Genomic DNA, 55,346 nt, shown 5'->3' with positions numbered 1-55,346 from the left:
CACTGGTGAGTTGGTGCACGTGCTCGGCTTGCGTGACGTCGTTGGCGCCGTTGTGGAACCCACCGAGTGTGATCACCATGAGCGGGGAGCGCAGCTGGGTGTGCAGTTCCCTGACCGCGCCCGTGGCGACCTGGGCGCCGCCGCTGTAGCTGAGCAGCACCACCGGGATACCGCTGTCGGGCTGGTAGCCGGCGAGCCGGAGCTGCGTGGCGATCTGGGAGCCGACGGCCCGGTTGTACAGGGGGCGGTAGCGGTGGTCGGCGGCGACGAAGATCTGCATGACGTTGTGCAGAAACAGCAGCAGCCCGATGTGATGGCGCAGCCACGCCCACACCGGCCGATCGGCGAGCGGGTCGGCGAGCGGCGAGTAGGGCTGCACCTGACCCAGCACCCGCAGCTCCGGTGCTCCGGCGATCACGGCCTTGACCAGCTGGCCGCCGTCCCGGGTGTCGCGGAAGCGGCGTTTGCCGATGCCGTCCAGGTAGACCAGGTAGGCATCCGGGGGACTGTCAGGGGCCGCACCCCGGGCATAGGGCACACCCTCCGGGAGCTCGGTGAGAGGAGCCCGCCAGCCGGCGCTGTAGGCCAGGACCTCGTAGCGGGCCAGCAGTCCTTCGGCGAGCAGAACCGGCCCCAGCGCGCAGACCCAGAGCAAGAAATCGTTCATGTGATCGTCTCCGGTACCCGGGCCGCACTGATCCGCACGACGAGACGGCGAACGCCCTCTACAGCAACACCGAGACCGGCCCCGGCGACGGCCACGCAACCGGCGGCACCCCACCAACCGAGCCCGGTCGCCGCCCCGAGCGGGCCGGCCAGACCGGCCCCGACACCCACAACGAGCAGCAGGTGGAGCAGGGGCCCGAGCAACGGGAAGGCGAGGACGGCAGCGAGCACCAGGGGGGCGACCAGGCTCGGCGTCCACTCCAACCCGGTGCCTGGCGGTGGGGAGGACAGCACCAGCTCGGCCAGGGTCCACGCGGTCAGCGGCCACAGCGCGAACACGGCACCCTCGACGAGGCCGGCGGGCAGCAGCAACCCGGCCACCAACGTCCGGGACATGCCAGGCCGGCGCGCTACCAGCGGCAGGATGCGTCCGGCAGCCTCCGACAGCCCGGCGAACAGCAGCAGGAAAACGACGACGGGTGACATCACTCAGCCTCGCTGTGGCGGATCGACGGGAGCCGGCTGACCGACCGAGCCGGCCGCCTGCAGATACCGCTCGAGTTCGTCGGCGGCGCGCTGGTATCCCCCCGCCTCGTGCTGGGCGGCCTTCAGGGTGGCCCCGGCTGCCCGGAACCGGGGGTCGTCGAGCAGGCGCCGGGCGAGGGCACGCACGGAGCGCTCGGTGACGTCCTGGGTACGGATCGACAGGCCGGCGTCGAGCTCGACGACGCGTCGGGCCACCATCGGCTGGTCGGCGCCCTGCGGGACCACCAGCATGGGAACCCCGGCGTACATGGCCTCGTTGACGCTGTTCATCCCGCCATGGGTGACGAACAGCGCCGCGCGGGCCAGCACCTCCGGTTGCGGCACGAAGCGGCGGGTGAGCACGTTGGCCGGCAACGGCCCCAGTGCCTCGGGATCCGTCTGCCCGGTGGAAACGATCACGGTGCCGCCCAGCGGGGCGAGCGCGGTGGCGAAACTGCGCAGCACCTGCGGGTCGGCGTTGAACACCGTGCCCAACGAGGCGTACAGCACCGGGTCCTCAAGCCGGTCGGCCGGGAAGGAGGGGTCGACCGGTCGGGCGCCGATGCTCGGGCCGACGAACCGGTAGGACTGGTCGAAGTCCTCGGCGGCAGGCTGGAACGCCCCCGAGGTGTAGACCAGATTGAGCGGCTGGCGGATGTTCAACAAATCGAGCAGTGGCAGCCCACGTGTGTCGAAGCGGCGGTGCAGCTCCCAGCGCGACCGCAGGTAGCCCTGGAGGGTGCGGGGCCGGGCCGCAGCCGCGGCCAACAGGTCCCAGGAGCCGCGGGTGGGACTGGGCACGTGCCGGTTGAACGCAAACATGGTGAACGACGACGCCGCCGGTACCCCGAGTTCGCGGGCGGCGACCGCGCCCCACAGACAGGAGCTGTCGTGGACGATCAGGTCGGGCCGGACGCGGCGCAGGTCGGCGAGCACCGCGGGCAGCAGGCGGACGGTGGTGCGTGCGAGTCCCTCCATCAGCGTGATCGGCGTCGGCGGATCGGGGAGCGGCTGGTCACCCCCGGGGTAGAGGCACACGGTCGCGCCGGCGTCCTCGATCTCCGCACGGAACGCGGGTGAGGTGTGGTACGTGACGGTGTGGCCGCGCCGGACGAGCTCGGCCACGACCGGCAGCGTCGGGTTGATGTGCCCGTGCATGCCGATGTTGAGGAACGCGATGGCACTCACAGGCCAGCCTCCGATATGGAAGAAGTCGACGTATCGCCCGGGCCGGCGGGTGTCGCCGAAGGGCCGTGGAGCCGGTACAGGCCCGGCCCACTGATGCGCAGCCCGTCGAGAAAGCGCCCCGCCGTGAGCTCCGCGGTGCTGATCAGCCGCTGGGAATGCCCGAAGTCCCACGGGGCGGGCCAGGCCTCGATACCGGTGGGCAGCACGACGGTCGGGATGTGCTGGGACACCTCGTGCAGGTCACGCTCGATCTGATGGTGCAACAGCAACAGTCCGGCCCTGGCGGCGATCGCACCGGCACGTCGGCGCGGGACGACCGGGCTCAGCTCCGAACTCTCCGGCCCGGTCGACAGCACCACCACGCTGGCCGCCCCGGCCTGCTGGGCCGCCAGTACCGGGACATAGGCGATCACCCCGCCGTCGACAAGCGTCCGGCCCTCACGATCCACCGGGGGCAGGATCCCGGGAATGGCTGTGCTGGCCAGCAACGCAGACTCGAGGTCTCCCTCATCGAGCAGCGCCGGAGCGCCGGTGACCAGGTCCATGGCCACCGCGGTGAACGGGACCGCCAGCTCCTCGATCCGCGACGGCAGCCCAGCCCGGGCGATCAGTCGGCGCAGGCCGCGATCGGTGAAGACGCTGGCCCGTGAGTACAGGTAGCCGAGCGGATACACCTCACGGCGACGCAACTGGGTCCACACGTTGTCCAGCCATGGCGCGGCCCTGTCGGGGTGGGCGGCCGCGATGGCCCCGTTGAGGGCACCCACCGAGGTTCCGATGATCATGTCCGGCTGGAACCCGCGCTGCTCCAGCGCGTACCCGACACCGACATGCGTCGCGCCGAACACGCCACCGGCGCCCACCACCGCGGCCACGGGACGGGGAAGGGCGCGCAAGCCCACCGATGCCGGGTCCTCGGGCAGCCGGCTCGATGACTGGGGAGGCGTCCCCTTGTCGCGCGTCACGGTTCGAGGCCTCTCATGGCCACGACCACTCGCCGAGTGGCCCCCGCTGAAGCCACAGCGCGCCCATGAGACTGGCCCCCGACCGGTACCCCTCATGATGATCGACCTTTCTCACCACGGCACTGAACGGATTGATCCGTAAATATGACCGGGCGGCCACCCGATCTGTGACACCGCAAACGAAGATCAACGACACAGGCCCTGGCGGCCCTGGCGAAATCCGGTGCATTCGCCGGCGCCCAAAAGGGCGCGGGGGACCGCGCGACCAGGTCCCACCGGCCTCAGTTCAAGCACCGCACTTCCGGCGGAGCGCTCAGGCGTCGACCGCCCGGCACTCCGGGTGGCCCCAGCCCTGGGCGTTCTTGGCGATGGGGTCGCCGGTCGCGTAGGGGCGGCCGCAGACGCAGCGGCCCGGGAACCTGGCCTTGATCGTGCGGGCGGAGCCGGAGCGTGGCTTGGCCGTCGCGGACCGGCGGCGCGGCGCGGTCGGCGGGACGTCCGGCGCGGGCGGCGGCTCCGGTGAGCCGAGGCCGCTGCCCGCGGGCTCCTGCACGGTCGCCGCCTGGCTGGCGGCGCGGTCGGCGAAGTCGTTCAGCGGGTCGCCGTCGACCTGGTGGGCGGGCACGTAGCGGAACTCGACCGAGCGGCCGTCGAGCAGCTCGTCGATGCGCACCACCAGGTCCTGGTTGGCGACCGGCTTGCCGGCGGAGGTCTTCCAGCCGTTGCGCTTCCAGCCGGGCAGCCAGGTGGTGACGGCCTTCATGGCGTACTGCGAGTCCATCCGGATCTCGAGCGGCACTCCGGGATCGATCGCCGCCAACAGCCGCTCCAGAGCGGTGAGTTCGGCGACGTTGTTGGTGGCCCTGCCGAGCGGCCCCGCCTCCCAGCGGGTCGGGGTCTCGCTCTCGTCGGCGACGACCCAGGCCCAGCCCGCCGGTCCGGGATTTCCCTTCGAAGCCCCGTCGCACGCGGCCACCACTCGTTCACCCATGGTCCGATCATGCCATGTACGGGCCGGGCGCCCGGTCGCCGGAGCCGGTCAGGAGACGTCGGTGAGCTTCGGCATCTCGCCCTCGGTCGTCGTGGTGTCGATCACCGAGAAACTCGCGCCCTGTGGGTCGCTCAGCGCGGCGAAGCGCCCGAAGGGGCTGTCCATCGGCCCGAAGCGCAGGATGCCGCCGAGCTTGGTGGCCGTGGCGACGGCGTCGTCGCAGTGGGTGACGCTGAAGTAGAGGTTGATGTACGGCGGCACGTCGGGCGGGAAGTCCTCGGTCATCTTCATCCGGCCCAGGACCGGGTTCCCGCTGAGGTTGAAGATCCGGAAGTCGATGCCGTTGTCGTCCATCTGCTGCGCCGTGTACGGGAACACGGCGGGGAAGAACGCGTCCGATTTCTCCGGATCGCGGGTGAAGACCTCGGCCCAGCAGAACGCGCCCGGCTGTTCCATGGGCGCCTCGAACCCCTCGTGGCTGCCCGCCTGCCACACACCGAACACGACGCCGCCCGGGTCTCGGGCCAGGCACATGGTGCCGAAGTCGCCGACCTGCATCGGGTCCATCACCAGCTCACCGCCGTTGTCGCGGATCCTGCCCGCGGTGGCGGCGGCGTCCGGCGAAGCGAAGTAGAGGCACCACTGCGGCTGTTCCTCCTGGCCGGGCATGGGCGGTACGACAGCGGCGACCGCCTTGCCGTTCACGTAGGCCTGGGTGTAGTTGCCGTACTCCGACGACGCCTCGCCGAAGGTCCAGCCGAGAACCTCGCCGTAGAAGGTCTTGGCTCCCTCGACGTCCGTGAACATCGCGTCGGCCCAGCAGGGCATTCCCTCAGGTTTCACGGCCATGGCTGCGGCCCTTCCGGGATCGGTGGGGTTGTCCGCTTCCTCACGCTAGCCATCCGAAGGGCGGCCCGCGCGCCGAACGTGCCCTTCCGTTCCAGACTGGAGGGCGGAAGGCGGGTGGGGGCCGGCGAAGCGGGGCGCGGGGCGAACGGGACGATGCGGGCATGGTCGGTGGTGGCACCGGGCCCCGTGGAGGAGGGCTCCCTGAGGCTGCTGGGGAAGCCGGTGCCGGTGCCCGGGGACGATGAGCTGCTGGTGCAGGTGCGGGCCTGCGGGGTGTGCCGCACCGACCTGCATGTGGCCGAGGGGGATCTGCCGGTGCACCGGCCGGGGGTCACGCCCGGGCACGAGGTGGTCGGCGTGGTGGCCGGGTTCGGGGCGTCGGCGCGCGGTTTTCCGGTCGGCGAGCGGGTGGGCGTGGCCTGGCTGCGCCGCACCGACGGCAGTTGCGTCCACTGCACGCGCGGCGCCGAGAACCTGTGCCCGGCGTCGCAGTACACGGGCTGGGACGCCGACGGCGGTTACGCGCCGTACACGACCGTTCCGGCCGCGTTCGCTCACCGGCTGCCCGGCGGCCTCGACGACGTGGCGGCGGCGCCCCTGCTGTGCGCCGGCATCATCGGCTACCGGGCGCTGCGCCGGGCCGCGCTGCCGCCGGGCGGACGACTCGGTCTGTACGGGTTCGGGGGCAGCGCCCACCTGTGTGCGCAGATCGCCCTGGCCGAGGGCGCCAGGGTGCACGTCCTGACCCGGGCCGCCGCAGCGCGACGGCTCGCGCTGGAGCTGGGGGCCGCCTCGGCACGGGACGCGTACGATCTGCCGCCGGAGCCGTTGGACAGTGCGATCCTCTTCGCCCCGGTCGGCGACCTGGTCCCCGTGGCGCTGCGGGCGCTGGACCGGGGCGGGGTGCTGGCGATCGCCGGTATCCATCTGAGCGACGTGCCACCGCTGCGTTACGAGAGCGAGCTGTTCTACGAGAAGGAGCTGCGCAGCGTCACCTCCAACACGCGCGAGGACGCCAGGGAGTTCCTGGCGCTCGCCGCCCGTCACGGGGTGCGCGCCACCACGCACGCCTACCCGCTGTCGGAGGCGGCGCGGGCCCTCACCGATCTGAAGGCGGGCCGTTTCGACGGGGCGGCGGTACTGGTGAACGATCTGTCCTGAGCCCGCGGGGCCCGTCGTGTGCGGCCGAACGGCGTGTGAAACGCGGGGGGCCCGGTCGCTCGCGGGTGACAGGGCCCCCTTGCGTGTCTCAACGGAACGCGCGTGGGTCGGCGTGCAGACGGTCCGTCAGCCGGATGGTGATGAACTCGTTGTTGTCGGCCTTGCCCGGCGTACGGCCGGACGAGAAGGGGAAGTTGTTGTCGTTCAGGACGGCCAGCGTCCGGTCGTTCAGGAGGACGACGTCCTCAATGGTGGTGAACGGGAACCGGAAGGTCTCGCCGAAGCCGCCGACGCCCTTGGGGTTGGCGATGTCGAGCAGATCGGCCACCAGGGTCTTGTCCATCATCCCGTCGTCGTCGCGGTCACGGGTGTCGGCGAGGTAGATCCGCTTGAACTTGGCCGCGTCGCCCTGGCCGCCGTCGCGCTCGATGACCAGGAAGCGGTGACGGTCGACGGCAACGGCGTCGCCGATGGCGTGCGCGGTCGACTCCAGGCGGTAGACGAACCGCTTGCCGGTGTAGGCGCGCTGACGCAGGTCGAACTCACTGAACCGCAGGTCGCCGGGCGTGTCGCCGGTGACGCTGCCTTCCAGGAGCGGGTAGAGACGGCGGCCGTCGACCGAGCGGACCAGGCCCTCGAAACCCTTGCTCCCGCCGATGGTCGGCTGTGCACCGTTCAGGTACGGGTTCTCCGGCGCCTGCACTCCGTCCAGCGCAATGGGGGCCTGAAGCAGACGGCCCTTGGCGTCGAAGTGGAGCAGGAACGGGCCGAACTCGTCGCCCATCCAGTACGTGCCGTCGGCGACCCGCACGATCGACTCGACGTCGAAGTCGGCGCCGGTCAGCAGCCGGTCGGCACGGGTGAGCGGGAACGGCACCTTGTGGTGGGGGTCGCTCAGGTTGAAGCCGCCCAGCACCCTGACCTTCCCGGATTTCGCGTCCGGCTCGATGCGGTGGACGCGCAGCAGGTAGTCGGCGCTGTTGGCCTTGTTGCCGTAACCGTTGTCGGACAGCACGTCGAAGGTGCCGTCGTGGCGGTTGACGATGCCGCTGAAGCCCTGGACGGGCTGGTCCGCGAACGGCGCGGCGATGCCGTTGAACGGGCCGGCGCCGATGAGCGAGCCGGACGGCTCGCTGTCGGGAACATAGGTCTCGGCCGGCAGGGAGGCGAACCCGGTGAGCGTGGCCCGCCCGAAGTCCCCGTCCAGGTGGCCGCTTTGGGCCGCAGCAGGGGAGGCCAGCGCCACGGTCAGGACAGCGGCGCCGAACAAGATCGAAGTTCTTCTCATGGCGGGCACCGTAGAGACACCATATGACCAACACGCCAACACCGGTGGACGATCCCGCACACACGTACGGCACGGGCGGGCGTCCGCGGCTCCCGTGGCCGACGCGTGTCTTCCCCCTGCCGCCGGGGTGTGCTTGCCTGGGCAGCCCTGTCGGTGGCGGGGTGGGGTGGCCGTATGCACAGGCGGTGGGTGGTCGGTCTGCTGATGGTCGGCGTGGCGCTCCTCGGCGGCTGCGGGGATCCGGCGTCCGGGCCGGACGGCGCACCGTCGGCGCCCTCCGTACCCGGTGCCTCGCCCACCACGCACCAGGGGGCGGCCGCCTCCCCCACCGCGCCCCGGAAGGCGCCCACGGTGCTGTATCTCGGGGACTCGCTGGCGATGGAGAACCAGCAGGTCCTCGGCCGGGAGCTGCGCCGGGACCTGGGAGCGCGGTACACCAGCGCCCCGTACTCGGGCACCACCCTGTGCGACTACCTCGAGGGCACGGGCGAGCGGTCCCTCGTGCCGGACGCCGACAAGGCCGCCGCCCTGGTGCGCTCCGTGCGGCCGGACTTCGTGGTGCTGCAGTTCTGGGGAAACGCCTGGGGCTACACACCCTGCATGGACGGGATCACCTACGACGCCTCCCGCGCCCGGTACTTCGAGCGGTACGCCGCCGACGCGCGCCGGCTCACCGAGCAGATCACCGCGGCCGGCGGTACCCGGCGCCCGCAGATCGTCTGGGTGCTGCAGGGCCCGGACCCGATCACCCCCGACCGGGTCCGGCGCGTGAACGCCCTCTACGAGGAACGGGCCGCGGCCTCCGCCGACCTGGTCGCCGACGCCGGGCGGGCGGTGAGCCCCGCCTCGGCCCGCTACACCTGGACCCAGTACCTGCCGTGCACCGCGTACGAGCGCGCCCACCCCGACTACTGCACCCAGCCGGGCAGTGACCGCACCGCCCTCCACCGCGACGACGACTACCTGCACTTCTGTCTGGCGCCCACGACGTCCACTCCGAAACCGTGCCCGGTGCGCTCGCCCGGCATCCTGCGCATCGCACAGGAGATCGCGCGGGTGGTGGACGAAGGGATCCGCTCCGGCTGACCCGGCGTCAAAACCGTTCGACAAAGGCGGGGCCGGGCCGCTGGGATGGACCTCATGTGTGCCGTCAAGATGCATACGGACGAGGTCGACGTCGACGCCTCACTGGTCCGCCGACTGATCGCCGGTCAGTTCCCGCAGTGGGCTCGGCTGCCCGTGCGCCGGCTGCAGTCGTCGGGCACCGAGAACGCGATGTTCCGGCTCGGCGCCGACCTGGTGGTGCGGCTGCCGCGGCATCCCCGTGCCGTCGAGGGAGTGGAGCACGAGATGCGGTGGCTCCCCCGGCTGGGGCCGCTGCTGCCCCTCGACACGCCCGAGCCGGTGGGGCAGGGCGAGCCTGGTGCCGGGTTTGCGTGGCCCTGGTCGGTGTACCGGTGGCTGGAGGGGCGCAATCCGGCCGTCGAAGCGCTCCAGGAGCCGGAGTTGCTCGCCAAGGATCTGGCCGAGTTCGTCGGTGCACTGCGCCGGATCGACCCCGTGGACGGGCCACCCGCCTCGCGGGGCGTCCCGCTCGCCACCCGGGACGCGCCGACCCGGTCGGCCATCGAGCAGCTGGCGGGAAGGATGGACACGGCGGCGCTGACGGCGCTGTGGGAGGAGGACCTGCGGGTCCCGGCGCGGTCGGGGCCGCCCGTCTGGGCGCACGGCGACCTGTCGCCGGGGAACGTCCTGGTCACCGAGGGACGGCTGACCGCCGTGATCGACTTCGGCACGGTGGGCGTGGGAGATCCCGCAGTCGATCTGATCGCGGCCTGGAATCTCCTGCCCGCCTCGGCCCGCCCCGTCTTCCGTGACGCTCTGGGTGTCGACGACTCCGAGTGGGCGCGCGGGCGTGGCTGGGCGTTGTCGATCTCGCTGATCCAGCTGCCGTACTACTGGGAGACCAATCCTCCGCTGGCGGCGAACTCCCGGCATGTGATCAAGGGGATCCTGGCCGAGGCCGGGTAGCACGGACCGGCCGCCGGGTCCGTGGCGGCCGGTCACCGCGAGGTGTGCCCTACTTGCCCGCGTACGCCTTCTCCAGGGCGGCGATGTCGAGCTTGTGCATCGACAGCATCGCCTGGGTCGCACGTGCCGCCTTCGCCGGGTCCGGGTCACTCATCATGTCGTCGAGGCTGTCCGGGATGACCTGCCAGGACACCCCGTACTTGTCCTTGAGCCAGCCGCAGGGGCCGGGCTCGCCGCCGTTCTCGGTGAGCTTGGTCCAGTAGTAGTCGATCTCTTCCTGGTTCTCGCAGAAGATCATGAAGGAGATCGCCTCGGTGAACTTGAACTCGGGGCCGCCGTTGAGCGCCAGGAACTTGTGACCGTTGGCCGTGAATTCCACGGTCAGCACGGTGCCGGCGGGGCGAGGGGCACCCTCGGGGTAGCGGGCGACCTTGCCGACGCTGGAGTTCTTGAAGACCGAGACGTAGTAGTGGGCGGCTTCCTCGGCCTGGTCGTCGAACCAGAGACACGTGGTGAATCCGTCGGTGGCCATGAGTACCTCCTGGGGGCGCGGAACGCAGTCACCTGTATCGACCGATCCTTGCCCTGGAACTCATCGGCCGGCCGCTGATTGATCCAGGTGGCCCCCGCACCGCCCCGGCATAGCATCGCGGCCATGACATCCTCGCCCGCCGATGGCATCCGGCCCTTCCGCCTCGACATCCCGCAGAGCGACCTCGACGATCTCCACCACCGGCTCGACCGCACCCGGTGGCCGGACGCACTGCCGGGGGTGGGCTGGTCGTACGGCGTTCCGCGCGACTATCTGCAGGAGCTCGTACGGTACTGGCGGCACGAGTACGACTGGCGTGCGGCCGAGGCGCAGCTCAACGAGTGGCCGCAGTTCACGACCACGATCGACGGGGCGAACGTGCACTTCGCGCACATCCGCTCCCCGGAACCGGACGCCACGCCGCTGATCATCACGCATGGCTGGCCGGGCTCGATCGTCGAGTTCCTGGACGTCGTCGGCCCGTTGACCGACCCGGCCGCCCACGGCGGCGATCCGGCCGACGCGTTCCATGTCGTCGTACCGAGCATTCCGGGCTTCGGGCTGTCCGGGCCCACGTCCGACACCGGCTGGGAGGCGGGGCGCATCGCCGACGCATGGGCCGAGCTGATGACGCGGCTCGGCTACGAGCGGTTCGGCGCGCAGGGCGGTGACTGGGGGGCGGCCATCTCCCGCGAGCTGGGCCGCGCCTGTCCGCACCGGTTGATCGGCGTGCACCTCAACCTGCTGCCGGGCGCGCAGGCGACCCACGAACCGAGGGATGAGGAACTGGCCGAGCTGAGCCCCGAGGAGCGGGAGCGCACGCTCGCCTCCTGGCGCGGCTGGAGCGCGTGGTCGGGCGAAGGCGTCGGGTACGCCGTCCTGCAGTCCACCAGGCCGCAGACCCTGGCGTACGGACTCACCGACTCGCCTGTCGGTCAACTCGCCTGGATCGTCGAGAAGTTCCAGGAGTGGACGGACTCCCGGGAGCTGCCCGAGGAGGCCGTCGACCGGGACCGGCTGCTGACCGACGTGATGCTGTACTGGCTGACCGGGACCGCCGGTTCGTCCGCCCGCGTCTACTACGAGCGGGCGCACGCCCCGGCCGACCGGGCCGAGGCGCCCAAGCAGCCGTCGACCGCGCCGACGGCGCTCGCCCTCTTCCCGGCCGAACTCCAGATCCCCTTGCGGCACAAGGCGGACCGCACGGAGAACATCGTGCGGTGGACGGATTTCGACCGGGGTGGGCACTTCGCGGCGATGGAGGAGCCGGATCTGCTGGTCGAGGACGTACGGGCCTTCTTCCGGCAGCTGCGCGAGAAGGGCGAGGGGTGAGGAACATCCGCGTCGGATGACCTGCGGCGACGTCGCCGGGCCGCTGCGCGAAGCAGCCGCCGGACAGGCCCTAAGCGGACTCGGTGAAGTCCGGTGCGGTTCGGCAGCGCCCCAAAGGGGCGCGGGGCTGTATCGACATGCGGCTCCGCCGCGCGGGCGCGACCAGCCACGACGCACCCGCAGGTGGCGTCCCGGCCTTCCAGCGGAGCACTTAGCTCTGCGGGACGTCCTTGACGAACACGATGCCGTCGCTGTCCGCCAGGTGGGCCGGGTCGAGCGGGGAGTAGCCGAACCAGGGGGATACGCGGGGCGCGGGCCGTGTGTCGCCGAGGGTGGTGGCCAGCTGGGACGCGTCGATGAGGCAGCGGTCCTCCGGGAGCGCGTACAGGAGTCCTTCGACGGTGGCCGGCGGCGGCGTGTCCACTCCCTGGTGCCGGATCGTGCCGAGGGCGGTGGCCACGAAGGCGTACTCCTCGCCGAGCTGGGCGCTCACCAGTGCGCCGGCGCTCCACCACTCCACCGGCCCCTCCCACATCTGCATCGTGCTCTTCTCCCGCTGGAGATGGGAGTTGTGGGCGTGGATGAGTGCCGGGCCCCGAGCGGCAACGGCGAGGAGGTTGTGGGCCATCATCGAGTCCCGCAGCGCGCACAGCCGGGTCATGCGGGCCGGTGAGGTGTCGGCCATCCAGTAGTGGTAGCGCAGCAGACCGGTGGCGGTGCGCCCGTACAGGCGCGCCCGGTCGAAGTCGTCCCGCGAGGTCGCCGTGATCAGGTGGGGCGTCTGCGCGTCGAGCAGCGCCACCAGATCGTCGGCGAGCAGCCGCAGCTGACTGGCCTCGGCCGACCGCCCCATGGACTGGGCCGGGTCCATCATCGCGGCGGGCTGGGTCCACCGGTCGTCGGTGCCGAGCAGGCGGTCGAGTGTTTCCGCGGTGCAGGGGAGCAGGTCCGCGTCCACCCGGGCCGCGAGGCAGCCGTGGAGTGCGGTGAGGGCCTGCCGGGGGCTCGCGGCGTGGGTGATTTCCAGCGGGCCGTCGAAACCGGCGAAGCGGAGCCGATCGGACGCGGGCCGGCCGTCGTTGTCGGCGCGGACGTTGTAGGCGCGCATCCAGCGCACGAGTTCGCGGTTGGCCGCGGAGGTGCCAAAGCCGTGGCTGATTCCCTGCTCCATGACCTCCTCGAGGGTGCCCCTGCCCGAGGTGACGTAGTCGTCCGCGACCAGGCCCCTCATGCAGTCGCTCTCGATCGCGATCGTCCGGTAGCCCTCCTGCTCGACGAGCTGCCGGAAGAGCTCGTTGCGCACCTCGAGCAGAGTGTCCTCGCCGTGGGTGGGCTCGCCCAGCGCGAGCAGCCGGGGCCGGGCCGGGAGCAGCCTCATGACGGCGGCAGCCTCGACGGCATGGGCGGTGCCCTTGATGTCAGTAGCCATGTCCTCAACGGTATCGTTGAACCTTCGGTTGAAACTTCTCCGCGATATCGGCAGGCCCATGGGACGAAACCTTCAAAACGGCGAGCGACTCAGGCCGGTTGATCTGGCGCGCGGGCACGGTCTGTCCACGCAGGCGATCAGGAACTACGAGGAGGCCGGCATCCTTCCGGCCGCCGGTCGCACACCCCACGGCTACCGCACCTATACCTCGTTGCACGCGGGGGCCCTGCGCGCGTTTATGGCCCTGGTGCCCGGCCACGGCCACCGGACGGCGACGTCGATCATGCGGGCCGTGAACCAGGGCGCGGCCGAGGACGCGTTCCGCCTCATCGACGAGAGCCACGCCCAGCTCCTCGACGACCGGCGGACCCTCCAGGCCGTGGAGAGCGCCCTGCGCGACCTGGAACCCGCCACGGCGCCCGAGCCCGGGGTGGAGTCCGAGCCGGCCGCGGTGTCCGGGCCCGGCGGCACGTTCATCGGGCCGCTGGCAGACAAGCTCGGAATCCGGCCGGCGACGCTGCGCAAATGGGAGCGCGCCGGGCTGGTGCGCCCGCGCCGCGACCCGCGGACCGGGTACCGCGTCTACGACGAGGCCGACGTACGGGACGCCCGGCTGGCCCACCAGCTCAGGCGGGGCGGCTACCTGCTGGAGCAGATCGCCCCGCTGATCACCCAGGTGCGGGCGGCCGGCGGGCTGGAGCCGCTTCAGGCCGCACTGTGCGACTGGCGCGGCCGGCTGTCCGCCCGCGGGCGGGCGATGCTGACCGGGGCCGCCGAGCTGGAGGCGTACCTCCGCGAGCGCGGATGAGACTTCGGTCGCCGGCCGAAGGGCTTGGCGCTCGATCTGACATGGATGTTCCTCAGCCTCCGCCGGCGGCTGACCGCTCTGCCCGTGGCGAATCTGCCGCGGGCAGAGAAAACCCCTGCGGTGCCTGTTCCCGGCCCAGAGTGGGGATCGCGGCGATGCCGGCCGCCTCACGACAACGACGACAAGGAGCGCCGATGTCTCCACTCACCGCCCTGCCGCCCCGGGCCGAGGAGGGCGACACCCCGCCCACCCGGTTCGACGACCATCTGGCCGCCCAACTGCTCGGGCAGCGGATCGTCCTGCTCGGCACCCAGGTCGACGAGGTCTCCGCGAACCGGGTCTGCGCGCAGTTGCTGATCCTGTCGGCGGAGGACCCGCGCACCGACATCAGCCTGTTCATCAACAGCCCGGGCGGCTCGGTGCACGCGGGGCTCGCCATCTACGACACGATGCGGCTGATCCCCAACGACGTCGCCACGCTCGCGATGGGGTTCGCGGCCAGCATGGGGCAGTTCCTGCTCAGCGTGGGAACGCCCGGCAAGCGGTACGCGCTGCCCCACGCGCGGATCATGATGCACCAGCCGTCCGCGGGCATCGGCGGCACCACCGCCGACATCGAGATCCAGGCGGACAACCTGGCGTTCACCAAGCGGACGATCGAGCAGATCACCGCGGAGCACACCGGCCAGAGCCCGGAGACCATCTCCCGGGACGGCGACCGCGACCGCTGGTTCACGGCCGAGGAGGCCAGGGACTACGGCATGGTGGACCGGGTCGTGGAGTCGTTCACCGACGTCCGCCCGGCGGCCACCCGGCGACGGATGGGGCTGTGACATGGGGACCTACACGATTCCGAACGTCGTCGAGCGCACCTCGCAGGGCGAGCGGTCGTACGACGTGTTCAGCCGGCTGCTGTCGGAGCGGATCATCTTTCTCGGCACCGAGATCGACGACGGCGTCGCCAATGTCGTCATCGCGCAACTCCTCCATCTGGAGTCGGCGGCGCCGGAGAACGAGATCGCGATCTACATCAACTCCCCCGGCGGCTCGTTCACCTCGCTCATGGCGATCTACGACACGATGACGTTCGTGCAGGCGCCGATCTCGACGTTCTGCGTCGGCCAGGCGGCCTCCACGGCAGCCGTGCTGCTGGCCGGCGGGGATCCTGGCCGGCGGTTCGTGCTGGAGCACGCGCGCGTGCTGCTCGGTCAGCCGGCCAGCGGCGGCAGCCGGGGCATGATCTCCGACCTCGCCCTCCAGGCCCAGGAGATGGTCCGCATCCGCTCGCAGGTCGAGGAGGTGCTGGCCCGGCACACGCACCACGACATCGCGACACTGCGTGCGGACATGGACCGCGACAAGGTGTTCACCGCGCAGGAGGCCGTGGCGTACGGCTTGGCCGACGAGGTGGTGAGCCGGCGCCTCGTGAGGGTCTGAGGCGCCGGCGCGTCCTCACGCTGCCAGGCAGAATCCGTCGTACGGCGAACCGGCCCTGCCGCGACTGCGGTCGGCGTGTCGCGTGAGCTCGCTCTGCGCCAGTGACAGCAAGTCACCGAGGCCCAGGCCGAGGGCGTGGGCGGCGGCCGCGAGGACCTCCGAGGAGGCCTCCTTGCGGCCGCGCTCCACCTCCGACAGGTACGGCATGGAGATGCGCGCCGCGTCGGCCACGTCCTTGAGCGTGCGTTCCTGCGCGAGACGCTCACGGCGCAGGACGTCACCGACGAGGTCCCGCCAGAGCGGTTCCTTGGGAGCGGGGGCAGAGCGGAGCGGCTCGTGCGGAGCGGGTGCCGGCCGAAGCTGCTCGTGCGGAGCCGGTCCGGGCCGGGGCGGCGAACCGGCGGGTCGCTCGGACGCTGGGCGGGCCGTCCCGGGGCGCGCGGCGGGCGGGCGCAGCGGGATGACGCGGGCTTCGTTCGGCGTTTGGTTGCTCACCTCTCCAGCCTAGGAGCGCCCGCCGCCACGGGGAGTCCCCGGCGTTCCGCCCTCGGTGGAATCGGACGAAACACCCGGCCCCGGTGCCTGCCCGGGAGAGACTGGTCGAGGATCCGAGGGGAAGGGATGCGGTGCCGTGCTGCGGGACACGTTCAACGAGGCCGCGGAGCTGTACGACAGGGCACGGCCGCGGTATCCCCACGCCCTGGTCGAGGACTTGGCCCGGGTGACAGGCCTGGGCCCGGCCGACCGGGTCCTGGAAGTAGGGCCCGGAACCGGCCAACTCACCGTCCCCCTCGCCGCGTTCGGCTGCCGGATCACGGCCGTGGAGCTGGGGCCCGCCCTGGCGGCCGTCGCCCGGCGTCGGCTGCGGGGGTTTCCGCTGGTGGACGTGGAGGTGGCGGAGTTCGAACGCTGGGAGCCGCCGCAGGAGCCGTACGACGTGGTGGTGAGCGCGACCGCGTTCCACTGGATCGACCCCGCCGTCCGCGCGCAGAAGGCGGCGGACGTCCTGCGCCCCGGAGGATGTCTCGCCCTCGTCACCACCCACCATGTGGCCGGCGGCAGCACGGACTTCTTCGCCCGGGCCCAGCGCTGCTACGAGCGCTGGGATCCGGCCACCCCACCCGGTCTACGGCTGCTCGACGAGACCGAAACCGCCTCGGACACGGATGAGTTGACCCGGTCCGCGCGCTTCGAGCACGTCACCGTGACCCGTCACGCCCAGGAGATCACGTACTCCGCCGACCAGTACATCGATGTGCTGCTCACCTACTCGGGCCACCGCGCACTCGACGACCGCGCTCGGCACGGCCTGCTCATGTGCATCCGGGAGTTGATCGACACGTATCACGGCGGCAGCGTCACCAAGCGATACCTCCACGAGCTCATCTCCGCGACCCGATCCGGCAATTGACGGCGCATGACCCGCCACGCCCCGGGTACCCGCCCGATGAGGCAGACGTCGCACCGGCAACTTTCGTGGGAGAGGCAATGGACACCGCCGTGATCGTGGACCCCAGGACCGTGGCTCCGCGCGACGCGCGCGAGTTGTCCCGCCAGTTCTTCGAGCGGATGGCGGCTCTCGAGGAGGGCACGCACGCTTACCAGTACGCGCGCAACACGCTGATCGAGATGAACATCTCCCTGGTGCGGTTCGCCGCCGGGCGGTTCCGCAACCGTGGGGACGACATGGAGGACATCGTCCAGACCGGGATGATCGGCCTGATCAAGGCCATCGACCGGTTCGACCCGGCCCGCGAGGTCGAGTTCACGTCGTTCGCGCTGCCGTACATCATGGGCGAGATCAAGCGGTTCTTCCGCGACACGACATGGGCGGTGCACGTCCCACGTCGCCTGCAGGAGCTGCGGGTGGAACTGGCCAAGGCGCGTGAGGAGCTCTCCAGCCGTCTGGACCGCGAACCGACGGTGGCGGAGCTCGCCACGCTGATGGACATCTCCGAGGACGAGGTGGTGGAGGGTCAGCTCGCCGCCAACGGCTACAACTCCGCGTCGCTGGACGCCGCGCTCACCGGCGACGGACCCGAGCACGGCGAGGCCGTGCTCGCCGACTACATCGGCGTCGAGGAGCACGGGCTGCGGCTGGTCGAGGACTTCCAGTCGCTCGCCCCGCTCATGGCCGAACTGGACGAACGCGACCGGCAGATCCTGCACCTGAGGTTTGTGGAGGAGGCCACCCAGGCCGAGATCGGCGAGCGGCTCGGCTGCTCGCAGATGCATGTCTCCCGGCTGCTCAAGCGGATCATCGTACGGCTGCGGCGAGGCATGCTCGGGGAGCTCGACTGCGCCTGACGCCGGCGTCACGACACAGCGTCCAGGGGCTCGCTCAGCCGCTCAGCTCGACGACGGCCCTCACCCGCTTGCCGACCGGCACCCGTTCGACGGTCACCTTCGTCGCCAGCGCATGGACTATCTCCAGACCGTGCCTGCCGACCCGTGCGGGATCGCGGGGAAACCGCAGGGGCAGTGCGGCGCTGCTGTCGCAGACGCACACCGTCATGGAGCTGTCCGTGCCCTCCAGCTCCAGGATGTACGGACCGTTGCTGTGCCGGTCCGCGTTCGTCACGAGCTCGCTGACGACGAGGAGCACCGACTGTTCGGCGCGAGAGCCGATCTCGGCGCACCACTCGGTCCTGAGCTGCTCGAGGAAGAGTGCGGCGAAGGAGCGTGCCTCGGCGATGCATCCCGGCTCGCCGGTGTAGTGCGCCGCCCGCCGCAGCGGTTCCACGGGCACGTCGAAACCAGTCGGTACGACGGACCCGTCCCGGTACTCGATCATGCGTGTCTCTCTCCGAAGCCGGCCGTGCCGGACATTGCTGCACCAGTCCTCGTACCCCGAGCCGGGCGCCGCAGTCCATAGTGCAGGACGCGTCACACTGCCGGAGCGGGAGCGGGCGCCTCGGGAACACGGTCCGTGAACGACGACCGGACGGTCGGCCCGGATGCGAGCGGGGGCTGCGGCGGCGAGGGCGCAGGGGACTCGGGGGCCTCAGGGGGCCCAGGGGTTCAGGGGATTCCGGCGGTTCGGGAGACCTCGGGGACTGAGGGCTCTCCGGCTGCGGGGCCGGCGGTTCCGGCGTGGGCGTCTGGGGCCTCGGGGACGGCGAGGGCGGAGAGTCCGGGGCCGGTGACGTCGGTGTGGACGGGGTGGGCGAGGGTGTGGGCCGGGTCGCCGGCGGCTCGGTCTTCCTGTCCTTCCCACCCGTGTCGCCGGGCCGGCGGGCGATCCACTCGCCGCGGTCGGGGTCGTAGAGGACGAAGACGTCGACGGCCTTCGGCGCGGGGGAGACCACGACGACATTCGAGGAGCGATACGACGGCCAGGCCTCGCCGGTCGGTTTCGGCGGGGTCCGCTGAGCGACCGGCGGGGTCAGCGGGTTTCCGCAGGCGCACCGTACGCGGGGCACCCCGCGGTCGTCGACGAGGACCGCCGTACCCGCCTGCAGGACGGCCTGGTAGCTGGTGGCGGCACCGGCGCGGTAGCCGTGGTTGGTGACGCGGGTGTCCATACGAAGCTGTACGGGGGTGAGCAAGCGCAGGTGGGCCGGAACCTGGGACGGGGCGACGCCGGCCACCGAGGCGAAGGCCCTGCTCTTGGCCTCGTCCGCCTGAAGGAACCTGATCTGTTTCTCCACGTCGCAGGTGGCGACGTTGCGGGTGCCGCCGTAGAGCCCGGGGGCGCCGCCGGCCACGCCCCGTACGGCGTTCGGCTGCGCCGATCCGGTCGCCGGACTCGGCGTGGCCGGCGGGGCGGAGCTGTCCGTCGCGGTGGACTCGGTGAAAGGGTCGGGTCCCGTGCTGCCCGCGGGCTGGAGGAAGACCTCGCCCTGCGAGCCGGTGCCCCCGCCGTCGGGACGGGTCAGGACGACGGCGACGACCACGACGGCCACCACGACGGCGGCGAGCACGACGATCCGGGGTGCAGAACGCCACCATGGCGGGCGTGGCCCGGGGGACTCGGCTCCCCCACCGGGCGGCTGGGAGGGCGGTCCCGAGGGCGGCTCGGGCGGTCCCGACAGCGGACCGGAGGGTGGGCCGGCGGGACGGCCGGACGACGGCGGTTCGACGCTCACGAGCTCCGCTCCCGTTGTGGAGTGCCTGCGGCCCTCAAACTCAATTTCGCCGCTTTCCTCAGCTTTCTTCCGTGTTCCGATCATTGTGTGCTTCGGTCGGGTACGGCCCGCAAGCCGACGCGGACGGACCTCCCGGCGCGCGCCCGGTGCCGGTGCTGCTTAGCGTGACAAGGTGAGCCCGCGCATCCCCTCCGAGCAGGCCGCCGCCCGCCACGGCTGGGTGCAGGCCGTCGCCGTCGTGCTGGCGGGAATGATCGCCATGGGGATCACCGCCACGCTGGGCCTGTGGGCGGCGGGGGCCGCCGACCTCCCGGACGGCGCGTTCCCGCGGGTGGCTGCCGCGACCGTCGTCACGGCAGTGGGCGGCGCCGTCGAGCTGTCGGGGGACGTCGGGGGCTTCGCCGAGACCGAGGCGGGGCTGACCGTGATTCCGCTGTCGGTGACGCTCGCCGGGGCCCTGGTGGTCGCCGTGGGATTCCTGCGACCGCTGCGGCACCGGGCGGTGGCCGGTGCCGGGGAGCTGGGCGGGTGGGCCGCCAGAATCGCCGTTCTGTGGCTGCTCGCGCTGCTCGGACTGGCCCTCGGGGCCCGGCAGACGTTCACCGTCGCCCTCGGCGAGGACGCGATCAGCGACATCACCGATCTGTTCGGCATCTCGCCCGAGGTGGGCTTCACCACGGACGTGCCGGTGACGCTGGTCTTCGGGCTGCTGTGGCTGGCCGGCGTGCTGGTGCTGGCACTGCTGGTGGCGCCCGGAGCTCCGCTGCCGGGCAGGCTGCTGCGGTTCCGGGAGTCGGTGCGCCCGGCCGCGTACGCCATGGTCGCCCTCCTCCTCACGTACGTCGTGCTCGGCGTCGTCATCGGCCTGGTCATCGCGGCGACGCGCGGGCACCCGGCCGAGACGTTCGCCGTGATCCTGCTGGGTCTGCCGAACCTGGTGTGGCTCGCGTTCACGATCGGCCTGGGCGCCACCTGGGACGGCCGCGTGGAGGGGCCGTTCGAGCTGCCGATGCCGCGTGTCCTCGACGAGGTGCTGCGCTCCTCGGACGTCGCCGTGCTCAATGTGGGCACGCTCGCCGAGCACGACGGCCGGGTGTGGTGGCTGGTGGTGGCCGCCGCGGTGCTGGTGCCGGCGGCCGCGTTCGTGATGGCGGCGCGTTCTCCGGCCCGGCTGCGGGCCTGGCGGCACGCCGTGCACATGGCGGTCGCGCTGGCCCTCACAGTGCTGATGATCTGCCTGGTCGGCCGGATCTTCGCGTCGTACGGCCTGTCCGTGCTCGGCATCGGCGACCTGGGCGGCTTTCTCGCGGGAGAACTGTTTCTGCGGCCCCGGATCTGGACGGCGGTGGGCCTGGCCGTGCTGTGGGGTCTGGTGGCCGGCTTCCTGGGCGCGCTGCCGGCCGCAAGGGTGCGGCGGCGGGGTGCGGCCGCCTGAGCGCTCCGCTGGAAGTGCCGCGATGTGCCGTCGGTCGTCTGCGGCACCGTCGTGGCTGGTCGCGCAGTTCCCCGCGCCCCCTCAGGGGGCTGCCCGACCCGGCGGCGGTCTACGAACCGGCCCTAAAGACGGCGGCCGACGACGGGCTCGGCCCAGTGCGGTGGCGGCTTCGGGGGGACCCTCGGGTCGGCCTCGGTCGGCGGGTGGGCGCCGTTCCTGACACCGGCCAGGGTGGTGCGCAGGTCCGTGACGAAGGCCAGGCAGGAGTCGTACCGTTCGTCGGGGACCTTGGCCAGGGCGCGGCCGAAGACCAAGTCGACAGGTTCGGCGAGTTCGGGGCGGGCCTCGGTCAGGGGCGGTGGCGGGTCGTACTGGTGGGCCCACAGCAGCGCCATGTCGTCGTCACGGCGGAACGGCGGGTGGCCGGCCAGGCACTCGTAGACCACGCAGGCGAGGCCGTAGACGTCGCACCGGCCGTCCACGGGGCGGCCCGCGATCTGCTCGGGGGCGACGTAGTCGAGGGTGCCGATGAACTGTCCCACCGTGGTGAAGCCGGTCAGGGACAGCGACTTCTTCGTCAGACCGAAGTCGGTGAGGTAGACGTGTTCGGGGTGGTCGCTGTCGGTGCCGCGGGCCACCAGGATGTTGCCGGGTTTGACGTCCCGGTGGACCAGCCCGTGCTCGTGGGCGGCATCCAGCGCGGAGGCGACCTGCGCCGCGATGCGGACGGCGGTCGCGGGCGGCAACGGGCCCTGCCGGTCGAGCAGATGGCGCAGGTCGCTGCCGGCGACGTAGCGCATGGCGATGTACAGGACGCCGTCCGTCTCACCCGCCTCGAAGACCGGCACGATGTGCGGATGGTCGATCGCGGCGGCCGCCCGGGACTCATGGCTGAAGCGCCGCCGGAAGGTGTCGTTGCGGGCGAGTTCGGGGGCGAGCAGCTTGAGCGCGACGGTGCGGTCCAGGCGCAGGTCGCGGGCGCGGTAGACGACGGCCATGCCGCCGCGGCCGAGTTCGTGCTCGATCCGGTAGCCGGCGACCTGCCGTCCGATCAGTTCGGAGGGCCGCCCGGAGAACAGGCCGGTGTCGCCCACCATCAGGTCTCACCGTCGGATGTCACGACCCGAGTGGGGGCGCGGCCGGGATCCTCGGTGGCGCGCGGCACCTCGTCCGCCGCGTAGGTGCTCAGCCGCGCTCCGTCGCTGTACGCCCACTGCCCGCCCTCGGCGTCGTACAGCCACACGGACTCCCCGTCGACGACCACTCCGATCCGCGCTCCCTGGGTCCGGTCGCGGAAGGACTCGCCGTCGAGCCCGCCGGCCGCCAGGTCCTCGACGGCCGCCCGGTAGCGGGCAAGTGCCCGCTCCGCGCGGGCGAGCAGTGGCCGGGGGTCGGCGGTGGTGGCGAGCGGTTGGTGCTCGGTGGGCGGGTCCTCGGGCACGGCGACCAGGTACCGGCCGTCGACCCAGGCCGACCAGCCGTTGGCGCACAGGATCCGCCCCCAGTCGCCGCGCCGCTCGACCAGCTGGACCGGCAGCAGCGGATCGAGGGGCACGGTGGGCCGGGCGGGGTCGGGCGACTCCCAGGCGGGCATCCCGTGCCGGGGGACGACGTGGGTGGGCCGGAACCCGGGGCTCGCCATGGCCGGGACCTACTTCCGCATCACGACGGGCTCGCGGCGGCGCAGCAGCCGGGACACCACGTAGCCGAACACCACCGACAGAACGACGAGCATGCCGATGTCGAGCAGCCACACTCCGACCGCATGCTCGAACAGGGGATCGCCGGTCAGGTCGCCGGGCGAGACGCGGGCCAGGTCGATGGTGGCGGCCATCGCGCCGAGCGCCCACCGCGCGGGCACCAGCCAGGCCACCTGCTCCAGTCCCGGCACACCGTCCAGCTGCAGCAGAGCGCCGCAGAAGACGACCTGGACGAGGGCGAGCAGCACGAGCAGCGGCATCGTCACCTCTTCCTTGCGCACCAGCGCGGAGACCACCAGACCGAGCATCATCGCCGTGAAAGCCAGCAGGGCGACGGCGATGGTGATCTCCACAAGGGGCGGCATCACCACGCCCCGTCCGCCCGGTGCGTTGAGATCGACGCCGAGCAGGCCGACCAGGGTCAGCACGACGGCCTGCAGCACGGTGACCGTGCCGAGCACGACCACCTTGGACATCAGGTACGCCGATCTGGACAGGCCGACGGCCCGCTCACGCTGGTAGATCACACGTTCCTTGACGATCTCGCGCACGGCGTTGGCCGCACCGGTGAGCACACCGCCGACGCAGAGGATGAGCAGTGCGTTCATCGCCGACCGCCGGGTCAGCTCACTGCCCGCCAGGGCGCGGGCCATGCCGCCCATGACGAAGGGCAGGGCGATCATGACGAGGAGGAAGGTGCGGTCGGCGCTGAGCGCGGCCGTGTAGCGGCGGACCAGCGTGATGAGTTGGGCGCTCCAGTGGCGCGGTCTGGGCGGCGGGCCGACGATGACCGGGCCCTCGCGGGGCCGCCGCGGCTGTGCGGTCGCGTCCGCGATGTACTGCCGGTGGAAGGGCGAGTCGCGGTACTCCCCCGCCCAGTCCCGGTCGCGGTCCCGCTCGAACGCCTCGAAGGCCTCCGGCCAGTGGGCGAAGCCGAAGAAGGCGAGGGCGTCGCCGGGCGGGCCGAAGTAGGCCACCGTGCCGCCCGGCGCCAGGACGAGCAGCCGGTCGCAGACATCGAGGCTGAGGACGCTGTGCGTGACGACGATGACGGTCCGGCCGTCGTCGGCGAGGCCGCGCAGCATGTGCATCACCGAGCGGTCCATGCCGGGGTCCAGGCCGGAGGTCGGCTCGTCGAGGAAGAGCAGCGACGGCTTGGTCAGCAGCTCCAGCGCCACGCTGACCCGTTTGCGCTGGCCGCCGGAGAGGCTGTGCACGGGCTGGTTCGCGCGCTGTTCCAGCCCCAGTTCGCGGATCACCTCCTCGACGCGCGCGAGACGCTCGGCCTTGGCGGTGTCCTGTGGGAAGCGCAGCTCGGCGGCGTAGGTCAGGGCGCTGCGGACGGTCAGCTGGGCGTGCAGGATGTCGTCCTGCGGGACGAGGCCGATGCGCTGCCGCAGCTCTGCGTAGTCGTGGTACAGGTCGCGTCCGTCGTACAGGACCGTGCCATGGTCGGCGGGGCGCTGTCCGGTCAGGGCGTTCAGCAGCGTGGACTTTCCCGCGCCGCTCGGGCCGACGACCGCGAGCAGGCACTTCTCCCCCACCGGGAACGACACGTCGTCGAGGAGCGTCTTGCTGCCCCGGTCGACGACGACGGTGAGGTCCTGTACGTCGAGGGAGATCTCGCCGGTGTCGACGTATTCCTGCAGCTGGTCGCCGACGAGGCAGAAGTCCGAGTGTCCGATGCCGACGATGTCGCCGGGGTTGATGAGGGCGGCGGTGACCTGCAGCCCGTTGAGGTATGTGCCGTTGTGGCTGCCGAGGTCGACGATCTCGTACGTCCCGTCGGTGTGCGCGCGCAGCTCGGCGTGCCGGCGCGAGACGAGCAGGTCGTCGACGACCAGGTCGTTGTCCTCGTCGCGGCCGATGCGGACGGTCCGATGGGGCAGCGGCCGTACGCTGGTGGGCTCCCGGAAGGTGTGGGTGAGGGCGGGGGGGAGACCGCCGACGGGCGCTCCGGGGCCGGGTCGGCGAGGCCGACGAGGACGGCGCGCGGGCCGTCGGTGGGGTTGCCGAAGCGGATGACGCTGCCGGGGCCGACGTCCCATGCGTCGATGCGGCGGCCGTCGGCGTAGGTGCCGTTGGTGCTGTGCTCGTCCTTCAGGGTCCAGTGGCCGCCGTTGGGCCGCAGCACCGCGTGGTGCCAGGAGACCCGGTCGTCGTCGAGGACTATGTCGCTCAGCGGGTCGCGTCCGACGCGGTAGTCGCGGACGGGGGTCATCACGGTGGAGCCCGTCTCGGTTTCGAGGACGAGTTCGGGCGCTGTCGACGCGACCGGCTGCTCCACCATGGCGGAAATTCTACCGATTCGTCCATATGTGCGCTGTTAAAGCGCCGTCCGCGCAGCCACCGGCACGTATCAGGCGACGGGCACGACCAGCGCCGGAATCGTGCGCTGCATCCGCAGGGCGTCGACGGATTCGGCGAGCAGTTCGTACTCCGTGGTGTCGTCACTGGTGGCGATCCTGACCAGCCGCCCGGCCGCCAACTCCTCGGCGACCAGCTCCTGCCTACGCACGTCCGCGCACCAGTCGCGCAGCGCGGCGGGCACATCGGCCACGGCGTCGCCGACCGGGACGAGCGCGTGCGGCGGGTAGGGCCCGTCGCCGGGCTGCGGGTCCAGCCGCTCGGCGATCCAGGTGGCGCGGTCCCGCAGCCACCACAGCGCGAGGGCGAGGGTGGGGGCCCGGTAGGTGCCGAGCGGTACGCCGATGCGCCGGCCGCCGCAGGTGCCGTACGCCGTGACATGGCACAGGAATTCGTCGTGCACGTCCGCCTCCCCCGTTACGTTGCTCGCTTGCCGGTGGCGCCTCGCTTTCGGTGCGGATCCTGTGCTGGGAAACTGTCCCTGGCGTTCGAGTATCTTCACTCTTGAACCACTGTCACCATGCCTTTCCGGCCAGCCTCTTGGCATATTCACCGCGCGTATTGGCCGGAATGCGACGGGTGAGGGAGGGCAGGCCGCAGGGCACGATCTTCGGCTGCAGCGGGGCCGAACGGGTGGCCGCGACGAGTTTTCCCGTTGACGAGGTCTCCAGTGGGAAGGCAGTGAGACCACGGCGGGCGGGGAACCACCGGAAACGTGGATGCGGAATTCGCCGCAGCCCTGTGTGAGCAGCCGATCAAAGGTGGCTGGACATATCTCGCCTGGCGCGAATCCGTCGCCTATTTCGGCGCTCGCGGACGGGTCAAGATCCGCGGGACCATCGACGGGAACCCTTTCCGGAATTCCGTCACGGCAAGCCGGTGCCCGGAGGCGGTGGGTCACCTCCGGGCACCGGATCGGGTGGTCAGGCCTTGACGGCGGCGTCGATCCTGGCCAGTTCGTCCGCATCGAAGTCGAGGTTGCGGACCGCCGAGACGCTGTCCTCCAGCTGGCGCGGGCTGCTCGCGCCGACCAGCGCGGAGGTGACCCGGCCGCCGCGCAGGACCCAGGCCAGTGCCATCTGGGCAAGGGACTGGCCGCGGGACTTGGCGATGTCGTCCAGGGTGCGCAGCCGGCCCACGAGCTCCTCGGTCACGGCGTCGGAGTTCAGGAACGGGCTGTCGCTCGCGGCCCGCGAGTCCTCCGGGATGCCGTCGAGGTAGCGGGCGGTCAGCAGGCCCTGCTCCAGCGGCGAGTAGGCGATGGAGCCGACCTGCAGCTCGTCCAGCGCGTCCAGGAGCCCCTCCTCGGGGCGCCGGTCGAGCATCGAGTAGCGCGGCTGGTGGATCAGCAGCGGGGTGCCCAGCTCGCCCAGGATCCGGGCGGCTTCCCGGGTCTGCTCCGGGGAGTAGTTCGAGACGCCGACGTAGAGCGCCTTGCCCTGCTGGACGGCCGAGTGCAGCGCCCCCATCGTCTCCTCCAGCGGAGTCGCGGGGTCGGGGCGGTGCGAGTAGAAGATGTCGACGTAGTCCAGGCCCATCCGCTTCAGGCTCTGGTCCAGCGAGGACAACAGGTACTTGCGGGAGCCCCACTCGCCGTACGGGCCGGGCCACATCAGGTAGCCGGCCTTGGTGGAGATGACCAGCTCGTCCCGGTACGGCGTGAAGTCGGCGCGCAGTGCCTCGCCGAGGGCGGCCTCGGCCGCGCCGGGCGGCGGGCCGTAGTTGTTGGCCAGGTCGAAGTGGGTGACGCCGAGGTCGAAGGCGCGCCGCAGGATGGCTCGCTGGGTCTCGACCGGCCGGTCCGGGCCGAAGTTGTGCCACAGGCCGAGCGACAGCGCGGGGAGTTTCAGGCCGCTGCGTCCGGTGCGCCGATAGGGCATGTCCGCGTAGCGGTCGGGGTGTGCGGTGTACAACGCGACTCCAGAAAGGTTGGCCCACGAGGAAACGGTTCCGGGAAAAACCGCTCTCCATCCTTCTCGGCCCACGGGCAGCAGTCCAACAGAAGAATCCGATGGAATTCAGCGAGTACGCTTCTCAATCATGGAACTGCGCCACCTCCAGCACTTCGTCGCGGTCGCCGAGGACCAGCACTTCACCCGGGCCGCGGAACGGCTGATGGTGTCCCAGTCGGGCCTGTCCGCCTCGATCCGGGCCCTGGAGCGGGAGTTGCAGACCCCGCTGTTCGTGCGGACGACCCGGCGGGTGACGCTCACGGAGGCGGGCCGTGCGCTGCTCGGCGAGGCGGAACGCATCCTGGCACAGGTGCGCTCGGCACACGAGGCCGTGGCCGCCGTGCAGGGCGTGCTGCGCGGCACGCTCGCGCTGGGCACCGAGCAGTGCATCGCCGGGGTGGATGTCGCCGGGCTGCTCGCCGCGTTCCGGCGGCGTCACCCGGACGTGGAGATCCGGTTGCGCCAGGCGGGTTCCGGGGCGCTGGCGGAGGAGATCGATGCGGGGCGGCTGGACCTGGCGTTCGCGGTCCGTACCCAGCCCGACTCCGACCAGCTGCGTTCCGTACCGCTGACCAGCGAGCCGATGACCGTCCTGTGCCATCCGGCCCACCGGCTGGCCACAGCCGGCGCGGCCGTCACTCCGGAGGAGCTGGGGGGCGAGGTGTTCGTCGACTTCCATCCCGACTGGGGGCCGCGTCGCATCACCGACGCCGCCTTCACCGCGGCGGGCGTGCAGCGGACCGTGGCGCTGGAGGTGAACGAGGTGCACAGCCTCCTCGACCTGCTGGACGAGAACCTGGGCGTCGCCGTCGTGCCGCACCACTTCCGGTACAAGCGGGAGTCGCTCACCGCCCTCCCCCTCAAGGGCACCGGCGAGGCGCTCTACGAGACGGTCGCCCTCCTCCCTCCCGCAGGCCACGAGCCCCGCGGCCCGAGCCCTGATGGCGCTGCTGGAGGCATGAACGCCGCCGATGGGCGATGGTGGGGCGTATGCATGCCAAGGACATCCTCAGCGACGGATACAGCCGCATCCAGGAAGAAGTCCACGCCGTCGTCGACGGTCTGGGCGCCGACGACCTCAACGCCCGCCCCTCCGCCCGCGCCAACTCGATCGCGTGGCTGGTCTGGCACCTCACCCGTGTCCAGGACGACCACATCGCCGACGCCTCGGGGCTCGACCAGGTCTGGCCGGCCCAGGGCTGGGACAAGCGCTTCGGGCTCGGCCTGCCGCGCGACGACACGGGATACGGGCACAACTCGGCGAAGGTCGCCAAGGTGCGGGTCGACTCCGGTGACCTGCTGACCGGGTACTACGACGCCGTGCACGACCAGACGCTCGACTTCGTGCGCGGGCTGACCGCAAAGGACCTCGAACGCATCGTGGACGAGCGCTGGGACCCGCCGGTCAGCCTCGGCGTGCGGCTGGTGAGCGTCCTGTCCGACGATCTCCAGCACGTCGGACAGGCCGCCTATGTGCGGGGGCTGCTTCAGGCCGGGTAGCCCGGCAGGACGACGTCCCGTATCAGGGCACCCTGCTCGTCGAACGGGATGAAGGCGCTCTTGACGGCGTTCACGGTGACCGTGCGCAGGTCCTCGACCGTCCAGCCCGCCTGCTCGACCAGCAGGGACATCTCCCGGGTCATCGTGGTGCCCGACACGAGCCGGTTGTCGGTGTTGAGGGTGACGCGGAAGCCGAGGTCCTTCAGCGCGGTGATCGGGTGCTCGGCGATGGAGGTGGCGGCGCCGGTCTGCAGGTTGGAGGTGGGACACATCTCCAGCGCGATCCGGCGGTCGCGGACCCAGCCGGCGAGGCGGCCGAGCTTGCCGGCCGCGAGGTCGTGGATGTCGTCGGTGATGCGGACTCCGTGACCGATGCGCTGGGCGCCGCACACCTGGAGGGCCTGGTGGATGCTGGGCAGACCGTGTGCCTCACCGGCGTGGATGGTGAACGGCACGTTCTCGCGGCGCAGGTGCTCGAAGGCGGCGAGGTGGTCGGCGGGCGGGAAGCCGTCCTCGGCGCCCGCGATGTCGAAGCCGACGACACCGGCGTCCCGGAAGGCGACCACCAGGTCGGCGATCTCCCGGCTGCGGTCGAACATCCGCATGCCGCACAGCAACGTGCCCACCCGGACCGGCGTCCCGGCGGCGGCCGCCTTGGCCATGCCCGCCGCCAGCCCCTCCTGCACGGTCTCGACCACTTCGGGCAGGGTCAGCCCGCCCTTGAGCATCAGCTCGGGTGCGTAGCGCACCTCGCCGTAGACGACGCCGTCCGCGGCGAGGTCGAGGACGTACTCCTCGGCGGTGCGCAGCAGGCCCTCGCGGGTCTGCATCACGGCGAGGGTGTGCTCGAAGGTGGCGATGTAGCGGACCAGGTCGCCGGAGTTCGCGGCGTCGTAGTACCAGGCGGCGAGCGCGTCGGGGTCGGTGGTGGGCAGGGTGTGGCCGACCGCGTCCGCGAGCTCCACGACGGTGGCGGGGCGCAGACCGCCGTCGAGGTGGTCGTGCAGCACGGCCTTGGGGAGCCGGCGGATGGCGTCTGTGTCTACGCGCGTAGCAGTCATGGCGGGTCTTTCCTTGGCGGGAGGTTCGAAGGGGGCGCTCCGGGGGCGGAGGAGCAGGTCAGTCGGCGGGCTGGAGCAGGTCCCAGCGGTTGCCGTACAGGTCCTGGAAGACGGCGACCGTGCCGTACGGCTCGTGCCGCGGCTGCTCCGGGAAGGTCACGCCCGCCGCAAGCATGCGGGCATGATCGCGGGCGAAGTCGTCGGTGTGCAGGAAGAAGCCGACGCGCCCGCCGGTCTGGTCACCGACCCGGTCGCGCTGCACCTCGCCCTTGGCGCGGGCCAGCAGCAGGGCGGTGCCGACTGCCTCCGCCCCGGGTGCGACGACGACCCAGCGGGAGCCGTCCGGACGCGGCGCGTCCTCGACGAGCCGGAAACCGAGGGCCTCGGTGTAGAAGCGGATCGCCTCGTCGTAGTCGTCGACGACGAGGGTGACCAGGGCGATGCGTCTCATCGGGGCCTTTCCGGACGTGCGATTGACCGGAGAGGTTATACGTAAAACCTGACGGGCGCCAGTCGCCGCCAGGACCGAAGTTCTCACGCCTGCGGCCCGGGGCGCGCCGACGGGCCGGCCACCGGCATGCCGGGCATGGCGATCACTGATCCCCCTCAGGGCCTGGGTCTCGGTGCCCTCGATCCGGACTCGCAACGCGCTTCCCGGCGTGGTGCGAATGCTTCGATCGACTCGCCGGGAGGCCGCAGAAGGGAGGCGAGAGCGACGTCAGACCCGCTCCAGGGGCCGGTGCGGCTCGCTGGGAAGCTCTACTTCGATCGTGTCGCCCGGGCGCACCGCACCGCCCTCCTTCACGATGCTCATGATTCCGGCCTTGCGCACGATGTTTCCGGCTTCATCGCGACCGACGACCTGCTTGAGCAGTCCGTCCTGGAAGTTGTCGATCTGCAGGCACGGGTTGCGCAGGCCGGTCACTTCCAGCACTGCGTCCTCGCCGATGCGCAGCAGCGTGCCGGCCGGCAGGCCGAGCAGATCGATGCCACGGGTGGTGATGTTCTCCCCGAGGTCACCGGGCACCACCTTGAATCCCTCTGCGCCGACCTCGGCGAAGAGTTCTTCATGGATGAGGTGGACCTGGCGAAGGTTCGGCTGGGTGGGGTCCTGGGCGACCCGCGAGCGGTGCTTGACCGTCACACCGGCATGTACGTCGCCCTCCACACCGAGCCCGGCGAGCAACGTGATGCTGTCCCGGTTCGGCTTGGTGAACGAGTACTCGCCGTTGCTGCTGACTGCCGTCACCGTGCCGCTCATCCTCGACGCCCCTCCTCAGCGACAATGATCAGCCATGACCCTACCCAACGAACCTCAAGACGCAGCAGCCACGGCCGATCACCTTGGTCGTCATCCGCGTCGAGGCGGCTCGTAGAGCTCCTGGGGCAGTACGTCAAACACGCTCCGGCGTCAGCAGTAGAGGTTGCCGCCCGGCGACACCCCGAGAATCTGCGTGAACCGCTGGTAGTTGGACACGCGGCTCTGCACCTGCGCGGGGTTCTTGCCGTCGCATTCCAGGGCGCCGTTGATGCTGCGGATCGTCTGGCCGAAGCCCGCTTGGTTGACCATGGCGTTGTGGCCGGTCATGGTGCCGGGGCCGGTCTGGGTGTTCCAGTACCACAGGCCCGTCTTCCAGGCGACGGAGGCGTTGTTCTGCACCATCCAGGGGTCGTTCAGCAGGTTCAGGCCGAGCGCGTCGCCCGCGGCCTTGTAGTTGAAGTTCCAGCTGAGCTGGATGGGGCCACGGCCGTAGTAGGCGGCCTGGCCGGCGGGGCAGCCGTACGACTGGCTCCAGTCGCAGTAGTGTGGGTAGTTGGCCTGGTTCTGCTCCACGATGTGCACCAGACCGCCGGTCTCGTGACTGACGTTGGCGAGGAAGGCGGCGGCCTCCTGCTTCTTCACCGTGTCGCTGCCCGTGTTCGCGAAGGCGGGGTACGCGCTCAGGGCCGCGGTGAGGCCGCTGTAGGTGTAGAAGGAATTCCGGTTCGGGAACATCTGGTTGAACTGCGCCTCGCTGACGACGAATCCGGCGGCGGACGCGGTCGGTGCCGGCTGGAGGGCGAGGGCGGTGCCCGCGAGGGCGAGTGAGCTCAGGACTGCGGAGATACGGCGCCTCGACACAGGGTCAACTCCTTTGCGGTGCACGGCCGCTCCCGGTCGAGGGCAGGGCGGAGCCGGCCCTCGTGCGCACATGCCGGTGATACCGGCCACGGCGTGGGGGCGGCCGTGGTGGGGGGTGTGGAGCACACTCAACCGCGTTGGTCTGTACCAGTCAAGGGTGTAGACCAGCCAAGGCATCTGGGATGCCGAGGAGTTGACGCCCGATCAGATCAGGGGCGTGTTGGTCACGCCGTCCGGCCCTTGCGAAGGAACCGTTGCAGTCGCGCCTGGGGCCAGGTGTTGATCACGTCGTCCTTGGTGAGCCACCCGCGTTGCGCCGTGCCCACGCCGTAGCGGAGGTGGGCCAGGTGGAGGACGGAGTGGGCGTCGCTGTCGATGGCGAACCTCACCCCGTGCCGCTTGGCCCACAGGATGTGCTCGTCGCACAGGTCGAGCCGGTCGGGATGGGAGTTGATCTCCAGGGCCGTGCCGGTGCGTGCGCAGGCGGCGAAGACCGCGTCGAGGTCGGCGTCGATGCCGGGCCGCTTGCCGATGAGGCGGGTGGTGGGGTGGCCGATGATGTTGACGTACGGGTTCTCGCAGGCCCGGACGAGCCGACGGGTGAGCGCCTGGCGCTCCTGGTTGAAGTGCGAGTGCACCGAGGCCACGCACAGGTCGAATCCGGCCAGGAAGTCGTCCGGCCAGTCCACGCCGCCGTCGGGGTCGATGTTCAGCTCCACGCCGTGCAGCAGCCGCATGCCGCGGCGCTTGCCGTGCCGGCCGTACTTCCCGTCGAGCTCCCGTACATGCTCGCGCTGGGCCAGCATCCGCTCGTCCGTCATCCGCTGCATATAGAGGTTCGGCGCGTGATCGGTGATCGCGTAGTAGGCGTGTCCGCGTTCGGCGGCTGCGGCGACCATTTCCTCCAGCGGGGCGAGGCCGTCGGTGAGGTCGGTGTGGGTGTGCAGGTCGCCCCGGATGTCCGACTCCTCGATCAGTTCAGGGAGTTCGCCTTTCAGCCCGGCCTCGATCTCGCCGCGGTCCTCGCGCAGGGGCGGCGGGATCCAGGGCAGGCCGAGCCGGTCGTACACGTCCTCCTCCGTCTCGGAGACGATCTTCTCCCCGCTCTCGACGTCGAACAGCCCGTACTCGGAGAGCTTGAGTTTCTGGTGCACGGCCAGTTCCCGGGTGCGGATGTTGTGCGCCTTGGAGCCGGTGAAGTACTGGAGCGCCGCGCCCCAGGAGTCCGGGGGTACGACGCGCAGGTCGACGGCGAGGCCCTTGGTGGTGCGGACCGATGTCTTGGTCGGGCCCTGCTCGATGACCTCCATGACGTACGGCAGCTCGGTGAAGGCTCGCATCAGCGGCTCCGATTCCTCGGCCGCGGTGAGGACGTCGATGTCGCCGATGGTCTCGCGCAGGCGGCGCAGCGAGCCGGCGTACGTGCACCGTCGGCAGCCGGTCACCCGGGACAGCTCCGCGACGACGCCTTCGGCGACGTCCATGGCGGCGTCGATCAGCACCCGGTCCCCGGAGGACTGCAGCAGCGCGATGCCGTGCAGGATCTTCTCCTCCGTCCTGGGGCCGAAGCCCTTGAGGTCCCGCAGCCGCTCCTCGTGGATGGCGTCGGTCAGTTCCTCGACGGAGGAGATGCCCAGCTCCTCGTAGAGCGCCAGGGCCTTCTTCGGGCCGAGCGTGGGGATGGCCGTCAGCCGCCGGACCCCGGCGGGGATTTTCGCGCGTAGTTCCTCGACCACGGAGACACGGCCGGTACGGAGGTACTCGACGACCTTCTCCGCGATCGACTTGCCGACGTTGGGGATCTCCTTGAGGCCCTTGGCGTCGAGCGTGGAGACATCGGCGTGGTAGCCGCCGATCGCACGCGCGGCCTTCTCGTAGACGCGCGCCTTGAACGCGTCTCCTCCGGTGATCGAGATCAGGTCCGCGTATTCGGCCAACAGCGCGGCGACCTCGTCGTTCGCACGAGCCACACCTCCAGGGTAGGCAAGGTCCGACGCCCGTGCGCTCGGCTCGGCGGCTTGCCCGAGGCCGCCTGGCTACGTGTCGTGACGCACCCGTCACACGCGGGACGCCTTCCGGTCCAGCGTGGCGGCGAGGCGCTCCAGCAGGGCGCGCAGCAGTTCCTCGTCGCCGTCCCCGAGTGACGGCCAGTCCGCGCGGACCGCCCGGTCGACACGCCGCCAGTACTCCCGGCCGCGCGGGGTGAGGTGGGCGAGGATGCGGCGGCGGTCGAGGTGATCGACCCGACGGTGGACGAGGTTCTGGTCGACGAGGTGGTCGACGAGCTTGGTCAGGCTCGGCGCCGGCAGGAAGGCCGCCTCGGCGACGGCCGTCATGTGGTGCCCCGAGCCGTCGGAGAGCAGGGCGAGAACCCGCCAGGCCTCCACCGAGCAGCCCTCCTCCTCCAGGACGGCCTGGAGGCGGCGCGCGGCCAGCCGCTCGGCCCGCGTCAGGAGCTGCATCAGATCGTGGGGCCGACGCGAAGAGGTGGACATCCTGCTCCTAGTTCACCGGGTGTGCACATCGTATGAGACGGACTGGAGTTCACCTGGCGGACCCGAAATCATGACGCCATGTTCCGGCACGATCCTCCCGCTCCCGAATGGTTCACGGCCGACGCCTCGGCGCTCGGGGTGGCCCTGGTGTTCCCCATGCAGGGACCGGCGGGGATCTTCGGTCCGGCCTGCGAGCTGTGCGCCCAGCTGGCCGCGGAGCGGGTGAACCGCGCGGGCGGGGTCCTCGGCCGGGAACTGCGGCTGGTCCCCGTCGACGGCGGCGCGTCGCCGCGGCAGATCGCCGACCATGTCGAGGCCTTGGTGGACCTGGGCGTGGTGCAGGGCGTCACGGGCTGGCACATCTCTTCGGTGCGACAGGCGCTGGTGCCGAGAATCGCCCATCGCGTGCCGTACGTCTACACCGCGCTGTACGAGGGCGGCGAGCACACCGCGGGCGTGTTCCTGACCAGCGAGACCCCTCGCGACCAACTGCGGCCCGCAATGGGCCTGTTGGCGCTCGAACGCCGGGTGCGCCGATGGTTCGTCGTCGGCAACGACTACGTCTGGCCGCGGCGCACGGCACGGGCGGCCCACTCGTTCGTCCGCGAGTCGGGCGGAAGCATCGCCGGAGAGGTGTATCTCCCGCTCGGCACCCACGACTTCGAGCCCGTACTGCGCCGCATCGAGCGGTCCGACGCGGACGCGGTGCTGATGCTGCTGGTCGGCAGCGACGCGGTGCGGTTCAACCGGGCGTTCGCGGCCTGCGGTCTGGACGCGCGCTGTCTGCGGCTGAGCACGCTGATGGACGAGAACATGCTGATGGCGAGCGGCCCTTCGGCCACCGTCGACCTGCACAGCACCGCCGGGTTCTTCGCCTCGCTCGCCAACCGGGACACGCTCGACTTCCACGGCGAGTACGCGGATCGCTACGGCATCGAGGCGCCCGCGCTGGGCAGCCTCGGCGAATCCTGTTACGAGGGCGTGCTGTTGCTGGCCGCGCTCATCGGCCGGGCGGGGACGCCGGAGGTGTCGGCGATCGGGGCGGCGGCCGAAACCGTGTCGTACGAAGGGCCGCGCGGGCTGCTGCATCTGCGGGGCAGCCATGTGCGGCAGCGGATCTACCTGGCGCGCGCGGACGGTTGCGACTTCGACGTTCTCACCGAGCTCGATCTTCACGGTTCCCGCCCTTGACATGGCTGTGCCGACACCAAGATACTTCCCACAGAAAGTAACTAGAATGCCTCGGGCGCATTGTGAATTCGGTTTCCGAATGCACGGAACAAGCCCCGGGGCGTTTTTTGTTGCCTTGGGGAAAGTCGCGCGAAACACCCTGGAAACAACGCGACTTGAGGCTGTGGACCGCACTTCAGGAGGTTGTCTTCCTCCACACCCGAGGGGGTCCATTTGTCCAGCGGTTCCAGTATTCTCCGTCGCCGTTTTCTGGTCGGCGGCGCCGCGCTCGCGGCGGTCGTGGCACTGTCCGCGTGCGGGGCGAAGACCGACGCGGCCGGCTCGTCCGACAAGGCCGCGAAGGCCGACGTCAGCGGTGACACGGTCAAGGTCGGTCTGCTCAACTCACTGTCCGGCACCATGGCCATCAGCGAGGTGACCGTACGCGACTCGCTGAAGCTGGCGATCGACGAGATCAACGCCTCCGGCGGGGTGCTCGGCAAGAAGATCCAGCCGATCAGCGAGGACGGCGCCTCCGACTGGCCGACGTTCGCCGAGAAGGCGCAGAAGCTGATCCAGGAGGACCGGGTCGCCGCCACGTTCGGCTGCTGGACCTCCGCCAGCCGCAAGGCCGTCAAGCCGGTGTTCGAGAAGAACAAGTCGCTGCTGTTCTACCCGGTGCAGTACGAGGGCCTGGAGCAGTCGCCGTACATCTTCTACACGGGCGCGACCACCAACCAGCAGATCGTCCCGGCGCTCGACTACCTCAAGAGCAAGGGATTGAAGAAGCTCTACCTGGTCGGCAGCGACTATGTCTTCCCGCGCACCGCCAACAAGATCATCCAAGCGTATGCGAAGGCCAACGGCATGACGATCCTCGGCGAGGACTACGCGCCGCTCGGTTCCACGGAGTTCAGCACGATCGCCAACAAGGTGAAGGCGTCGAAGGCGGACGCCGTCTTCAACACCCTCAACGGCGACTCGAACGTGGCGTTCTTCAAGGAGTACAAGTCGGCGGGACTGACCGCGAAGTCCATGCCGGTGGTGTCGGTGTCGATCGCCGAGGAGGAGGTCAAGTCGATCGGCTCGCAATACCTGGCGGGCCAGTTGACGGCCTGGAACTACTACCAGACCACCGCGGGCGCCGCGAACGAGAAGTTCGTGAAGGCGTACAAGGCGAAGTACGGCGCGGACAAGCCGACCAGTGACCCGATGGAGGCCGCGTACACCTCGGTCCACCTGTGGAAGGCGATGGTCGAGAAGGCCGGCTCCTTCGACCCGGAGAAGGTGAAGGCCGCATCCGACGGCATCACGTTCGAGGCACCCGAGGGCAAGGTCACCGTCGACGGAGCGACCCAGCACATCCACAAGACCGCCCGCATCGGTGAGATCGGCACCGACGGTCTGATCAAGGAGGTGTGGGACTCGGGCAAGCCCGTCGAGCCCGATCCTTACCTCAAGGGCTACTCCTGGGCCTCCGGCCTGTCCTGACCGCCCGTCACCGCCCGTGGGCCCTGCGTGGCCCACGGCGGCCCCTCTCCCCGGAGCCGCCGTATGACCGTGATCCTCGGTCAGACCTTCACTGGCATCAGCATCGGTGCCGTCCTGCTGCTCATCGCGCTCGGCCTCTCGCTCACCTTCGGCCAGATGAACGTCATCAACATGGCCCACGGCGAGTTCATCATGGCGGGCGCCTACACCACATACGTCCTGCAGAAGTCCATTTCCGGCGCGGGAATTTCGCTGCTGGTCGCCCTGCCCGTCGCATTTATCGTCTCGGGCGCCCTCGGCGCGCTGCTCGAATGGCTGCTGATACGGCGTCTTTATCTTCGGCCGCTCGACACCCTTCTCGTCACCTGGGGTGTCTCGCTGATGCTTCAGCAACTCGCCCGGGACATTTTCGGCGCGCCGAACGTGCAGACCCGGGCGCCCGACTGGCTCACCGGGAACGTCACTCTGATCGGCGGCGCGGACCCGCTCACCGTCGCCAACAGCCGGCTGTTCATCCTGGGCCTCGCCGTCGCGGCGGTGGTCGCGCTGACGCTGACGCTGCGGCTGACACCGCTCGGCCGCCGGATCCGGGCGGTCGTGCAGAACCGGGACCTCGCCGAGGTGTCCGGCATCTCCACGGCCCGCGTCGACCGCACCGCCTTCTTCCTCGGCTCCGGTCTCGCGGGCATCGCCGGGGTGGCGCTGACCCTGGTCGGTCCGATCGGGCCGACGATGGGCACCAACGTCATCATCGACGCCTTCCTGGTGATCGTGGTCGGCGGGATCGGACAGCTCAAGGGCACGGTGATCGTCGCCTTCGTGCTGGGCGTGCTGCAATCGGTCCTGGAGTACTCCACCACCCTCAGCGTCGCCAAGGTGCTGGTGCTCGTCGCCATCGTCGCGTTCCTCCAGTGGCGGCCCCAGGGGCTGTACACGCTGCGTACGAGGAGTCTCGTATGACCCTTCTCCACGGGCGCGCCCGGACATGGGCCGGATTCGCGGGCGCCGCCGTCCTGCTCTTCGCCCTCGCCCCGCTCGCGCTGACCGACTTCCGGCTCGGGCTGCTCGCCAAGTACCTGTGCACGGCCATGGTCGCGGTCGGCATCTGCCTGGCCTGGGGGCGCGGTGGCCTGCTGACCCTGGGCCAGGGCCTGTTCTTCGGGCTCGGCGGTTACGCCATGGCGATGCACCTGAAGATCGCCGACGCCGGGCCGGGCAACCTGCCCGACTTCATGCAACTGTACGGCACGGCCACCGAACTCCCCTGGTGGTGGCGGCCGTTCGCCAATCCGGCGTTCGCTCTCGCCGCCACCGTGCTGCTGCCGATGGCCGTCGCGGCGCTGCTCGGCTCGTTCATCTTCCGACGCCGGGTCAAGGGCGCCTACTTCGCCATCCTCAGCCAGGCCCTCGCCGCCGCCTTCGCCATCTGGCTGATCGGCCAGCAGGCCACGACCGGCGGCACCAACGGGCTCACCGACATCCAGGGCTTCTTCGGCTACGACCTCGACGACCCGGTCAACCAGCGGACCGTGTACTTCGTCATCGCCGCCGCCTTGCTGCTCCTGATCGCCCTCGCCCGCCAGCTGATCCACAGCCGCTACGGCGAACTCCTCGTCGCCGTACGGGACTCGGAGGAACGGGTGCGCTTCCTCGGCTACGACCCTGCGAAGGTCAAGCTCGTCGCATACGTCGTCGCCGCGGGCATGGCCGGGCTCGCGGGCGCACTGTTCGTACCGGCCGTCGGCATCATCTCCCCGGCGATGATCGGCATCGTGCCGTCCATCGAGTTCGTCATCGGCGCCGCGGTCGGCGGACGTGCCAGCCTGGTGGGCGCGGTACTCGGCGCGATCGGCGTCGCCTGGGCGAAGACGGCGCTGTCGGAGGAGTTCCCGGCAGCCTGGACGTACTTTCAAGGGCTGCTGTTCATCGTGGCACTGGCGTTCCTGCCGGGCGGCCTGGCCTCGCTGGGCGGGGTCCTGCGGCGGCGCAGGGATCGACAGCGGAAAGCAGCCGTCGTTGCGGTGGGAGAAGCGGCATGAGTGAACCGGCAGGGCTTGAGATACATCAACTGCGCGTGTCGTTCGACGGGTTCACCGCCGTCGACGGGGTGGACCTCGATGTGCGGCCCGGGGACCTGCGGTTCCTCATCGGGCCGAACGGCGCCGGCAAGACGACCCTCGTCGACGCCGTCACCGGTCTGGTGAAGGCGGAGGGCTCGGTGCGCTTCGGCGGTGCGGAGCTGCTCGGGCGGAGTGTGCACCGGATCGCCCGGTCCGGCATCGGACGGACGTTCCAGACGGCCACCGTCTTCGAGGAGTTGACGGTCCTGCAGAACCTGGACATCGCGGCGGGCGCCGGCCGGAGCGTGTGGACCATGCTGCGCCGCCGCAACGACGTTCCCGAGCCGGTCGCCCGAGCACTGGAGACGATCGGGCTCACGAAACTCGCCGGCTCCCCCGCCGGGACGCTCGCGCACGGGCAGAAGCAGTGGCTGGAGATCGGCATGCTGCTGGTGCAGGACGTACGGCTGCTGCTGCTCGACGAACCGGTGGCCGGGATGAGCCACGACGAACGGCAGGCGACCGGTGAGCTGCTGGAGCGGATCAGCGCGGAGCGGACCGTCGTCGTCATCGAGCACGACATGGACTTCATGCGGTCCTTCGCGCGCAGCGTGAGCGTGCTGCACGCGGGCCGACTGCTCAGCGAGGGAACGGTGGCCGAGGTGCAGGCCGACCCGAAGGTGCAGGAGGTGTACCTCGGGCACGCGGCCGCCGAGACAGTCACCGGCGTGGCGGTACAGGAGGCGTGATGCTGGAGATCGAGGACATCCGCGTCGGTTACCACCGCAGCAGCGTGCTGCACGGGGTGAGCGTCGACGTACCGAAGGACGGGGTCGCCGCGGTGCTCGGGCACAACGGCGCGGGCAAGAGCACGCTGCTGCGTGCCGCCGTGGGGCTGCTGACGCCTCTGAGCGGAACGGTCCGCCTCGACGGCGAGGACATCACGCGCCGCAGGCCGCACGAGCGGGTGGCCCGCGGGATGGCATACGTCCCACAGGGCCAGCAGGCGTTCCCCCACCTCACGACCGCCGAGAACCTCCAGCTCGTGGCCGACGGACGCCGACGTGGAAAGGCCGCGATCGACGAGGCGCTGGACCTCTTCCCGGCGCTGCGGGCCCTGTCGACCCGCCGCGCCGGACTGCTCTCGGGCGGGCAGCGGCAGCAACTGGCCATCGCCCGCGCCCTGGTGACGGAGCCCCGGATCCTGCTCCTCGACGAGCCGACCGAGGGCATCCAGCCGTCGGTGGTGACCGAGATCGAGGAGACGATCCTGGCACTGGCCGCGCGCGGCGGGCTCTGTGTCCTGCTGGTCGAACAGCACGTCGGCTTCGCGATGCGGGCAGCCCAGCGCTACTACGTCCTGGAGGCCGGCCGGGTCACTTCGTCCGGCGCGGGCGGCCAGGATGCCGAGGCGTCGGTGCGGGAGGCGCTCAGCGTGTGAGGTCCCGGCGACGGCGTTTCGGTCAGTCCTCCTCGTCGGCCGGCACCACCACGAGGAACGCGTCCGACTTCAGGTCCATCACGACCGTCGCGGGCTCACCCTCGGCGCGCAGCGCCGCCGCGTACTCCTCTGCCGGCCACGATCCGCGCGGAGCCCCCGCCGGAAACCGCTCCAGCACCTTCGCGCTCATAGCGGCAGGCACCTCCCAATTGGTTCATCCGGTCGGTTCATCGAGAAGTCCTTGAAGAAGCAACTCCCTTACGGTCCGCCTGCCCTGGATCGTCGCGCTCATGTGCAGGCGGGCGAACTCCACGCCACCAGCCGTGGACGCGGCGTGACACGTCCGGAGGTGCGCGGGGCTCGTCGGCGGCTTCCGTACGCGCCCCGCCTGCCGCTCCCGGTCGTCTGCTGTGGTCACATGATCAGCGTAGGGAAATCTCCGGATCCGGCATCCGGGCCGCCGCCATGCGGGGCAGCGGGGGGGGCACCTCTCTGACCTCTACACATAAAGGCAACATAAGCGCAGAATGAACGTACGCGGCGCTTTACCGCATACCGCACCAGACGCGGTCAGGCCTGCACAGCCAAAGGAGACGACTCATGGCCAACGTCTCGCCCACCAGAGGTGACATAACCAGCCATCCTGATGCATCCGAAATGCGGGCACGGTACGCCCGTATGCTCGGCGGTCGCGATGTGGCGCTCGTGGACGGACCGGTGTTCCTGCTCGGTCTGTACTGCGCCGCATCTCCGTGGATACTCCACTACACCACCAGCCAGCCCGCGCTCGTGACCCACAACCTGATCGTCGGGCTCGCGATCGCCCTGCTGGCACTCGGGTTCACCAGGGCTCCGGAACGCATGTACGGCCTCAGCTGGGCCATGTGCGCGCTGGGCGTGTGGATGATCATCTCGCCGTGGATCGTCGGCGAGAGCCCGGACGCCGGCGTCGTGTGGAACAACATCGTCATCGGCGCCCTGGCCGTGATCCTGGGACTCGTGTGCGCCGGTACGGCGGCGAGGAGCGCCCCCAGGCCCTAGGCGACGTCGGAAGGGAGACACGCAACGGCCGGTCCGCAGGGTGGCGGACCGGCCGTTCTCGTCCGCTCAGCGGTTCGGCACCAGCCACGGCTGCTCGGGCAGCGGGCTGCCGGTCTCCAGGAGGGACTTGAGGTTGGACAGCACGGCCGCCCAGCCGGACGCCGCGTCGGCGCGTTCAGCCTCGTCGGCGAGGTTCTCGTGGGTGACGGTCAGCCGGACGATGTCGCCGTGCGGCTGGATGTCGAAGGTGACGCGGGAGTGCTTGTCCTCGTCACCTTTGTTCTCGGGCGCGGCCCAGGTGGTGACCAGGCGGGTCGGGCGCTCGCTCTCGGTGACGATGCCGACCACGTCGGCGATGCCGGAACCGTCCGTACGGACGTGCTCCCAGCGTGATCCAGGCTGCCAGTCGGAGACGTTGCTGTGGCCCCAGTAGGCGGCGGTGAGGTCGGCGTCGGTGAGCGCGTCCCAGACCTTCTCGGGCGTGCTCTCGATGTACGTGACGTACACGAACGTGGGCTTGTCGGTCATGGCTTCCTCGGCTCGTCGCTTCACGGCACCGAGCGCACCGAGGCGTGGGCGCTCGAACTTGTCGATCCACCGCTCCTGGATCTCGTGGAGCGGGACCGGGTTGAGGTAGTGCAGCTTCTCCCGCCCCCGCCGCACCGCGCTGACCAGGTTGGCGGCCTCCAGGACGGCCAGATGCTGCGTCACCGACTGGCGTGCCATGTCGATGCGCTCGCAGAGCTCTCCCAGCGTCTGCCCGTTCTGCTCGTGCAGCCGGTCCAGCAGCCGTCTGCGGGTGCCGTCGGCCAACGCCTTGAAGACCCTGTCCATGCCCGGGTCGCCCTCTGATCGCACACTCAAGGTTATGCAGGCAATTACCTGCATGTCAACGTCGGGCGGTCACCACGGCCTCGAGCCTCAGCGCGGTGCGAACGGAGCGGAGTGGCTTCGTCTCCGGCGGGCACATGGAGAGCAGCGGGGTCCCGACAAGAGGGGCGGAGATGGAGATCTCGAGCATCATCAGTGCCATCGTCATCGGCATCATCATCGGTGTGCTGGGGCGGCTCGTCGTGCCGGGCCGCCAGCGCATAGGAATCCTGTGGACGATCCTCGTCGGCATCGCGGCCGCACTCGTCGGCACGGCGATCGCCGGCGCCCTCGATGTCGCCGACACCGACGGCGTCGACTGGGTCGAGTGGCTCATCCAGATCGGCCTCGCCGCACTGGGCGTCGCCGCACTGGACCGGGCACGGGTACGTCGCTGACCCGGAGGAGGCTCGTCCCTGACCCGGACCACGGGTGCGGACGCCGACGGTCGGGCCCCGCGGGCGGACGTAGGCTGCGAGCCGACGATCATGTCGGCATGATGGCCGTACGCCGGAAGGGGGGCCGCACGTCATGGTGGAGAACGCCGAGCTGCCGTATCTGCGTCGCTGTGTGGAGCTGGCGACGGAGGCGCTCGAAGCCGGGGACGAGCCGTTCGGATCGGTGCTGGTCGGCGCGGACGGCGCCGTGCTCGCCGAGGACCACAACCGGGTGGCCTCCGGTGACCGCACCCGCCACCCGGAGTTCGAGCTGGCGCGCTGGGCCCGGAGCAGCGGGCGTCCGCGACCGTGTACACGTCCGGCGAGCACTGCCCGATGTGCGCGGCCGCCCACGCCTGGGTGGGCCTCGGCCGCATCGTGTACGTAGCGTCCTCGCAGCAACTCTCCGCTTGGCTGGCCGAGTTGGGCGTGCCGGCGCCGCCGGTACGGACACTGCCGGTGAACGAGGTCGCGCCCGGTGTGCTGGTGGACGGCCCGGTACCGGAACTGGCCGACGAGGTGCAGGCGCTGCACCGGCGGTTCCATCGGCGCTGAGCATCGCGCCGGTCCGTGAGCCGAACGCGCATCTGCGGACTCACGGACCGGGCATGGGACGAGAACGCCCCGGTCAGCGCCTCCCTTGGACGCGGGAGCGCCGATACAGCACCGCCCCGCCCAGGACCAGTGCCGCGGCTCCGACGGCGGCGGGCAGGGTCGCGTCCGCTCCCGTCTCGGCGAGGGCCGTGGTGGGCGGTGGGGAGTACGGCGCCGGCTTGGGTGTCGGCTGTGCCTTGGGCGGGGTGGACGGCCTCGGCTCGGGCGCCGGGCGGGCCGGGCGGTCACCGGGCGTGTTCACGGACTCGTTGCCGACGGCCGAGTTGCCGACGCCGACGACGTTCACGGAGTTGCCGCTGACGTTGACCGGGAGCTCGACCGGCAGCTGCACGCCGTTGCCGGAGAGCACTCCCGGCGAATCGTTTGCGCTGCTCTCTGCGGTCGCACCGCCACTCGCTGTTCCCCCGCGCGCCGGGCGCTCCTCGTCCGCGCCGTCGTCGTTGGCGCAGCGGTTGCCCGCGGCGGGGTTGAGGAGGCCCACCACGTTCACCGTGTTCCCGCACACGTTCACCGGCACGTGCACCGGGGCCTGAACGGTGTTGCCGGAGATCAGGCCGGACGAGCCGGCCGCGGCGCCGTGCGCCCCGGAGTCGGCGTACGCCGGCAACGTCACGGCCATCGCGCCCGAGGCGGCGGCGACGGCGATCACACCGTTTCGGGTAACCCGTCTCATAGGTTCCCTGCCTTCCAGACTTGGTCGCGGGCGCTCGCCCGCATCGGATAAAACGCAGGCGAACCATCCGAGTTATGGCTTATCTGCCTTTCACCCCATCGAGTGGCAGGTTTGTCGAACTAGCAGTAAAACCGTCCGAAGCCTCTGTCGCCCCCGGCCCGGAACCGAGGCGGCGCAGGATACGGCCCTCCGGCCGGTCCCGCTCGCCCGGAGGCGTGTCCTCCGGCATCCGCCTATCGTGAGCGAGGGCGCCGTACACCCGTCCGCAACGGGGCGCCCCTGGAGGCATCGATGCTGGCCAAGCTGTCACCGCGGCACACGGTCCGGCGCTGGACGCTCGCCGGCACGGTCGGCCTGGCGCTGCTGGGCGCCGGGCTGCCGGCGACGACCGCCGAGGACCGCCCCCAGCCCGACCTGAGCCGGTTCTACCGCCAGAAGATCACCTGGGCGGCGTGCGACGGCGCGGAGACGCCCACGGACCTGCAGTGCGGGAAGGTCACCGTGCCCCTCGACTACGCCCGCCCCGGCAAGGGGACGCTCGAACTGGCCCTGGCCCGCTACCGGGCGACCGGCGACAAGCGCGGCTCGGTGGTGCTGAACTTCGGCGGTCCGGGCGGCGCGGGCGTCACCGAACTCGCCTACAGCGTCGACGACTTCATGGGCCTGACCGACGGCTACGACGTGGTGAGCTTCGACCCGCGCGGCGTCGGCCGGTCCTCCCCGGTCAGCTGCGGCAACGGCTCGTACGAGGACTCCGCCGTCCTGCAGGAGACCGACGCGGCGCTGCGTGATCCGCAGTCCGTGCTCCGGCAGTTGAAGAAGACGGCCGACGAGTGTGCCAAGCACTCCGGGCCCGTCCTCCCGTACATAGGCACGGTGAACGCCTCGCGGGACCTGGACGTCATACGCGACGCGCTCGGCGACAGCAAGCTCAACTACCTGGGTTTCTCCTACGGAACCCGCCTGGGCGCGGTGTATGCGGCGCAGTTTCCCGACAAGGTGGGGCGGCTGGCGCTGGACGGGGTGGACACGCTGACCGAACCGCTGACCCAGCAGGGTGTGGCGGGTGCCAAGGGTCAGCAGACCGCACTGGAGGACTTCCTCGACTGGTGCGTGCAGGACATCGCCTGCCCGTTCGGACAGGACCCGCGCGGCGCACGGGAGGACGTCGAGCGACTCGTCCACTCCATGGACGAGGATCCCGTACCGAGCGCGTTCAGCGGCGAGTTCACCGGCCAGGACCTGGTGGTCGCCATCAGTCAGGGGCTGTACAGCAGGAACCTGTGGCCGTCGCTGGAGCGTGCCCTCGCCTCACTGGTCGAGGACGGCGAAACGCACGGTGTCGAGGCCTTCGCCACCGGCGGCTTCGCTCCTCCCGGCAGTCCGGAGCCGCGGCCGAAGACCACGCCGGCCGGCGACGGCGGCCTGGCCGACGAGGAGGACGTCCCCCTCGACAACCTCCCGGCGGCGCTCATGGCGATCAACTGCGCGGACGATCCCGATCGCCCCACGGCCCGGCAGATCACCAGAGAGCTCGGCCGGCTGCGCGCCACGTACGAGGAGGCGTCCCCGGTCTTCGGCCGGCACCGGCTCACCCAGGTGCTCATGTGCTACGGCCGCCCCAAGGGCACCGACTTCATCCGCGACGAGGTCAAGGACGTCGACACGGCCAGGATGCTGCTCGTCGGCACGCGCGGCGACCCGGCGACGCCGTACCGCTGGACCACGCAGACGGCGAAGCGGCTGGGCCCGTCGGCCGTGGTGCTCGACAACAAGGGCGAGGGCCACACCGGGTACGCGTCGTCCACCTGCGTGCAGCGCAAGGTCGATGCCTTCCTGCTGTACGGCTCCCTGCCGGCGAGCGGCAGCTCCTGCGGCCCCGAGAGCCCCGAGGCCCCCGAGGACGGCGCATGAGGGCCGCACGGCGCGACGTACTCACACCAAATGCCCGATACGTGAATCGGTCCTATGGTTCTGTCATGGAGCACGCACTCAGTCCCACGACCCTCGCCGAGCTGCGCCGCCCGCGCCCCTACCCGGCGGTGTCCGTGCTGACGCCGACGCACCGGCGCGAGCCCTACCACGAGCAGGACCGGGTCCGGCTGCGCAATGTGGTGGCGGAGGCCAAGAAGCAACTGGAGTCCGATCCCGCGGTCACCCGGGAGCGGCGCGCCGACGTCGTGGCGCAGCTCGACCAGGCCCTCACGGAGGTCGACCTGACGTATGCCGACGACGGCCTGGTGATCTACGCCGCGCCGGGTGAGCACCAGGTGTGGTCGCTCACTCGCACCGTGCCCGAACGCGTGGTGCTCTCGGACACCTTCCTCACCCGCAACCTGGTCTCCGCACAGGTCTCCGAGCGGCCGTTCTGGGTGCTGTCGGTCTCGGCCGACCGCGCCGCCCTCTGGAACGGCGGCGCCGACCGCGTCACCGAGGAGCGCACCGGCGGCTTTCCGCTGACCAGGCGCGCCGACAACTTCGATCCCGAGCGGATGGAGCAGATCGGCGACATGCCGAGCACGTACCGCGACGAGGGCACCCGCCACTTCCTGCGCGATGTCGACACGGCGATGGGCGCGGTGCTGCGCGAGAGCTCGCGCCCGCTGTACGTGACCGGCGAGCAGGCCGCCCTGTCCTGTCTGGACGAGGTGGGCGACGTCGCCAGGCGCGCGGTGCACGTCCCGCACGGCGGCCTCACGCACGCCACCCCGGACGCCGTCTGGCAGGCCGTGCGGCCGGTGGTCGATGCCGAGGCCCTGCGGACGGTCGAGGCCGTGACCAAGGAACTCGTGGCGGCCCGTGGGCGCAAGGAGTTCGCGGCCGGTGTCGACGAGGTCTGGCAGAACGCCCGGCAGGCCCGGGTGCGGCTGCTGGCCGTCGAGGAGAACTTCCGGGTGACCGTGCGCGACGACGGCGCCCACCTGGTTCCCGCGTCGAGCGACGACCTCGACGCCCGCGAGGACATCGTGGACGAGATCGTCGAGCAGTGCCTGGAGACCGGCGCCGAGGTCCGCTTCGTCCCCGACGGCGCGCTGGGCGACGCGAACGGGATCGCCGGCGTGCTGCGCTACTGACGGCACCCGCGCGCCGCCCCTTACGCTACGCCGGGACAGCCGGCGACGAGGGAGTGCGCACGTGGGTGACCTGCTGGGCGTGGCGGTACTGGGCGCGGGACGCATGGGAGCCGACCACATACGGCGGCTCGACCGGGTGGTGAGCGGCGCCAGGGTCGCCGCTGTGGCCGATCCCGACACGGCCCGGGCCAAGGAGGCGGCGGCCGGAATCGGCGGGGTCTCGGTGCACGCGGAGGCGGAGGCCGCCCTGGACGCCCCCGGCGTCGCAGCCGTGCTGATCGCCTCCCCCGACCCGGCGCACGAGGAGGCCCTGCTCGCGGCCTGTGCGCGCGGGCTTCCGGTGCTGTGCGAGAAACCTCTGGTGCCCGACTCCGCGGGCGCGCTGCGCGTACTGGAGGCGGAGGCGCGGCTCGGGCGGCGGCTGACGCAGACCGGGTTCATGCGGCGCTACGACGCCGAGTACCGGCAGCTGAAGTCCCTGCTGGACAGTGGCCGGTTGGGGCGTCCGCTGATGCTGCACTGCACCCACCGCAACGTCTCCTCACCGCCGGGCTTCACCAGCGCGATGCTGGTCAGCAGCTCTGTCTCGCACGAGATCGACGCGGCACGCTGGCTGCTCGGGCAGGAGGTGACGGCCGTGACCGTGCTGCGCCCCAGGTCCGCCGCACACGCCCCGTCCGGCCTGCTCGACCCGCAGTTCGTGCTCTTCGAGACCTCGGCCGGCACCCTGGTCGACGTGGAGGTCTTCGTCAACTGCGGCTTCGGCTACCAGGTGCGCTGCGAGGCCGTGTGCGAGGCGGGCAGCGCCCGGATCGGCGACGGGCACACCATGGTCGTCACGGCGGAGGGCGGCGCCCGCGAGGAGGTGCCGCAGGACTACCTGGTGCGGTTCGCGGACGCCTATGACCGTGAGGTGCAGGCCTGGGTCGACGCCACCCGGCAGGGCCGGGTCACCGGCCCCGGCGCCTGGGACGGTTACGTCGCCTCAGCGGTCGCCGAGGCCGGCGTCCGGGCGCTGGAGAGCGGGCACCGCACGACGGTCGAGCTCGCCCCGCGCCCGGAGCTGTACGCGGGCGTCGACCGGTAGGCCCACCCGCCTCGAACGTATGCTCACCGAACGCGCGAATGACCGCGACAGGAAACGTCGGACGGTCCATCAAGTCACGTACGCGGTCTACGACTTACCCATGCGGCGGCGTACGCCCCACCTACGCCGGAACCACTCCGTGAAGACTGTGGCATATGCCGGAAGCACCACCGTATCGTGTGTTGCCAAATCCCTTACAGGGCGTCGCGGGCTGTGCAACAGTCATAACGGTCCCTCCGTCAGCCTTGGTCGTACCGTCCCCCTCATCGGAGTGCGTCATGCCGTCCCATCTCTCTGCGGACCGCCCCGCCGCCCAGCCGCCAGGACGCGGCCCGGTCGACACGCTGATATCGCAGACACGGCGGCTCAAGGGCGACGTGAACGCCGTACGGCGGGAGGCGCAGAGCGACGGATCGGACCCGCAGGACCGCTGGCAGCGTGCCCTCTACGACCTCGCCCTGCACCAACTCAACGACCTCGACGAGCACTTGGCACAGCTGCGGGACGGCCCCCGCCCCGACCGCCGAACCGGCCGCCCGGAGCCGCCCGCCGCCCCGCGGCGCGGCTCGCTGCTCAGCCGGGTCGGCAGTGCGGAGTGGAATCTGCTGACCGACGAAGCCAGTTGGTCCTCAGAGCTGTACGAGATCCTCGGTCGCGACCCCGCCGCTCCCCCGCTCACCCTCGACGAACTGCCCTCGCTGGTGCTCGACGCGGACCGGTCCAAGCTGACGGCGATGGTCACGGACTGTCTGGTCGACGCCAAGCGCATCGACGGCGAGTTCCAGATCGTGCGCCCGGACGGCGAGGTCCGGACCGTGCACATGATGGGCGAGCCCGTGCTCGACACTGACGGCAGCACCGCCTCGATGTGGGCCGTACTGCGGGACGTCAGCGAACTGCGCCGCAGCCAGCAGGCGGTCAGCGAGACCCGTGACTCGCTGCAACGCCACCGGCACCGCGCACAGACCGAGCACCGGCTTGCGGTCGAGCTGCAGGAGGCCGTGCTACCGCCGTGGCGCGGCACCCTGCGGCTCCCGCACCAGGGCCCACGAAGCCTGGACCTGGCCGCCCGCTATCTGCCGTCGTCCACCAGCGCGCTGGTGGGCGGTGACTGGTACGACGCACTCGAACTGCCGGGGGGCGAGACGCTGCTGAGCGTCGGCGACCTCACCGGACACGGAGTCACCGTGACCTCGGGCATGGCGATGCTGCTCGGCGCGCTGCGCGGCATGGCGATGGCGGGCACCAGCCCGGGCCAGTTGATGGCCTGGCTCAACCAGCTGCTGGACACCACCGTCCAGCCGGCCCTGGGCAGCGCCGTCTGCTGCCGCTACCGCCCCGAGACCCGCACCCTGGTCTGGGCGCAGGCAGGACACCCCGCCCCGCTGCTGTTCCGCAACGGGACGGGGCGCAGGCTGAACACGCCGGACGGCGTCCTGCTCGGCGCAACCTCGGGTGCCACCTACGGCGAGGCCGAGGAGACCCTCGAGGCGGGCGACCTGATCGTGCTGCACACCGACGGGCTGGCGCCCGGGCGAGAGGAGTCGCCCGGCACGGCCGCCGTGCACCGCCTCCTCGACCTGGCCCCGCGCTTCGCCGAGGCGCACACCGCGCAGGACTGCGTACGGACGGTCGTGGAGGAGTTCGGCGAGTCGGAACGCGAGGACGACGCCTGCGTGCTCATCGCCAGGGTTACGTCATAACGGCCGCCGGACTACACCTGTGAGCTGTTGCCGCCCTTGCCCTTCGTCTTGGGCAGCGCCAGTTTGATCTCCTCCCGCAGTTCCTGGATCTTCGGGTAGCCGGCGTACTCGGCGGTGAGCCGGTACATCTGGCGCAACCGGTCCCAGGTGCGGTGGGAGGAGTTCGATCCCATCGACACCAGGGCGAGGCGTGCGTACCGGTCCGCCTGTTCGGGGTCGTCCGCGATGAAGCAGGCGGAGGCCATGGACAGGAAGTCGAAGATCTTCGAGCGCTGCCGCCCGTCGATCCTCAGGGCGAGGGCCTTCTCCGCGAAGTGCTGGGCGTGCACGGCCGCGCCCGGCTCGAACTCGGCCAGCGTGCGGTAGGCCAGGGCCTGCATGCCGTACAGGTCCTCCTCCTTGAACGTCTGCATCCAGCTCGGCGGTGGCACATCGCCCTTGTCCGCGACGAAGAGGTCCTCCGCCTGCCCCAGGGTGCGGCGCATGGCCTGCCCCTTGCCCATCGACGCCTGTGCCCAGGCCTCGATGGTGTGGAGCATCGCCTGCGTGCGGGGCAGTACCTGTTCGCCGGAGCCGGACTTGGCCAGCTTCATCAGGTCGAGCGCGTCGTCGGGCCGGCCCAGGTGCACCATCTGGCGGGCCGCTCGGGAGAGCGCCTCGCCGGCCCTGGGCCGGTCGCCGCCCTCTCGCGCGGCATGGGCGGCGATGACGAAGTACTTCTGGGCCGTGGGCTCCAGGCCGACGTCGTGCGACATCCAGCCCGCGAGGACGGCGAGGTTGGCGGCGACGCCCCACAGGCGCCGCTGCAGATGGGGTGGGTGACGGTAGGCGAGCATGCCGCCCACCTCGTTGAGCTGGCCCACGACCGCCTTGCGTTGCAGCCCGCCGCCGCGGGCCGCGTCCCAGGCACGGAACACCTCGACCGAGCGCTCCAGTTCCTCGATCTCCTGGGACCCGATGGGGGCGGCCTCATAGCGGTCGAACCCGACGGGGTCGGCGTGCAGGGGGTCGGCGTGCAAGGGGTTGTCGAGGTGGGGAGCGTCGGCGGTCAGGGCCGGATCGGTGTGCAGCCACTCGTACATGGCGCTGCTGAGTGCGGATCCCGCGGCGAGCGCGGCACCCGCGCCCACCAAGCCGCGTCGGTTGAGCATGAGGTCCATTCCCGTGAATTCGGTGAGGACCGCGGCGGTCCGTTCGGGCGCCCACGGCACACCGTCGGGATGTTCCACACTCCCGCCGTCCTGCCGTTTCCCCGTACGCCCGTGCCGGACCAGACCGAGGTCCTCAATGGTCACGACACGGCCGAGACGCTCGGTGAACAGGGCCGCCAGCACCCGCGGCACGGGATCGCGCGGGATCTCTCCCATGTCGATCCACCGCCGCACCCGCGAGGTGTCGGTCGCCAGCTGGGGGTGGCCCATGGCCGCCGCCTGCTTGTTGACCAGCCGCGCGAGTTCTCCCTTGGACCAGCCGGCCAGGCCGAACAGGTCCGCAAGGCGGGTGTTGGGTTCTCCGCTCACATCAAGCCCCCAGGTTCTCGGCTGAGTTGACAGTAGCCCGGGGAGAGTTGCCGGGCGACTATTCGCCAGGGTTCGCCAGGGCACGCCAGATGGTGTGCCACTGCACATCGGGTGTCAGGTAGGAACGCGCCACCCCGACCCGGTCGCCTTCTAGATACGGCTGGTGCATTCCCCAGGGTGCACCCGGGCATCCGGGTCGGGTGGCGCAATGACGTCGCAGGCACACGAAGGGATCTGTCTCGCCCATGTACGCAGCATCGTCCTCCGTGTCCGCCCCGCCCCGGCCGCTGCACCCGCGCCCCCGGCTCCCGCCTCCCCCAGGCCGGTTGAGGCGCCCCTGTCGGGCGGCGGCGGCCCCTACCTCGCCCCGGCGCGCCCGTCGGCCCCCGTGCTCGGTGCCGGCCGGTCGCGGCGCCCGGCGGGACTCGGCACCCAACCGCTCAGCGGGAGACTCGACCTGTCCGGCCCTCAGGGCGCCCAGCTGCGTACGGCGATCGCCTCGGTGCACCGGATCTGCCCGGAGTTCGCGCCGGTGCAGGTGCTGCGGCGCAGCGGACGGTCGGTGCTGGTGGTCGGCACGACAGGACGCAGTACGGCCGTCGCCAAGTGTTTACTGGACCACTCCCCGGCCTGGGCCGAGCGGATCCGGCACGAGATAGCGGCCTACCGCTCGTTCGTCCGGCACCGCCCACCGGTGCGGGTGCCGCGGCTGATCGCGGCGGACCCGGACAACTGCACGCTGGTGATCGAGCGGATGCCGGGACGGGCGGCGGCACTCCAGCGGCACCCGGTGGAGGCGCCACCGCGCGCCGACATCCGGGCGGCGCTGGGCGCGATCTGCCGACTGAACGCCTGGCGCCCGCCGGCCGGGACGTTCGACGCTCCGCTGGACTACGCGGCCCGTATCTCCCGGTACCACGAGCTGGGTCTGCTCACCGACCGGGACATGGGTGACCTGCAGAAGCTGCTGCACGGCATCGCCCTCGCCGCGGGCCGGCAGGGCATGGGGCAGTTCTGCCACGGCGACGCGCTGCTGTCGAACATCCTGGTCTCCCCCGCGGGCCCGGTGCTGGTGGACTGGGAGCACGCGGGCTGGTATCTGCCGGGCTACGACCTGGCCGTCCTGTGGTCGGTGCTCGGCGACGCGCCGGTGGCACGGCGGCACATCAGCCAGATCGCCCAGTCCGCGGGCCCCGCCTCACGGGACGCGTTCCTGGTGAACCTGATGCTCGTACTGACCCGTGAGATCCGTACGTACGAGACGGCCGTGCAGCGTTCGATGCACGACACGACCCCGGCGGCACCGGGAGTGGCCCCACCGGGTGCTGCGCCGTCCGGCGAGGAGCAGCGGCTGCTGCTGCGGCGGCTGCACGACGACTGCCAGCTGGCCCGGCAGGCCGTGCGCGCGGCCGTCGGCACTCGCTGACGGGGATGACGGACCGCGGTGTGTTTCGCAGACAGCGGCGCACCGCGGTCGTCGTCATGCCGGGATCAGGACCATTGGTGTACGCCACTGACGCCCCGCAGGCCCGCCCGCCCCCGCCACGAAACTCCTCGCGCCCGCCCTGACATGGGAAATCGCCTCGTGGGCAGCATGATTGACGGATCGTCCGAGAGCCGGTACCACTGACACGCCCGGCCCCGCACGGCTCATCGCGCCCGACCGTCACAGGAGGCTGCTTTGCGAGGATCCGCCACCGACCCCACCCGAGCCGCCGGGCCGAGACGCGTACGCCGGGCCGTCGGCGCCGTGGCCTCGGCAACGCTGCTGCTGCCGCTGCTCGGCGCAGCCCCGTCCGAAGCCGGGTCGGCCGGCCGGCTGCAGCAGGCGTTCGCCGCGGCGGCTGCCGAGTACGACGTGCCGCAGAGCGTGCTGCTCGGCGTCTCCTACCTCCAGTCCCGTTGGGACGGACACGGCGGTGCGGCGAGCGTGACCGGCGGCTACGGCCCGATGCATCTCACCGACGCCCGCACGGCCCTCGCCACGGCGCCCCCGCATCACAGCGAGGGCACCGAGGACTCGCGCGGCGACAGCGCCCGCCCGCCGCTGCTCCCCGACACGGAGCTGCCTCAGGACGCCGAACTCCCGGCCCGACTGCGGACGTTGGCCAGGGCGGCGGAGCTGACCGGTATGAGCGCCGAGGAGTTGCGCACCGACCCTGTGGCGAATGTGGCGGGCGGGGCCGCACTGCTCGCCGCCGCGCAGCGGGAGCTGGGCGAGCCGCTGAGTAAGGATCCGGCTCAGTGGTACGGGGCGGTGGCCCGTTTCTCGGGCGCGGACGACACCGCGACGGCGGCGGCGTACGCGGGCGACGTGTACGACGTCATCCGCACCGGCGAGGAACGCCTCACCGACTCCGGACAGCGCATCTCCCTGACCGCGCAGCCGGACCTCGCCCCGGACACCGGGCAGTTGAGCCGGACGGGCCTGCGCCGGGCCGCCGCGGAGGGCACCGAGTGCCCGGCGACCGTGTCCTGTGAGTGGATCCCGGCGCCTTACGAGGAGTTCGGGGAGGGCGACTACGGCAACCACGACCTGGGTGAGCGACCGGCGTCGCAGAGCATCGAGTACATCATCGTGCACGACACGGAGGGCGCCTGGGAGGGCGTCCTGAACCTGGTGCAGGATCCCACCTACGTCTCCTGGCAGTACTCCCTGCGCTCCACGGACGGCCACATCGCCCAGCACGTCAAGGCGAAGGACGTGGCGTGGCACGCGGGCAACTGGTACGTCAACGCCAAGTCGATCGGCCTGGAGCACGAGGGCTTCCTCGCCTCGCCGGACGCCTGGTACACGGAGGCGATGTACCGCTCGTCGGCCCGCCTGGTGAGGTACCTCGCCAGGAAGTACGGCATTCCGCTGGACCGGCAGCACATCCTCGGCCACGACAACGTGCCCGGCCCGACCACGTCGACCGTCCCGGGCATGCACACCGACCCGGGCCCCTACTGGGACTGGCGGCACTACTTCACACTGCTCGGCCGCCCCTTCGGCCCCACCGCCGGGGCAGGAAGCGGCATGGTGACGATCCTTCCGGACTACGCCTCGAACCGGCCCGCGTTCACGGGCTGCGCGTCCGCGGGCACACCGTGCGCGGTGCACGGTTCGAGCGCGGTACGGCTCTACTCGGGGCCCGGCGAGGACTACCCCCTCATCAAGGACATCGGTCTGCGCCCGGGCGGCGGGGACTCGACGATCGGCGTCAACGACATCGGATCACGGGTCTCCACCGGCCAGCAGTATGCGGTGGCGGGCCGCGAGGGCGACTGGACGGCGATCTGGTATCTGGGCCAGAAGGCCTGGTTCAAGAACCCGAAGAAGGCCCCGACGGCAGTGCCCGCGAAGGGTCTCGTCGTCACGCCCAGGGACGGCCTGGAGAGTGTTCCGGTGTACGGCCGCGCCTACCCGGAGGCGGCCGCCTACCCGGCGGGAGTGCCCGCCCAGGCGGTGTCCCCGTTGTCGTACCGGCTGCTCAAGGGCCAGAAGTACGTCGCCGGTGACAAGGTGCCCGGCGAGTACTACTACGCGGTCACCTTCGCGACCGACGCGCACCAGGTCGTGGTGGGCGAGGACCTGTACTACGAGATCCAGTTCGGCCACCGGGTGGCGTTCGTGCGGGCGGCTGACGTGACGGTGTCGTCGGCGACGTCGTAGAGCCTCAGCCCTGCTGGAACAGCTCCGCGGGCAGCGGCTTCAGCAGGGCGTACAGGTCGTCGGTGATGGGGCGGTCCCAGGCGGCGATGGTGACCAGGACGTTGTCGCTGCGGTCGAACTGCACGCAGGAGATCCGGCTCTCGGAGAGCTTCAGACGGCGCACGATGAGGAGGTTGTCGCCCTGCATCACCGGCACGTCCTCGGTGCCGACGACGGTCACCTCCTCGTCGTTCTCCAGGGCCAGCAGCAGCTGGGCCACCTCGAAGGGGATCTGCCCCTCGGCGATCTCGCGGGCCGGGGAGCCCTCCGGCAGATTGCCGATGATCATCGCGGGGCCGCGGCCGCCGAACAGGTCGTAGCGCAGGAACACGCCCTGGCAGGTGCCGTCGGGGGCGGGCAGCAGGCCCGCGCCCAGATTGCCGGGCCAGTCGCCCGGGTCCATGGCCAGCACGTCGAAGTCGGGCCCTGCGGGGGTGGCGCTGCGGCGGCGGAGGAAGGACATGCCGCCATGGTACGTGCCCGCAGGTCGTCGGCGTCGGGTGGGCGGCCGCACGTGCGGCGTTCGGGCAGGCCTACGCGGGCTTCCG

At 71.0% G+C, this 55,346-nt stretch carries 51 protein-coding genes and 6 pseudogenes (2 of these 57 running past the window's edge); 28 read left to right on the top strand and 29 right to left on the bottom strand.

All coding sequences use genetic code 11. The features are described from left to right. From StrepF001_RS08925 to StrepF001_RS08900, 6 genes are all read right to left on the bottom strand, one after another. Nucleotides 1-667, bottom strand: the 5' portion of a protein-coding gene (locus StrepF001_RS08925; RefSeq protein WP_129797763.1) for a hypothetical protein. The gene continues 272 nt to the left of window position 1, outside the view; only the first 667 of its 939 coding nucleotides appear in the window; its start codon is at nucleotides 665-667; its stop codon lies beyond the left edge, outside the window. After that, on the bottom strand, nucleotides 664-1,152 hold the full coding sequence (locus StrepF001_RS08920; RefSeq protein ID WP_129797762.1) for a hypothetical protein: 489 nt from the start codon (nucleotides 1,150-1,152) through the stop codon (nucleotides 664-666). The genes StrepF001_RS08925 and StrepF001_RS08920 overlap by 4 nt, the downstream gene beginning before the upstream one ends. A gap of 3 nt (nucleotides 1,153-1,155) precedes the next feature. Next, complete coding sequence (locus StrepF001_RS08915; RefSeq protein WP_129797761.1) at nucleotides 1,156-2,379, bottom strand: macrolide family glycosyltransferase; 1,224 nt, start codon at nucleotides 2,377-2,379, stop codon at nucleotides 1,156-1,158. After that, a complete protein-coding gene (locus tag StrepF001_RS08910; RefSeq protein ID WP_240797338.1) occupies nucleotides 2,376-3,344 on the bottom strand; it encodes a patatin-like phospholipase family protein in 969 nt (322 codons plus the stop codon). The genes StrepF001_RS08915 and StrepF001_RS08910 overlap by 4 nt, the downstream gene beginning before the upstream one ends. Nucleotides 3,345-3,657: 313 nt before the next feature. Further along, entirely contained in the window at nucleotides 3,658-4,335 is a 678-nt protein-coding gene (locus StrepF001_RS08905) for a ribonuclease H (protein WP_129797759.1), read from the bottom strand. Between the two features lie 48 nt (nucleotides 4,336-4,383). Further along, a complete protein-coding gene (locus StrepF001_RS08900) occupies nucleotides 4,384-5,184 on the bottom strand; it encodes a VOC family protein (protein ID WP_129797758.1) in 801 nt (266 codons plus the stop codon). A 153-nt stretch (nucleotides 5,185-5,337) separates the two neighbouring features. Between StrepF001_RS08900 and StrepF001_RS08895 the strand changes: the two genes are divergently transcribed. Further along, a complete protein-coding gene (locus StrepF001_RS08895; protein ID WP_129798391.1) occupies nucleotides 5,338-6,345 on the top strand; it encodes a zinc-binding alcohol dehydrogenase family protein in 1,008 nt (335 codons plus the stop codon). A gap of 88 nt (nucleotides 6,346-6,433) precedes the next feature. Here the strand turns inward: StrepF001_RS08895 and StrepF001_RS08890 are convergent, their stop codons facing one another. Beyond that, nucleotides 6,434-7,633, bottom strand: coding sequence for an esterase-like activity of phytase family protein (locus tag StrepF001_RS08890; protein ID WP_129797757.1), 1,200 nt, complete (start codon nucleotides 7,631-7,633; stop codon nucleotides 6,434-6,436). Between the two features lie 174 nt (nucleotides 7,634-7,807). Here StrepF001_RS08890 and StrepF001_RS08885 point away from each other — a divergent pair, with 174 nt between their 5' ends. Continuing rightward, nucleotides 7,808-8,719, top strand: coding sequence for an SGNH/GDSL hydrolase family protein (locus StrepF001_RS08885; protein WP_129797756.1), 912 nt, complete (start codon nucleotides 7,808-7,810; stop codon nucleotides 8,717-8,719). Between the two features lie 69 nt (nucleotides 8,720-8,788). After that, on the top strand, nucleotides 8,789-9,664 hold the full coding sequence (locus StrepF001_RS08880) for an aminoglycoside phosphotransferase family protein (protein ID WP_240797337.1): 876 nt from the start codon (nucleotides 8,789-8,791) through the stop codon (nucleotides 9,662-9,664). Between the two features lie 49 nt (nucleotides 9,665-9,713). On the opposite strand, the gene StrepF001_RS08875 is transcribed toward StrepF001_RS08880, so the two are convergent. Next, a complete protein-coding gene (locus StrepF001_RS08875) occupies nucleotides 9,714-10,196 on the bottom strand; it encodes a VOC family protein (protein WP_129797754.1) in 483 nt (160 codons plus the stop codon). Between the two features lie 123 nt (nucleotides 10,197-10,319). Here StrepF001_RS08875 and StrepF001_RS08870 point away from each other — a divergent pair, with 123 nt between their 5' ends. Beyond that, complete coding sequence (locus StrepF001_RS08870; RefSeq protein WP_129797753.1) at nucleotides 10,320-11,528, top strand: epoxide hydrolase family protein; 1,209 nt, start codon at nucleotides 10,320-10,322, stop codon at nucleotides 11,526-11,528. 211 nt (nucleotides 11,529-11,739) lie between these two features. On the opposite strand, the gene StrepF001_RS08865 is transcribed toward StrepF001_RS08870, so the two are convergent. Next, the gene (locus StrepF001_RS08865) at nucleotides 11,740-12,957 is read right to left on the bottom strand and encodes an erythromycin esterase family protein (protein WP_129797752.1); all 1,218 of its coding nucleotides are present in this window, start codon (nucleotides 12,955-12,957) and stop codon (nucleotides 11,740-11,742) included. 58 nt (nucleotides 12,958-13,015) lie between these two features. Between StrepF001_RS08865 and StrepF001_RS08860 the strand changes: the two genes are divergently transcribed. The 3 genes from StrepF001_RS08860 (at nucleotide 13,016) to StrepF001_RS08850 (ending at nucleotide 15,202) form a co-directional block, all read left to right on the top strand. Next, on the top strand, nucleotides 13,016-13,765 hold the full coding sequence (locus StrepF001_RS08860) for a TioE family transcriptional regulator (protein ID WP_129797751.1): 750 nt from the start codon (nucleotides 13,016-13,018) through the stop codon (nucleotides 13,763-13,765). Between the two features lie 194 nt (nucleotides 13,766-13,959). Continuing rightward, nucleotides 13,960-14,598, top strand: a complete 639-nt coding sequence (locus StrepF001_RS08855) for an ATP-dependent Clp protease proteolytic subunit (protein WP_129797750.1) — start codon at nucleotides 13,960-13,962, stop codon at nucleotides 14,596-14,598. A gap of 1 nt (nucleotide 14,599) precedes the next feature. After that, on the top strand, nucleotides 14,600-15,202 hold the full coding sequence (locus tag StrepF001_RS08850) for an ATP-dependent Clp protease proteolytic subunit (RefSeq protein ID WP_129797749.1): 603 nt from the start codon (nucleotides 14,600-14,602) through the stop codon (nucleotides 15,200-15,202). Nucleotides 15,203-15,217: 15 nt separating this feature from the next. Here the strand turns inward: StrepF001_RS08850 and StrepF001_RS47360 are convergent, their stop codons facing one another. Beyond that, nucleotides 15,218-15,697, bottom strand: a complete 480-nt coding sequence (locus tag StrepF001_RS47360; protein WP_129797748.1) for a helix-turn-helix transcriptional regulator — start codon at nucleotides 15,695-15,697, stop codon at nucleotides 15,218-15,220. Nucleotides 15,698-15,833: 136 nt separating this feature from the next. Here StrepF001_RS47360 and StrepF001_RS08840 point away from each other — a divergent pair, with 136 nt between their 5' ends. Beyond that, the gene (locus StrepF001_RS08840; RefSeq protein WP_129797747.1) at nucleotides 15,834-16,613 is read left to right on the top strand and encodes a class I SAM-dependent methyltransferase; all 780 of its coding nucleotides are present in this window, start codon (nucleotides 15,834-15,836) and stop codon (nucleotides 16,611-16,613) included. Between the two features lie 77 nt (nucleotides 16,614-16,690). After that, nucleotides 16,691-17,509, top strand: coding sequence for an RNA polymerase sigma factor SigF (locus StrepF001_RS08835; RefSeq protein WP_129797746.1), 819 nt, complete (start codon nucleotides 16,691-16,693; stop codon nucleotides 17,507-17,509). Nucleotides 17,510-17,543: 34 nt separating this feature from the next. Here StrepF001_RS08835 and StrepF001_RS08830 read toward each other — a convergent pair whose 3' ends face one another. Both StrepF001_RS08830 and StrepF001_RS47355 read right to left on the bottom strand, forming a co-directional pair. Beyond that, entirely contained in the window at nucleotides 17,544-17,996 is a 453-nt protein-coding gene (locus StrepF001_RS08830) for an ATP-binding protein (protein WP_129797745.1), read from the bottom strand. Between the two features lie 92 nt (nucleotides 17,997-18,088). Further along, nucleotides 18,089-19,290 (bottom strand): annotated as a pseudogene (locus StrepF001_RS47355) (DUF6777 domain-containing protein). A gap of 172 nt (nucleotides 19,291-19,462) precedes the next feature. Here StrepF001_RS47355 and StrepF001_RS08820 point away from each other — a divergent pair. Further along, nucleotides 19,463-20,725, top strand: a complete 1,263-nt coding sequence (locus StrepF001_RS08820; RefSeq protein WP_129797744.1) for a streptophobe family protein — start codon at nucleotides 19,463-19,465, stop codon at nucleotides 20,723-20,725. Nucleotides 20,726-20,847: 122 nt separating this feature from the next. Here StrepF001_RS08820 and StrepF001_RS08815 read toward each other — a convergent pair whose 3' ends face one another. The 4 genes and pseudogenes from StrepF001_RS08815 to StrepF001_RS08800 form a co-directional block, all read right to left on the bottom strand. Next, nucleotides 20,848-21,822, bottom strand: coding sequence for a serine/threonine-protein kinase (locus tag StrepF001_RS08815; protein ID WP_129797743.1), 975 nt, complete (start codon nucleotides 21,820-21,822; stop codon nucleotides 20,848-20,850). Then, nucleotides 21,822-22,367 (bottom strand): hypothetical protein, encoded by a 546-nt coding sequence (locus tag StrepF001_RS08810; protein WP_129797742.1) that lies wholly within the window; start codon nucleotides 22,365-22,367, stop codon nucleotides 21,822-21,824. The genes StrepF001_RS08815 and StrepF001_RS08810 overlap by 1 nt, the downstream gene beginning before the upstream one ends. Nucleotides 22,368-22,376: 9 nt before the next feature. Next, nucleotides 22,377-24,715 (bottom strand): annotated as a pseudogene (locus tag StrepF001_RS08805) (FHA domain-containing protein). Nucleotides 24,716-24,784: 69 nt separating this feature from the next. Continuing rightward, on the bottom strand, nucleotides 24,785-25,195 hold the full coding sequence (locus StrepF001_RS08800; protein WP_129797741.1) for a hypothetical protein: 411 nt from the start codon (nucleotides 25,193-25,195) through the stop codon (nucleotides 24,785-24,787). 312 nt (nucleotides 25,196-25,507) lie between these two features. Between StrepF001_RS08800 and StrepF001_RS08795 the strand changes: the two are divergent. Beyond that, nucleotides 25,508-25,657, top strand: a pseudogene (locus tag StrepF001_RS08795) (DUF1905 domain-containing protein); the annotation flags it as partial. A gap of 58 nt (nucleotides 25,658-25,715) precedes the next feature. Here the strand turns inward: StrepF001_RS08795 and mgrA are convergent. After that, nucleotides 25,716-26,705, bottom strand: a complete 990-nt coding sequence (gene mgrA, locus StrepF001_RS08790) for an L-glyceraldehyde 3-phosphate reductase (protein ID WP_129797739.1) — start codon at nucleotides 26,703-26,705, stop codon at nucleotides 25,716-25,718. Nucleotides 26,706-26,832: 127 nt separating this feature from the next. On the opposite strand from mgrA, the pseudogene StrepF001_RS08785 reads away from it, so the two are divergent. Both StrepF001_RS08785 and StrepF001_RS08780 read left to right on the top strand, forming a co-directional pair. Then, a pseudogene (locus StrepF001_RS08785) lies at nucleotides 26,833-27,706 on the top strand (LysR substrate-binding domain-containing protein). A 28-nt stretch (nucleotides 27,707-27,734) separates the two neighbouring features. Continuing rightward, on the top strand, nucleotides 27,735-28,244 hold the full coding sequence (locus tag StrepF001_RS08780) for a DinB family protein (protein ID WP_129797738.1): 510 nt from the start codon (nucleotides 27,735-27,737) through the stop codon (nucleotides 28,242-28,244). Here StrepF001_RS08780 and StrepF001_RS08775 read toward each other — a convergent pair. From StrepF001_RS08775 to StrepF001_RS08750, 6 genes are all read right to left on the bottom strand, one after another. Continuing rightward, nucleotides 28,232-29,305, bottom strand: a complete 1,074-nt coding sequence (locus tag StrepF001_RS08775) for an adenosine deaminase (protein WP_129797737.1) — start codon at nucleotides 29,303-29,305, stop codon at nucleotides 28,232-28,234. The two genes, StrepF001_RS08780 and StrepF001_RS08775, sit on opposite strands and share 13 nt — an antisense overlap. Nucleotides 29,306-29,363: 58 nt before the next feature. Then, the gene (locus tag StrepF001_RS08770; RefSeq protein ID WP_129797736.1) at nucleotides 29,364-29,756 is read right to left on the bottom strand and encodes a VOC family protein; all 393 of its coding nucleotides are present in this window, start codon (nucleotides 29,754-29,756) and stop codon (nucleotides 29,364-29,366) included. Between the two features lie 267 nt (nucleotides 29,757-30,023). Further along, the gene (locus tag StrepF001_RS08765) at nucleotides 30,024-30,566 is read right to left on the bottom strand and encodes an MOSC domain-containing protein (protein ID WP_129797735.1); all 543 of its coding nucleotides are present in this window, start codon (nucleotides 30,564-30,566) and stop codon (nucleotides 30,024-30,026) included. A gap of 150 nt (nucleotides 30,567-30,716) precedes the next feature. Continuing rightward, the gene (locus StrepF001_RS08760; RefSeq protein WP_129797734.1) at nucleotides 30,717-31,427 is read right to left on the bottom strand and encodes a chitinase; all 711 of its coding nucleotides are present in this window, start codon (nucleotides 31,425-31,427) and stop codon (nucleotides 30,717-30,719) included. A gap of 224 nt (nucleotides 31,428-31,651) precedes the next feature. Next, nucleotides 31,652-33,397, bottom strand: coding sequence for a DNA polymerase/3'-5' exonuclease PolX (gene polX / locus StrepF001_RS08755; RefSeq protein WP_129797733.1), 1,746 nt, complete (start codon nucleotides 33,395-33,397; stop codon nucleotides 31,652-31,654). Nucleotides 33,398-33,484: 87 nt separating this feature from the next. Further along, nucleotides 33,485-33,922: a MarR family transcriptional regulator gene (locus StrepF001_RS08750; RefSeq protein WP_129797732.1), complete on the bottom strand. Its 438-nt coding sequence runs from the start codon at nucleotides 33,920-33,922 to the stop codon at nucleotides 33,485-33,487. 78 nt (nucleotides 33,923-34,000) lie between these two features. Here StrepF001_RS08750 and StrepF001_RS08745 point away from each other — a divergent pair, with 78 nt between their 5' ends. From StrepF001_RS08745 to urtE, 6 genes are all read left to right on the top strand, one after another. Beyond that, nucleotides 34,001-35,113, top strand: coding sequence for a substrate-binding domain-containing protein (locus StrepF001_RS08745; protein ID WP_129797731.1), 1,113 nt, complete (start codon nucleotides 34,001-34,003; stop codon nucleotides 35,111-35,113). 213 nt (nucleotides 35,114-35,326) lie between these two features. Continuing rightward, nucleotides 35,327-36,583 carry an urea ABC transporter substrate-binding protein gene (gene urtA / locus StrepF001_RS08740; protein WP_129797730.1) on the top strand — a complete coding sequence of 419 codons (1,257 nt, stop codon included), beginning with the start codon at nucleotides 35,327-35,329 and terminating at the stop codon, nucleotides 36,581-36,583. A 63-nt stretch (nucleotides 36,584-36,646) separates the two neighbouring features. Next, a complete protein-coding gene (gene urtB, locus StrepF001_RS08735; RefSeq protein WP_129797729.1) occupies nucleotides 36,647-37,543 on the top strand; it encodes an urea ABC transporter permease subunit UrtB in 897 nt (298 codons plus the stop codon). Next, complete coding sequence (gene urtC, locus StrepF001_RS08730; RefSeq protein WP_129797728.1) at nucleotides 37,540-38,622, top strand: urea ABC transporter permease subunit UrtC; 1,083 nt, start codon at nucleotides 37,540-37,542, stop codon at nucleotides 38,620-38,622. Before urtB ends, urtC begins: the two co-directional genes overlap by 4 nt. After that, on the top strand, nucleotides 38,619-39,392 hold the full coding sequence (gene urtD, locus StrepF001_RS08725) for an urea ABC transporter ATP-binding protein UrtD (protein ID WP_129797727.1): 774 nt from the start codon (nucleotides 38,619-38,621) through the stop codon (nucleotides 39,390-39,392). The genes urtC and urtD overlap by 4 nt, the downstream gene beginning before the upstream one ends. After that, nucleotides 39,392-40,084 (top strand): urea ABC transporter ATP-binding subunit UrtE, encoded by a 693-nt coding sequence (gene urtE, locus StrepF001_RS08720; RefSeq protein WP_129797726.1) that lies wholly within the window; start codon nucleotides 39,392-39,394, stop codon nucleotides 40,082-40,084. Before urtD ends, urtE begins: the two co-directional genes overlap by 1 nt. 22 nt (nucleotides 40,085-40,106) lie before the next feature. On the opposite strand, the gene StrepF001_RS45475 is transcribed toward urtE, so the two are convergent. After that, the gene (locus StrepF001_RS45475) at nucleotides 40,107-40,274 is read right to left on the bottom strand and encodes a hypothetical protein (protein WP_165396201.1); all 168 of its coding nucleotides are present in this window, start codon (nucleotides 40,272-40,274) and stop codon (nucleotides 40,107-40,109) included. Between the two features lie 410 nt (nucleotides 40,275-40,684). On the opposite strand from StrepF001_RS45475, the gene StrepF001_RS08715 reads away from it, so the two are divergent. Next, entirely contained in the window at nucleotides 40,685-41,125 is a 441-nt protein-coding gene (locus StrepF001_RS08715) for an SPW repeat protein (protein WP_129797725.1), read from the top strand. 66 nt (nucleotides 41,126-41,191) lie between these two features. Here the strand turns inward: StrepF001_RS08715 and StrepF001_RS08710 are convergent, their stop codons facing one another. Next, on the bottom strand, nucleotides 41,192-41,959 hold the full coding sequence (locus StrepF001_RS08710; RefSeq protein ID WP_129797724.1) for a metalloregulator ArsR/SmtB family transcription factor: 768 nt from the start codon (nucleotides 41,957-41,959) through the stop codon (nucleotides 41,192-41,194). Between the two features lie 170 nt (nucleotides 41,960-42,129). Here StrepF001_RS08710 and StrepF001_RS08705 point away from each other — a divergent pair, with 170 nt between their 5' ends. Further along, complete coding sequence (locus StrepF001_RS08705; RefSeq protein WP_129797723.1) at nucleotides 42,130-42,393, top strand: GlsB/YeaQ/YmgE family stress response membrane protein; 264 nt, start codon at nucleotides 42,130-42,132, stop codon at nucleotides 42,391-42,393. 133 nt (nucleotides 42,394-42,526) lie between these two features. Then, nucleotides 42,527-42,987, top strand: a pseudogene (locus StrepF001_RS08700) (nucleoside deaminase). A 73-nt stretch (nucleotides 42,988-43,060) separates the two neighbouring features. Here the strand turns inward: StrepF001_RS08700 and StrepF001_RS08695 are convergent. Beyond that, nucleotides 43,061-43,720, bottom strand: a complete 660-nt coding sequence (locus StrepF001_RS08695) for a chaplin (RefSeq protein WP_129797722.1) — start codon at nucleotides 43,718-43,720, stop codon at nucleotides 43,061-43,063. Between the two features lie 291 nt (nucleotides 43,721-44,011). Here StrepF001_RS08695 and StrepF001_RS08690 point away from each other — a divergent pair, with 291 nt between their 5' ends. The 4 genes from StrepF001_RS08690 (at nucleotide 44,012) to StrepF001_RS08675 (ending at nucleotide 49,584) form a co-directional block, all read left to right on the top strand. Continuing rightward, on the top strand, nucleotides 44,012-45,634 hold the full coding sequence (locus tag StrepF001_RS08690; RefSeq protein ID WP_129797721.1) for an alpha/beta hydrolase: 1,623 nt from the start codon (nucleotides 44,012-44,014) through the stop codon (nucleotides 45,632-45,634). 65 nt (nucleotides 45,635-45,699) lie between these two features. Beyond that, nucleotides 45,700-46,794, top strand: a complete 1,095-nt coding sequence (locus StrepF001_RS08685) for a chemotaxis protein (protein ID WP_129797720.1) — start codon at nucleotides 45,700-45,702, stop codon at nucleotides 46,792-46,794. A 61-nt stretch (nucleotides 46,795-46,855) separates the two neighbouring features. Next, on the top strand, nucleotides 46,856-47,881 hold the full coding sequence (locus tag StrepF001_RS08680) for a Gfo/Idh/MocA family oxidoreductase (protein WP_129797719.1): 1,026 nt from the start codon (nucleotides 46,856-46,858) through the stop codon (nucleotides 47,879-47,881). A 278-nt stretch (nucleotides 47,882-48,159) separates the two neighbouring features. Next, complete coding sequence (locus tag StrepF001_RS08675; RefSeq protein WP_129797718.1) at nucleotides 48,160-49,584, top strand: PP2C family protein-serine/threonine phosphatase; 1,425 nt, start codon at nucleotides 48,160-48,162, stop codon at nucleotides 49,582-49,584. Nucleotides 49,585-49,595: 11 nt separating this feature from the next. On the opposite strand, the gene StrepF001_RS08670 is transcribed toward StrepF001_RS08675, so the two are convergent. Further along, nucleotides 49,596-51,104, bottom strand: coding sequence for a hypothetical protein (locus tag StrepF001_RS08670; protein WP_129797717.1), 1,509 nt, complete (start codon nucleotides 51,102-51,104; stop codon nucleotides 49,596-49,598). Between the two features lie 245 nt (nucleotides 51,105-51,349). On the opposite strand from StrepF001_RS08670, the pseudogene StrepF001_RS08665 reads away from it, so the two are divergent. Continuing rightward, nucleotides 51,350-52,530, top strand: a pseudogene (locus StrepF001_RS08665) (aminoglycoside phosphotransferase family protein). A 255-nt stretch (nucleotides 52,531-52,785) separates the two neighbouring features. Then, complete coding sequence (locus StrepF001_RS08660; RefSeq protein ID WP_129797716.1) at nucleotides 52,786-54,759, top strand: N-acetylmuramoyl-L-alanine amidase; 1,974 nt, start codon at nucleotides 52,786-52,788, stop codon at nucleotides 54,757-54,759. A 4-nt stretch (nucleotides 54,760-54,763) separates the two neighbouring features. Here the strand turns inward: StrepF001_RS08660 and StrepF001_RS08655 are convergent, their stop codons facing one another. Both StrepF001_RS08655 and StrepF001_RS08650 read right to left on the bottom strand, forming a co-directional pair. Further along, complete coding sequence (locus StrepF001_RS08655; protein ID WP_129797715.1) at nucleotides 54,764-55,261, bottom strand: hypothetical protein; 498 nt, start codon at nucleotides 55,259-55,261, stop codon at nucleotides 54,764-54,766. A gap of 70 nt (nucleotides 55,262-55,331) precedes the next feature. After that, nucleotides 55,332-55,346: the end of an ABATE domain-containing protein gene (locus StrepF001_RS08650; RefSeq protein ID WP_129797714.1), read on the bottom strand. It continues 585 nt past the right edge of the window; the window shows 15 of its 600 coding nt (coding positions 586-600); its start codon lies beyond the right edge, outside the window; its stop codon occupies nucleotides 55,332-55,334.

Source organism: Streptomyces sp. F001, from assembly GCF_004187715.1.
In the GTDB taxonomy this organism is placed as follows: domain Bacteria; phylum Actinomycetota; class Actinomycetes; order Streptomycetales; family Streptomycetaceae; genus Streptomyces; species Streptomyces flavusporus.
The sequence above is the reverse complement of the archived record's forward strand: the minus strand, read 5'-3'. Positions and strand labels throughout refer to the sequence as shown.

Bases quoted from the DNA above. Each gene is read 5' to 3' on its own strand.
- StrepF001_RS08920 (WP_129797762.1), bottom strand. From the start codon at position 1,152: ATGTCACCCGTCGTCGTTTTCCTGCTGCTGTTCGCCGGGCTGTCGGAG.
- StrepF001_RS08905 (WP_129797759.1), bottom strand. From the start codon at position 4,335: ATGGGTGAACGAGTGGTGGCCGCGTGCGACGGGGCTTCGAAGGGAAAT.
- StrepF001_RS08900 (WP_129797758.1), bottom strand. From the start codon at position 5,184: ATGGCCGTGAAACCTGAGGGAATGCCCTGCTGGGCCGACGCGATGTTC.
- StrepF001_RS08895 (WP_129798391.1), top strand. From the start codon at position 5,338: ATGCGGGCATGGTCGGTGGTGGCACCGGGCCCCGTGGAGGAGGGCTCC.
- StrepF001_RS08890 (WP_129797757.1), bottom strand. From the start codon at position 7,633: ATGAGAAGAACTTCGATCTTGTTCGGCGCCGCTGTCCTGACCGTGGCG.
- StrepF001_RS08885 (WP_129797756.1), top strand. From the start codon at position 7,808: ATGCACAGGCGGTGGGTGGTCGGTCTGCTGATGGTCGGCGTGGCGCTC.
- StrepF001_RS08880 (WP_240797337.1), top strand. From the start codon at position 8,789: ATGCATACGGACGAGGTCGACGTCGACGCCTCACTGGTCCGCCGACTG.
- StrepF001_RS08875 (WP_129797754.1), bottom strand. From the start codon at position 10,196: ATGGCCACCGACGGATTCACCACGTGTCTCTGGTTCGACGACCAGGCC.
- StrepF001_RS08870 (WP_129797753.1), top strand. From the start codon at position 10,320: ATGACATCCTCGCCCGCCGATGGCATCCGGCCCTTCCGCCTCGACATC.
- StrepF001_RS08865 (WP_129797752.1), bottom strand. From the start codon at position 12,957: ATGGCTACTGACATCAAGGGCACCGCCCATGCCGTCGAGGCTGCCGCC.
- StrepF001_RS08860 (WP_129797751.1), top strand. From the start codon at position 13,016: ATGGGACGAAACCTTCAAAACGGCGAGCGACTCAGGCCGGTTGATCTG.
- StrepF001_RS08855 (WP_129797750.1), top strand. From the start codon at position 13,960: ATGTCTCCACTCACCGCCCTGCCGCCCCGGGCCGAGGAGGGCGACACC.
- StrepF001_RS08850 (WP_129797749.1), top strand. From the start codon at position 14,600: ATGGGGACCTACACGATTCCGAACGTCGTCGAGCGCACCTCGCAGGGC.
- StrepF001_RS08835 (WP_129797746.1), top strand. From the start codon at position 16,691: ATGGACACCGCCGTGATCGTGGACCCCAGGACCGTGGCTCCGCGCGAC.
- StrepF001_RS08830 (WP_129797745.1), bottom strand. From the start codon at position 17,996: ATGATCGAGTACCGGGACGGGTCCGTCGTACCGACTGGTTTCGACGTG.
- StrepF001_RS08815 (WP_129797743.1), bottom strand. From the start codon at position 21,822: ATGGTGGGCGACACCGGCCTGTTCTCCGGGCGGCCCTCCGAACTGATC.
- StrepF001_RS08810 (WP_129797742.1), bottom strand. From the start codon at position 22,367: ATGGCGAGCCCCGGGTTCCGGCCCACCCACGTCGTCCCCCGGCACGGG.
- StrepF001_RS08780 (WP_129797738.1), top strand. From the start codon at position 27,735: ATGCATGCCAAGGACATCCTCAGCGACGGATACAGCCGCATCCAGGAA.
- StrepF001_RS08775 (WP_129797737.1), bottom strand. From the start codon at position 29,305: ATGACTGCTACGCGCGTAGACACAGACGCCATCCGCCGGCTCCCCAAG.
- StrepF001_RS08770 (WP_129797736.1), bottom strand. From the start codon at position 29,756: ATGAGACGCATCGCCCTGGTCACCCTCGTCGTCGACGACTACGACGAG.
- StrepF001_RS08765 (WP_129797735.1), bottom strand. From the start codon at position 30,566: ATGAGCGGCACGGTGACGGCAGTCAGCAGCAACGGCGAGTACTCGTTC.
- StrepF001_RS08750 (WP_129797732.1), bottom strand. From the start codon at position 33,922: ATGTCCACCTCTTCGCGTCGGCCCCACGATCTGATGCAGCTCCTGACG.
- StrepF001_RS08745 (WP_129797731.1), top strand. From the start codon at position 34,001: ATGTTCCGGCACGATCCTCCCGCTCCCGAATGGTTCACGGCCGACGCC.
- urtB (WP_129797729.1), top strand. From the start codon at position 36,647: ATGACCGTGATCCTCGGTCAGACCTTCACTGGCATCAGCATCGGTGCC.
- urtC (WP_129797728.1), top strand. From the start codon at position 37,540: ATGACCCTTCTCCACGGGCGCGCCCGGACATGGGCCGGATTCGCGGGC.
- urtD (WP_129797727.1), top strand. From the start codon at position 38,619: ATGAGTGAACCGGCAGGGCTTGAGATACATCAACTGCGCGTGTCGTTC.
- urtE (WP_129797726.1), top strand. From the start codon at position 39,392: ATGCTGGAGATCGAGGACATCCGCGTCGGTTACCACCGCAGCAGCGTG.
- StrepF001_RS45475 (WP_165396201.1), bottom strand. From the start codon at position 40,274: ATGAGCGCGAAGGTGCTGGAGCGGTTTCCGGCGGGGGCTCCGCGCGGA.
- StrepF001_RS08715 (WP_129797725.1), top strand. From the start codon at position 40,685: ATGGCCAACGTCTCGCCCACCAGAGGTGACATAACCAGCCATCCTGAT.
- StrepF001_RS08710 (WP_129797724.1), bottom strand. From the start codon at position 41,959: ATGGACAGGGTCTTCAAGGCGTTGGCCGACGGCACCCGCAGACGGCTG.
- StrepF001_RS08705 (WP_129797723.1), top strand. From the start codon at position 42,130: ATGGAGATCTCGAGCATCATCAGTGCCATCGTCATCGGCATCATCATC.
- StrepF001_RS08695 (WP_129797722.1), bottom strand. From the start codon at position 43,720: ATGAGACGGGTTACCCGAAACGGTGTGATCGCCGTCGCCGCCGCCTCG.
- StrepF001_RS08690 (WP_129797721.1), top strand. From the start codon at position 44,012: ATGCTGGCCAAGCTGTCACCGCGGCACACGGTCCGGCGCTGGACGCTC.
- StrepF001_RS08685 (WP_129797720.1), top strand. From the start codon at position 45,700: ATGGAGCACGCACTCAGTCCCACGACCCTCGCCGAGCTGCGCCGCCCG.
- StrepF001_RS08675 (WP_129797718.1), top strand. From the start codon at position 48,160: ATGCCGTCCCATCTCTCTGCGGACCGCCCCGCCGCCCAGCCGCCAGGA.
- StrepF001_RS08655 (WP_129797715.1), bottom strand. From the start codon at position 55,261: ATGTCCTTCCTCCGCCGCCGCAGCGCCACCCCCGCAGGGCCCGACTTC.